This is a genomic window from Paenibacillus sp. J22P165, assembly GCF_059692015.1.
On sequence record NZ_JCAUAP010000008.1, the window covers coordinates 1 to 57671 of the forward strand.

Annotated in this window: 60 protein-coding genes (1 of these 60 running past the window's edge); 27 read left to right on the forward strand and 33 right to left on the reverse strand. The window is 40.0% G+C overall.

What is annotated here, in order from left to right; all coding sequences use genetic code 11:
* Positions 1-227: 227 nt before the first annotated feature.
* From AC58QM_RS20075 to AC58QM_RS20145, 15 genes are all read left to right on the forward strand, one after another.
* Positions 228-713, forward strand: a complete 486-nt coding sequence (locus tag AC58QM_RS20075) for a hypothetical protein (RefSeq protein WP_497286625.1) — start codon at positions 228-230, stop codon at positions 711-713.
* 260 nt (positions 714-973) lie between these two features.
* Positions 974-1477 (forward strand): EutP/PduV family microcompartment system protein, encoded by a 504-nt coding sequence (locus tag AC58QM_RS20080; protein ID WP_497286626.1) that lies wholly within the window; start codon positions 974-976, stop codon positions 1475-1477.
* 143 nt (positions 1478-1620) lie between these two features.
* Complete coding sequence (locus AC58QM_RS20085; RefSeq protein ID WP_497286627.1) at positions 1621-2163, forward strand: imm11 family protein; 543 nt, start codon at positions 1621-1623, stop codon at positions 2161-2163.
* A complete protein-coding gene (locus tag AC58QM_RS20090) occupies positions 2150-3070 on the forward strand; it encodes a hypothetical protein (RefSeq protein WP_497286628.1) in 921 nt (306 codons plus the stop codon). Before AC58QM_RS20085 ends, AC58QM_RS20090 begins: the two co-directional genes overlap by 14 nt.
* Positions 3071-3665: 595 nt before the next feature.
* Complete coding sequence (locus AC58QM_RS20095) at positions 3666-4160, forward strand: GNAT family N-acetyltransferase (RefSeq protein ID WP_497286629.1); 495 nt, start codon at positions 3666-3668, stop codon at positions 4158-4160.
* Between the two features lie 299 nt (positions 4161-4459).
* Positions 4460-5095, forward strand: a complete 636-nt coding sequence (gene lepB, locus AC58QM_RS20100) for a signal peptidase I (RefSeq protein ID WP_497286630.1) — start codon at positions 4460-4462, stop codon at positions 5093-5095.
* A gap of 1078 nt (positions 5096-6173) precedes the next feature.
* Positions 6174-6332 (forward strand): hypothetical protein, encoded by a 159-nt coding sequence (locus AC58QM_RS20105; protein ID WP_497286631.1) that lies wholly within the window; start codon positions 6174-6176, stop codon positions 6330-6332.
* 114 nt (positions 6333-6446) lie between these two features.
* Entirely contained in the window at positions 6447-6653 is a 207-nt protein-coding gene (locus tag AC58QM_RS20110; protein WP_497286632.1) for a hypothetical protein, read from the forward strand.
* 530 nt (positions 6654-7183) lie between these two features.
* The gene (locus tag AC58QM_RS20115) at positions 7184-7504 is read left to right on the forward strand and encodes a hypothetical protein (RefSeq protein ID WP_497286633.1); all 321 of its coding nucleotides are present in this window, start codon (positions 7184-7186) and stop codon (positions 7502-7504) included.
* Positions 7505-7568: 64 nt separating this feature from the next.
* Positions 7569-8135: a hypothetical protein gene (locus AC58QM_RS20120; RefSeq protein ID WP_497286634.1), complete on the forward strand. Its 567-nt coding sequence runs from the start codon at positions 7569-7571 to the stop codon at positions 8133-8135.
* 991 nt (positions 8136-9126) lie between these two features.
* Positions 9127-10122, forward strand: a complete 996-nt coding sequence (locus AC58QM_RS20125) for a serine hydrolase domain-containing protein (protein WP_497286635.1) — start codon at positions 9127-9129, stop codon at positions 10120-10122.
* 209 nt (positions 10123-10331) lie between these two features.
* Positions 10332-10745 (forward strand): hypothetical protein, encoded by a 414-nt coding sequence (locus AC58QM_RS20130; RefSeq protein ID WP_497286636.1) that lies wholly within the window; start codon positions 10332-10334, stop codon positions 10743-10745.
* A 304-nt stretch (positions 10746-11049) separates the two neighbouring features.
* Complete coding sequence (locus AC58QM_RS20135; RefSeq protein ID WP_497286637.1) at positions 11050-11580, forward strand: RsfA family transcriptional regulator; 531 nt, start codon at positions 11050-11052, stop codon at positions 11578-11580.
* 53 nt (positions 11581-11633) lie between these two features.
* Positions 11634-11849 (forward strand): alpha/beta-type small acid-soluble spore protein, encoded by a 216-nt coding sequence (locus tag AC58QM_RS20140; RefSeq protein WP_497287095.1) that lies wholly within the window; start codon positions 11634-11636, stop codon positions 11847-11849.
* Positions 11850-12158: 309 nt separating this feature from the next.
* On the forward strand, positions 12159-13001 hold the full coding sequence (locus AC58QM_RS20145) for a tyrosine-type recombinase/integrase (RefSeq protein WP_497286638.1): 843 nt from the start codon (positions 12159-12161) through the stop codon (positions 12999-13001).
* 183 nt (positions 13002-13184) lie between these two features.
* Here the strand turns inward: AC58QM_RS20145 and AC58QM_RS20150 are convergent, their stop codons facing one another.
* Together AC58QM_RS20150 and AC58QM_RS20155 are read right to left on the reverse strand one after the other, a co-directional pair.
* Positions 13185-13373, reverse strand: a complete 189-nt coding sequence (locus tag AC58QM_RS20150) for a hypothetical protein (RefSeq protein ID WP_497286639.1) — start codon at positions 13371-13373, stop codon at positions 13185-13187.
* 402 nt (positions 13374-13775) lie between these two features.
* Complete coding sequence (locus AC58QM_RS20155) at positions 13776-14120, reverse strand: helix-turn-helix domain-containing protein (protein ID WP_497286640.1); 345 nt, start codon at positions 14118-14120, stop codon at positions 13776-13778.
* A 135-nt stretch (positions 14121-14255) separates the two neighbouring features.
* On the opposite strand from AC58QM_RS20155, the gene AC58QM_RS20160 reads away from it, so the two are divergent.
* On the forward strand, positions 14256-14573 hold the full coding sequence (locus tag AC58QM_RS20160) for a hypothetical protein (RefSeq protein WP_497286641.1): 318 nt from the start codon (positions 14256-14258) through the stop codon (positions 14571-14573).
* On the opposite strand, the gene AC58QM_RS20165 is transcribed toward AC58QM_RS20160, so the two are convergent.
* Entirely contained in the window at positions 14570-14839 is a 270-nt protein-coding gene (locus tag AC58QM_RS20165) for a helix-turn-helix domain-containing protein (RefSeq protein ID WP_497286642.1), read from the reverse strand. The genes AC58QM_RS20160 and AC58QM_RS20165 overlap by 4 nt on opposite strands.
* Before the next feature lie 532 nt (positions 14840-15371).
* On the opposite strand from AC58QM_RS20165, the gene AC58QM_RS20170 reads away from it, so the two are divergent.
* From AC58QM_RS20170 to AC58QM_RS20190, 5 genes are read left to right on the forward strand one after another with little or no spacing between them, the layout of a single operon-like run.
* Positions 15372-15950: a Tn7 transposase TnsA N-terminal domain-containing protein gene (locus AC58QM_RS20170; RefSeq protein ID WP_497287096.1), complete on the forward strand. Its 579-nt coding sequence runs from the start codon at positions 15372-15374 to the stop codon at positions 15948-15950.
* Positions 15947-16153: a hypothetical protein gene (locus AC58QM_RS20175; RefSeq protein ID WP_497286643.1), complete on the forward strand. Its 207-nt coding sequence runs from the start codon at positions 15947-15949 to the stop codon at positions 16151-16153. Before AC58QM_RS20170 ends, AC58QM_RS20175 begins: the two co-directional genes overlap by 4 nt.
* Complete coding sequence (locus tag AC58QM_RS20180) at positions 16150-18138, forward strand: TnsB C-terminal domain-containing protein (protein ID WP_497286644.1); 1989 nt, start codon at positions 16150-16152, stop codon at positions 18136-18138. The genes AC58QM_RS20175 and AC58QM_RS20180 overlap by 4 nt, the downstream gene beginning before the upstream one ends.
* Before the next feature lie 17 nt (positions 18139-18155).
* A complete protein-coding gene (locus AC58QM_RS20185) occupies positions 18156-19133 on the forward strand; it encodes an AAA family ATPase (protein WP_497286645.1) in 978 nt (325 codons plus the stop codon).
* Between the two features lie 2 nt (positions 19134-19135).
* Positions 19136-20629, forward strand: a complete 1494-nt coding sequence (locus AC58QM_RS20190) for a TniQ family protein (RefSeq protein WP_497286646.1) — start codon at positions 19136-19138, stop codon at positions 20627-20629.
* 495 nt (positions 20630-21124) lie between these two features.
* On the opposite strand, the gene AC58QM_RS20195 is transcribed toward AC58QM_RS20190, so the two are convergent.
* Positions 21125-21895 carry a DODA-type extradiol aromatic ring-opening family dioxygenase gene (locus tag AC58QM_RS20195; protein WP_497286647.1) on the reverse strand — a complete coding sequence of 257 codons (771 nt, stop codon included), beginning with the start codon at positions 21893-21895 and terminating at the stop codon, positions 21125-21127.
* A 345-nt stretch (positions 21896-22240) separates the two neighbouring features.
* The gene (locus AC58QM_RS20200) at positions 22241-22594 is read right to left on the reverse strand and encodes a DoxX family protein (RefSeq protein ID WP_497286648.1); all 354 of its coding nucleotides are present in this window, start codon (positions 22592-22594) and stop codon (positions 22241-22243) included.
* 139 nt (positions 22595-22733) lie between these two features.
* Here AC58QM_RS20200 and AC58QM_RS20205 point away from each other — a divergent pair, with 139 nt between their 5' ends.
* A complete protein-coding gene (locus tag AC58QM_RS20205; protein ID WP_497286649.1) occupies positions 22734-23171 on the forward strand; it encodes a winged helix-turn-helix transcriptional regulator in 438 nt (145 codons plus the stop codon).
* An 80-nt stretch (positions 23172-23251) separates the two neighbouring features.
* Here AC58QM_RS20205 and AC58QM_RS20210 read toward each other — a convergent pair whose 3' ends face one another.
* Together AC58QM_RS20210 and AC58QM_RS20215 are read right to left on the reverse strand one after the other, a co-directional pair.
* Positions 23252-23896 carry an NADPH-dependent F420 reductase gene (locus tag AC58QM_RS20210; RefSeq protein WP_497286650.1) on the reverse strand — a complete coding sequence of 215 codons (645 nt, stop codon included), beginning with the start codon at positions 23894-23896 and terminating at the stop codon, positions 23252-23254.
* A complete protein-coding gene (locus AC58QM_RS20215; RefSeq protein ID WP_497286651.1) occupies positions 23874-24107 on the reverse strand; it encodes an NAD(P)-binding domain-containing protein in 234 nt (77 codons plus the stop codon). Before AC58QM_RS20215 ends, AC58QM_RS20210 begins: the two co-directional genes overlap by 23 nt.
* A 147-nt stretch (positions 24108-24254) precedes the next feature.
* Here AC58QM_RS20215 and AC58QM_RS20220 point away from each other — a divergent pair, with 147 nt between their 5' ends.
* The gene (locus tag AC58QM_RS20220) at positions 24255-24860 is read left to right on the forward strand and encodes a TetR/AcrR family transcriptional regulator (protein WP_497286652.1); all 606 of its coding nucleotides are present in this window, start codon (positions 24255-24257) and stop codon (positions 24858-24860) included.
* A gap of 102 nt (positions 24861-24962) precedes the next feature.
* Here the strand turns inward: AC58QM_RS20220 and AC58QM_RS20225 are convergent, their stop codons facing one another.
* The 3 genes from AC58QM_RS20225 to AC58QM_RS20235 all read right to left on the reverse strand — a co-directional run bounded on the left by AC58QM_RS20225 (position 24963) and on the right by AC58QM_RS20235 (position 28169).
* A complete protein-coding gene (locus tag AC58QM_RS20225) occupies positions 24963-25526 on the reverse strand; it encodes a GNAT family N-acetyltransferase (RefSeq protein ID WP_497286653.1) in 564 nt (187 codons plus the stop codon).
* Positions 25527-25572: 46 nt separating this feature from the next.
* Complete coding sequence (locus tag AC58QM_RS20230; protein ID WP_497286654.1) at positions 25573-26307, reverse strand: MBL fold metallo-hydrolase; 735 nt, start codon at positions 26305-26307, stop codon at positions 25573-25575.
* Positions 26308-26462: 155 nt separating this feature from the next.
* Positions 26463-28169 (reverse strand): alpha-L-rhamnosidase-related protein, encoded by a 1707-nt coding sequence (locus tag AC58QM_RS20235; protein WP_497286655.1) that lies wholly within the window; start codon positions 28167-28169, stop codon positions 26463-26465.
* A 138-nt stretch (positions 28170-28307) separates the two neighbouring features.
* Here AC58QM_RS20235 and AC58QM_RS20240 point away from each other — a divergent pair, with 138 nt between their 5' ends.
* Positions 28308-29219 carry a helix-turn-helix domain-containing protein gene (locus AC58QM_RS20240; RefSeq protein ID WP_497286656.1) on the forward strand — a complete coding sequence of 304 codons (912 nt, stop codon included), beginning with the start codon at positions 28308-28310 and terminating at the stop codon, positions 29217-29219.
* Positions 29220-29498: 279 nt separating this feature from the next.
* On the opposite strand, the gene AC58QM_RS20245 is transcribed toward AC58QM_RS20240, so the two are convergent.
* On the reverse strand, positions 29499-30425 hold the full coding sequence (locus AC58QM_RS20245) for a dihydrodipicolinate synthase family protein (protein ID WP_497286657.1): 927 nt from the start codon (positions 30423-30425) through the stop codon (positions 29499-29501).
* A 222-nt stretch (positions 30426-30647) separates the two neighbouring features.
* Between AC58QM_RS20245 and AC58QM_RS20250 the strand changes: the two genes are divergently transcribed.
* Positions 30648-31508 carry a helix-turn-helix domain-containing protein gene (locus tag AC58QM_RS20250; protein ID WP_497286658.1) on the forward strand — a complete coding sequence of 287 codons (861 nt, stop codon included), beginning with the start codon at positions 30648-30650 and terminating at the stop codon, positions 31506-31508.
* A gap of 44 nt (positions 31509-31552) precedes the next feature.
* Here AC58QM_RS20250 and AC58QM_RS20255 read toward each other — a convergent pair whose 3' ends face one another.
* The 13 genes from AC58QM_RS20255 to AC58QM_RS20315 all read right to left on the reverse strand — a co-directional run bounded on the left by AC58QM_RS20255 (position 31553) and on the right by AC58QM_RS20315 (position 47194).
* A complete protein-coding gene (locus AC58QM_RS20255; protein WP_497286659.1) occupies positions 31553-31849 on the reverse strand; it encodes a MerR family transcriptional regulator in 297 nt (98 codons plus the stop codon).
* A gap of 33 nt (positions 31850-31882) precedes the next feature.
* The gene (locus tag AC58QM_RS20260; protein ID WP_497286660.1) at positions 31883-32521 is read right to left on the reverse strand and encodes a GOLPH3/VPS74 family protein; all 639 of its coding nucleotides are present in this window, start codon (positions 32519-32521) and stop codon (positions 31883-31885) included.
* 270 nt (positions 32522-32791) lie between these two features.
* Positions 32792-33679, reverse strand: coding sequence for a carbohydrate ABC transporter permease (locus tag AC58QM_RS20265; RefSeq protein WP_497286661.1), 888 nt, complete (start codon positions 33677-33679; stop codon positions 32792-32794).
* Between the two features lie 14 nt (positions 33680-33693).
* Complete coding sequence (locus AC58QM_RS20270; RefSeq protein WP_497286662.1) at positions 33694-34584, reverse strand: ABC transporter permease; 891 nt, start codon at positions 34582-34584, stop codon at positions 33694-33696.
* An 84-nt stretch (positions 34585-34668) separates the two neighbouring features.
* Positions 34669-36417, reverse strand: coding sequence for an extracellular solute-binding protein (locus AC58QM_RS20275; protein ID WP_497286663.1), 1749 nt, complete (start codon positions 36415-36417; stop codon positions 34669-34671).
* A gap of 128 nt (positions 36418-36545) precedes the next feature.
* Positions 36546-37604: a response regulator gene (locus tag AC58QM_RS20280; RefSeq protein ID WP_497286664.1), complete on the reverse strand. Its 1059-nt coding sequence runs from the start codon at positions 37602-37604 to the stop codon at positions 36546-36548.
* Positions 37605-37618: 14 nt separating this feature from the next.
* Positions 37619-39391 carry a sensor histidine kinase gene (locus AC58QM_RS20285; RefSeq protein WP_497286665.1) on the reverse strand — a complete coding sequence of 591 codons (1773 nt, stop codon included), beginning with the start codon at positions 39389-39391 and terminating at the stop codon, positions 37619-37621.
* Positions 39392-39606: 215 nt separating this feature from the next.
* Entirely contained in the window at positions 39607-40353 is a 747-nt protein-coding gene (gene map, locus AC58QM_RS20290; RefSeq protein WP_497286666.1) for a type I methionyl aminopeptidase, read from the reverse strand.
* Between the two features lie 67 nt (positions 40354-40420).
* A complete protein-coding gene (locus AC58QM_RS20295) occupies positions 40421-42244 on the reverse strand; it encodes a sensor histidine kinase (protein WP_497286667.1) in 1824 nt (607 codons plus the stop codon).
* Positions 42241-42945 carry a response regulator transcription factor gene (locus AC58QM_RS20300; RefSeq protein WP_497286668.1) on the reverse strand — a complete coding sequence of 235 codons (705 nt, stop codon included), beginning with the start codon at positions 42943-42945 and terminating at the stop codon, positions 42241-42243. Before AC58QM_RS20300 ends, AC58QM_RS20295 begins: the two co-directional genes overlap by 4 nt.
* A gap of 131 nt (positions 42946-43076) precedes the next feature.
* The gene (locus AC58QM_RS20305; RefSeq protein WP_497286669.1) at positions 43077-43625 is read right to left on the reverse strand and encodes a hypothetical protein; all 549 of its coding nucleotides are present in this window, start codon (positions 43623-43625) and stop codon (positions 43077-43079) included.
* A 184-nt stretch (positions 43626-43809) separates the two neighbouring features.
* Complete coding sequence (locus tag AC58QM_RS20310) at positions 43810-45999, reverse strand: family 78 glycoside hydrolase catalytic domain (RefSeq protein ID WP_497286670.1); 2190 nt, start codon at positions 45997-45999, stop codon at positions 43810-43812.
* Positions 46000-46195: 196 nt separating this feature from the next.
* On the reverse strand, positions 46196-47194 hold the full coding sequence (locus tag AC58QM_RS20315; protein WP_497286671.1) for a phytanoyl-CoA dioxygenase family protein: 999 nt from the start codon (positions 47192-47194) through the stop codon (positions 46196-46198).
* On the opposite strand from AC58QM_RS20315, the gene AC58QM_RS20320 reads away from it, so the two are divergent.
* The gene (locus AC58QM_RS20320; RefSeq protein ID WP_497286672.1) at positions 47186-48109 is read left to right on the forward strand and encodes a helix-turn-helix transcriptional regulator; all 924 of its coding nucleotides are present in this window, start codon (positions 47186-47188) and stop codon (positions 48107-48109) included. The two genes, AC58QM_RS20315 and AC58QM_RS20320, sit on opposite strands and share 9 nt — an antisense overlap.
* A gap of 37 nt (positions 48110-48146) precedes the next feature.
* On the opposite strand, the gene AC58QM_RS20325 is transcribed toward AC58QM_RS20320, so the two are convergent.
* From AC58QM_RS20325 to AC58QM_RS20340, 4 genes are all read right to left on the reverse strand, one after another.
* On the reverse strand, positions 48147-49511 hold the full coding sequence (locus AC58QM_RS20325; RefSeq protein WP_497286673.1) for a TrkH family potassium uptake protein: 1365 nt from the start codon (positions 49509-49511) through the stop codon (positions 48147-48149).
* 159 nt (positions 49512-49670) lie between these two features.
* Complete coding sequence (locus AC58QM_RS20330; protein ID WP_497286674.1) at positions 49671-50249, reverse strand: LURP-one-related family protein; 579 nt, start codon at positions 50247-50249, stop codon at positions 49671-49673.
* A gap of 100 nt (positions 50250-50349) precedes the next feature.
* Positions 50350-51153 (reverse strand): LysM peptidoglycan-binding domain-containing protein, encoded by an 804-nt coding sequence (locus AC58QM_RS20335; protein WP_497286675.1) that lies wholly within the window; start codon positions 51151-51153, stop codon positions 50350-50352.
* Positions 51154-51258: 105 nt separating this feature from the next.
* Positions 51259-51840: a TetR/AcrR family transcriptional regulator gene (locus AC58QM_RS20340; protein ID WP_497286676.1), complete on the reverse strand. Its 582-nt coding sequence runs from the start codon at positions 51838-51840 to the stop codon at positions 51259-51261.
* Positions 51841-51992: 152 nt separating this feature from the next.
* On the opposite strand from AC58QM_RS20340, the gene AC58QM_RS20345 reads away from it, so the two are divergent.
* Positions 51993-52673, forward strand: coding sequence for an SDR family NAD(P)-dependent oxidoreductase (locus tag AC58QM_RS20345; RefSeq protein WP_497286677.1), 681 nt, complete (start codon positions 51993-51995; stop codon positions 52671-52673).
* 61 nt (positions 52674-52734) lie between these two features.
* Here AC58QM_RS20345 and AC58QM_RS20350 read toward each other — a convergent pair whose 3' ends face one another.
* From AC58QM_RS20350 to AC58QM_RS20370, 5 genes are all read right to left on the reverse strand, one after another.
* Complete coding sequence (locus tag AC58QM_RS20350) at positions 52735-53511, reverse strand: TerC family protein (protein ID WP_497286678.1); 777 nt, start codon at positions 53509-53511, stop codon at positions 52735-52737.
* A gap of 223 nt (positions 53512-53734) precedes the next feature.
* Positions 53735-55723, reverse strand: a complete 1989-nt coding sequence (locus AC58QM_RS20355; protein ID WP_497286679.1) for a putative phage tail protein — start codon at positions 55721-55723, stop codon at positions 53735-53737.
* 57 nt (positions 55724-55780) lie between these two features.
* Positions 55781-56611 carry a carbohydrate ABC transporter permease gene (locus tag AC58QM_RS20360; RefSeq protein WP_497286680.1) on the reverse strand — a complete coding sequence of 277 codons (831 nt, stop codon included), beginning with the start codon at positions 56609-56611 and terminating at the stop codon, positions 55781-55783.
* On the reverse strand, positions 56604-57482 hold the full coding sequence (locus AC58QM_RS20365) for a carbohydrate ABC transporter permease (protein ID WP_497286681.1): 879 nt from the start codon (positions 57480-57482) through the stop codon (positions 56604-56606). Before AC58QM_RS20365 ends, AC58QM_RS20360 begins: the two co-directional genes overlap by 8 nt.
* 29 nt (positions 57483-57511) lie before the next feature.
* Positions 57512-57671 carry the 3' portion of an ABC transporter substrate-binding protein gene (locus tag AC58QM_RS20370; RefSeq protein ID WP_497286682.1) on the reverse strand. It continues 1160 nt past the right edge of the window, so the window shows 160 of its 1320 coding nt (coding positions 1161-1320); the start codon falls outside the window, past its right edge — the gene reads right to left on this strand; its stop codon occupies positions 57512-57514.

Sequence of the window (57671 nt, forward strand, 5' to 3'; positions counted from 1 at the left end):
ATTTTATCCAAAGGACTTCGTTTTCTAAGTAGTCGTCATTTTCAAGGTAATGAAATCCTGCGAATGAGTGAGAATACGTTAGATAAACCGTTAAAACCGAGGGACGGGCAGGATAGTTTAAACACTTCTCGAATAACTTCAAGAATGGGGAATTTGCGTAAGTTCGCAGAATAGATGTTGAGCAATAGTATTGCAAAGCGAAATATCCTTTTTAAAGGAGTGTTCAGATGGAGCAATTTGAAACCATTCAAAGATTTTTAAAAGACTCGGTTTATTGTAATGGGAATTTAGAAGCATCCTTCGAGTTTACTGAGGAAATAATAAAATCTTCATTTATACTTGATTTAAGGACTGTTTACGACGAAGATGCAAATTCCTGGTACCCAACTCCTAAAAAAGTAACTTACTTTAAGCTTAAAGGAATTACTGACTGGAGAGGAGAATTGAAGTCAGAACTTAAGGAGTTTTTTTATTTAAGTGAATATAACTATCAGCCCGAGAAATATAAAGAACAGATTGAATTATTAGTACGCTCAAGAGACAAGAGAATAGAAGAATTACTAAATCTTTTAGAGGAATTATTTATTGAACAAGAATATGAAGTGTTTGAATTAGATGTCGAATTAGATGGATATTATGCTTGTTATTCAAAGGACTATATCTTTAAGACAGAGAGAAAATATTATTTATTGAGAGCTATGATACATGATTGATTGTTAATCGAAGTTGTAAATTTAATCGTAACATACCTAAAAAAAACGAACCAGTAGAATTGAGCTAACGGATAACGTTACTTAAATAGGGATCGCCAGCTGCCCCGCAGTCTGGACGGTCCCTATTTCGTTGAAGCAAAGGGCAGATTACATTAATGAATAATACCCTTATTACAAAAAAAACAGTAAAGGGATTATTCGTAGCTTTCGCGAAAATTATTATTAGTTAAACAAAGCTGATTTAAGGAGCATAAACAAGAATGAAAAAAATCCTCATTATTGGAATTGTTGCTAGTGGTAAGACCACATTGGCAAAACGCATGTCAAAAGAAATCAATGTTCCATATTATGAACTTGACTCCATTGTGCACCATAAAACACCTACGGGAAGATATAAACGAAATGCAGAAGAACAAATCGAAGTTATAAAGGAGATCGATAAAAAAGGGTCTTGGATATTTGAAGGAACAGATAGACCATCATATCAATGTTTATATCAGATGGCGGATACGATCATATTCCTAGATACTCCATTATGGAAGCGAAGGATCAGAATCCTAATACGATTTATTAAGCAAAAACTTGGATATGAAAAGTGCAACTATAAGCCAGATATCATGATGCTGAAGATGATGTACAAATGGACAAGGGAATTTGAAAAAAGTAGAAATAGTTTTGAAGTCAAGCTGAAAACACACAAAAATAAAGTGATCAGGTTAAGAAATAATAACGATCTGAATTTTACTAAAGGAATATTACGCTAACGAAAACTATAGCTCAATAACAACAGGCTGCCGGCTTATTGGCAGCCTGTTGAACTAAAGGGCAGGATAGTTCCAGTATGTGGTATTGTTTATCTAATGAATTAGATTAGAAGTTTATTGCTAAATTAGGAGCTGTGATAATTATGATAGTGTATTTGCTAAAAAGTGAGCTTAGAGGATTCGAGGATCTTATATTACTACATGATATTGATACCAGGCCCTATAAAAAGGCGCTTGGGAAACCAATTGAAGAAACGGAATGGAAACCTTTTTTTGTTCAGACAACCGAAGGAGGAGATCCATCGGATAATCCGAAATTTTTCGGAATGGGAATAACTACGGTTTGGAGTGAAAGAGCTGTAAAAAATCTATCCGATTTATTATCTGGGGCGGGGCAAGCTTTGCCAATAATTCACAACATACGTATTTACTTCTTAATTAATATTACCCAGACTTTGGATTGCTTAGATAGCGAGAAAACGAGTTTCGAATTATTTGAGGATGGTGCGATCAGAGACGTTCTTAAATATTCATTTCACAAGGATAAAATTGGATATAGTTCTCTTTTCAGACTTCCTGACATGCAGGATGTTTTTGTTACCGATGTATTCAAAAAGGAAGTTGAAAAGAACAAACTTGTAGGTTTTAAATTCGTTGAAGTGTGGGATTCAAATGAAAACGAATAGGTTAATAAACAGCCTGCTTAAACGAATATATATTGGAAAATGTGAGAATGTTGAAGATTTATTTGAATTGCTAACAGATTTAGGATATTGTCAATTCAAAAATGAAATGGCAACAAGTATGGTAGGCGAGATAAAACACTGTAAGGTCTTTTTGAATCAGAATGAAGATAGTTTGAAATCAATGTATTCCGTTGTAATCGATTTAGACAGCAGTAATACCAATGAAACTGTTGAACAGCTCTTTACAGAGTTGCCTTTAGAATTGATTTCATCATTTCGGACGGATGTTGCTTATTATGCTTCGGAAGTGGATGTTTACAAGCGGCGACTTTTAATTCATCACCCAACAAGACATGGTTCGGGCTTAATAGAAGTCAGTGAACATACTTTAGTCGGGCCATTTAATATGGATGTTTATGAAGTCAGTCTAAATGAAATGGATTGGGGTCAGAGTCATTCTAATGAAGAGCAATTAAAGCGTGATATATATTATGATAAGGACAAAGAAAATCTCCTGATTTCTAAAAGACTACTCTCTGGGTTAGATGAAGTTCTTTCTTTTCAGAAATTGCTCCTATCAGAAGTACGGGGTAGTTATTTTCATATACATTTAGAACATATTGAAAAACGTGACGCAATCTTGTTAAATCAATCGTCAGTGAAAGTTGTAACTGAAAAAGGACGTATGAAGTGGGAAATTGAAAATTATGAATTTGATCCGATAAAGCTAATAGGCGCAACAATATTTAAAGAACCAAATGTACCGAATAAGCTTTTTATTATTGATTCTCTCGTTCGGAAAATACAAGAACTTGAGTTAACTGGCTTTTCTTTAAAGCATGTATGGAAAACAAAATCATCTAATAGTATTTTGGACTATTTACGAATGAGCTATCAAAAAATATGAAAGGCTTGAGGAAAGCCATAGGTCATTCAACTAACGAGACACGTATGTTTAATTTATGGGGGGAGTAATATTCCGGAATAATTTGAAAACTAGTTTGAGGCTTAATTATTGGGAGATAATACGTAATAAGAATAAATTGAAATTGGGGACTTTCATTGAATAATGAAAATTGGACTGAACAAGATGAGCGGCAGCTCGCATTAGATATACTTGAAATATTCAGTAAACCGCCCGAGAAAATTGCTCCGTTAAGTAACTTCGAATTTTATGAACTTGTTTACAAAGAATTATACAAAGAGAAAAAATGATTTCAACTGGAGTTAGAGAGAAACTATACATAGTGGTAATATCCCCTTTAAGTAGAAACTCAAAAAATCCCCTATGGTCCATAAGGGGAAATTGGGTATAACTTGGAGGGGATTTTTCTATGACTAAAAAGGGACAAACGATTAATTAGAATAAGGCGGGATATAACTAAGTTATAATTTCTATAGTTTCGCCGGTTATAACATGTGATTCATTAAGCTATTGGGCAGTTTAATTGAATAGTTCATAATCGCTTTTTTCCGTAATATACTGAACTGGGGTGATGGAAATGGATAAAAATGGTGACATTAGAATTCTAGCTCCTATGTGCGAAAACGATTTTGAATGGCTGAAAGAACAGTGGTTACAGTGGGGCGACGAAACCATGATAACCAAAGGTAAGAAGCATCATATTCAGGACTTGGATGCATTCATCGGCTGGGTCGATGATATACGATTCGGTGAAGCTACATACCGACTAGGTATAGATCATTGCGAGTTAACCAGTATTAATGCGACTGTACAAGACATAGGTGTCGGGAGTAAATTACTTTCTACAGTGGAACAGATGGTAAAGCAATCGGGAAGAAATCGCATTTGGCTTATAACAACAAATGATAATGTGGATGCGTTAAGATTTTTTCAACGACGCGGATATCGAATAACGGCCGTATATCCCGGTTCAATTGATGAGGCTAGGAAGCTGCTGAAGCCGACAATCCCCAAAGTGGGTTATTACGATATACCGATTCATGACGAAATTGAACTCGAAAAAATACTATGAATATTAAACTAACGGGACACGATAGCACAATAAACAGGGAGCAGACTGCGGTGGCAGTTGCTCCCTGTTTTCATTCAAGTAACGGTTTAGTTACAAAAAAAGTCTGTTGAACCTGCTTACGATTGTGTTGATGGTGTCAATTTACTACCAGTTTTGATGCTATTATCACCGTCAATATTATCCTCCAAAACATATCAAATAATTACATTGATATAATGCCATAAAATATTTGGAATTATTTGGATGGGTTTATCTATTTGGTAATATAATGGTAATGAGGATGATTAGGAGGTATACGTGTGAATCGATTGATTGTGTTCATGGTTTTTATGATCTTTTTCACCGCTTGTTCTCAAGAGCCGTTACGGGATAGCCACACTACAGAAGCAGTCACCAAAGTAAATGTCGTCGAAGGCACGATTCTTTACAAGCATATGAATGATAATATGGCTCGTAGACAAAGCGAATTCTCTGGTTCTGATATTGTAATCGATCCGAGCTATTACACATCCAATGCTATTCAAAGAGGCGATATCGTTTACTACCAAAAGCCAAAGGCGGCAATCTCCAATAATGGATCGCCTGATACAGTGATCTCTAGGGTAGTAGCGCTTCCTGGAGAAAGTATTAGGATTGAAAAAGGTCAAGTCTTTATCAATGGAAGAAAACTCGATACCTTTTATGCTAGAGCACTTTGGGGTGGAATGGACGTAGAAGAATTAAAAAAAGCGCTTAAGAACGACCCTAGTTCGGAAGGTATCAAAAATGTAATTAAGATTATTCAGGAAAGCGATGAAACCAGTAAGAAAGAAATCAAAGTTCCTGACGGGCAGTATTATATTATTGGCGATGACTGGATTCGAAGTGGGGATAGTAGACATTATGGTCCGATTTCAAGAGACAGCATACTCGGAAAAGTAGTTGGCTATAAATAATAGTTGCGATTGAAAATACATTGAAAATTTTCAAAAGAGGGGAATTGCGTTGCTTATTAGTAGTTTAATCTCACGAAAGTTAATCAGTGCATCAGTCTCTTCTTGTATTTTTGTTATTATTTTCGCTTGTTTTGAGCCAAGTGTTTGGAGCGATACTCCTAACTTTGAATACAAATCATTTAAGGGTTATATAAAAGACAGTATTTCTTCTATCCCAATATACTTTACATATGCTTTTCCAGTAATATTAATCTATGGAACATTAACATCATTAATTTGTGAATTTATTGTTTATAACATTTTTGAATATACACCATTACGAAAATCTAAATTGATTAATTTTACTCTAATGGGCTTATTACATCTTGCATTTGGCATGGTTCTCCTTTATATCAGTCTTCTTGCAGCAATATTATTTTTTCTAATAGATCAATGGCTTTCTTATAGGCGACAAGTTTATAACTGGACATCTGTATTCAAAAGCTTTTTGGTCCCATTATGCTTTTTCATATTTTGGGTCTCGTTACTTTGGTTTATAGATCATAAATCCACTGTGGTACCATAATTTCTGCTCCGAGATCATACAGTTGATAGCTTCATCCCTCATCTCTCAGCGCCAATTTGCCCTCCATGTAGTTCATTACGCTAACAGATAACGTTAGTTCAGCAAAATACAAAGTGAGGCTGCCGCGAAATTGTCGAGCAGCCTCATTAAGGTTATTTTCAACATCTTGTGGTAATATATGGAATGAAAAACGTGATTTCAATTTAAGAATTTTTTAAAAGGACTAATTTTATGAATAACTCAAGATTCACAGATACGGGCGAAAGAATTTACGATTTTTTATTCAAACATAACATTCTCATTGAGTGCCCCCACTGTATGAAATGTGCTAAAGGGATAAGAAAAGAAGATGGCAAATTCGGATATATTCTGCAATGCAAACGTTGTGGCATTTTAACTGATCCAATAGTTGGTTCTTGGGGAAACGGAACTTTTATGGGACTGCATCTTTGATTAAGGACAAATTGTTGTGGAAAATTACTGTGGGCTTATAACAAGGAGCACTTAGATTTTATGGATGGTTACATCACTTCTTCTTTACGCGAAAGAATCCCCAATAAAAATCAAAGTTTAGCAAGCAGGCTTCCAGATTGGATTAAGAGCGGAAAGAATCGCGAAGAGCTTTCTAAAGGAATGATAAAATTGCGACATAGGCTTGAATCGAGTGATTAAAAGCTCAGTTCATTAACCTAACGAAGAACTATAGTTGAGGGGCTTGTTTCGGCAGCTCTTTTTTCTTATATAATTCGTATATTTTTATAGAAGTCATGAAAGGACAACATATTAATGCAAACACCTTATAAAATTGGTTATTTACTAACGATTGCGTGGCTAATTTGGATTTTTTATGGTTTTATTAACTATGATGCTTTTACAGATGAGAAGAAACTAACTCTAACGGTATTTTTTACATTTGTTGGGTTGATCGCCTTCCCATTATATTTTATCTTCGTCTATTTGTATTATGTCACCCGAAAGCCAAAGAAGCAGTAATAACACCTTTTGCAAGACGAAATTGGCTCTGAACGACCATTAGTAACTTATTGGGCACAAATTTCTGTTGTTTCTGGGGCGATAGCATTATTTTCGTCCTTACTTTCCCAACAGAAGAAGTTGCGAAATTTGTATAAACATTTTTCAATTGTAATTTCAGGCGTAGTTGCCATATTACAAGTTATACCGCTTATTGCATGGATATTTATTCTTATCCTTGGAAAAGAAGAATTTCTTCTGGTTATAATACATTTCTGTCTATTAATACTTTCTCTAAGAACAATAAAGCAATTTTTTATTATCAGTAAGGACTGCCCCACCACGTTCCGCTAACGGGTAACGATAGCTAAATGAATGACAGAGAGAGGCTGCCGGTGGATATCGGTGGCCTTTTCTAACCTAATGGGCAGATTAATCAATCAACACTCATATAAATTTAAGAAAAAATCCCAAAAAAGTAAAATAATATAATGTGATTCATTATTGTTGTATAATCAAATTTAGAACATCGAAGAGGAGAGTGATAAGATATGATTGCTTGGCTAAATCTTGGTAGCCTCGTGCTTGGAGCAATTGCGTGGATTCTTCCGGCTATTAATATATCTAAACATAATAAGTATTATAGGAATTGGTTTACTCTTTCTATTTTGAGCATTTGTGCTTGTTCTATTTCGTTATTTTTTCAGATTTGCAGTTTCTATGAACGTGTAAAGGCTGAGGATTGGTATGCTCTTATGGATACAGTAAGTGTCATCGCATCTGTTCCAGCAATTCTTCTTATTGGTACAATTATATTAAATGCAATTACATTCTATATTTATCGTGATATGGCAGACTCGGTTAGTCGTTGAGCTAACGAGACACGATAGCGTAATTCTGGTCAAAATGAGTTTCCAAAGAAAGGTGGGAATCTAATTGAAATTGACCTATGAACTTTGGAGCATAGGATGGGCTAAAGTCATGTTAAAAATAGATAATAACAATGAACATTATATTACACCAAGTTATTTAACGGATTCCCTTGGCGATTTTGTAGATGCAATCATTCGTTTAAAACCTGAGTTTGTCGATGCTGATGAGGTGAAGGAGTATAGCTGTTTTGAATGGGATTGTGAACCTGCAGTATATAAGTGGTATTTATATAATGAACCTGATAATAAAGTAAGAATTAAAATACTGGTATATGCTGATGATTCGCAGGCATCAGCAAAAGAAACGATTGATGGAATATGTGATTTTGATGATCTTGTTTCCGAGATCGTTGACGCTCTTGAGGCAATATTGAGAAAACATGGAATTGTTGGTTTTAGGAAACAATGGCATGATCACGATTTCCCAATCAGTGGTTACATTCAATTAAAAGAGTACATAACGAAGAGAAGGAATATTGAAGTAAAGGTATTGAATCAAGATGAATGGAATGAGTATTACCATTCGAGCTTTGATGAAGAATTAAATTTGCTTAAAAAGGCGCTAAAGTAACGGAGAACGATAGCACAATAAACAGGGAGCAGACTGCTGTGGCAGCTGCTCCCTGTTTTCATTCAAGAAACGGGCAGTTTAACGCAACTTCCAAGTAATGGAATCGTATAAAGTAAGACGATTGAGGAGGGAAATTCGTGAAATTAAAAACAAAACTAATAATTTCACATCAATTCTCATACCTTTCCCATATGAAAAGGTTGATCGAGTGAACCAATTGGGAGTTGAACCAAGTATAAGAGTAGCAATTACGAAATAAATCAATTGAGGAGAGTGAATTAAAAATGGTTTTTCAACAGTTACTTATCCTAAAATTATTATTCATGATTAGTCTAAGTTTCTCAATTTTATTAATTATCATTTATCCACTAATACTAAAATATAGTAAGACATTTGCCTTAATTGCGATCATCTTCGGTGGAATATTTTTTCTCTTTAATTTATACTATGGTCTTGTTAACTCAGTTTCACGTCATTGGATATTCGGGTTTTGATAAAGAACGACACAGTTCGTGTACCTTTAGTGCCCCAATTAGCTGGATTTGATCGTATTTTTTTACTTTCCTTTTCCATTGCAACGTGAGAACAGAAGACTACACTTGGGTGAAAAAGAAGTGAACCGACTTTATTAACCTAACGAAAGAACGAGAGTTTAATCACGACAGGACGGCAGCCACACATGATCGGCTGCCTTTGTCTGTTGAAGTAACGGGCAGATTAGTTGAATTGTATAAAAAGGATAATAAGCTTGAAGTTATCGAATAATTCGCATTATAAAACTATAAGTTATGACTCCGTTTTTCCAGTTTAGTAATTCGAAAAGGTATACATCGATATTCCGATATTTTATTATGTTATTGTACTCTGGACTTATATGACTTCTTTTGGGAAGCACACTTAAGATGGTCCCAAAATACTGAGTAAAAAAGGAATTAAAAAGTTAGAAAAGATTTATAGAATTTTATACTAATAGATAAATGGAGGTATTTGTATGGTTAATGTTTGGGATGGAATAAACAAGATAGTTGAAAATTATAAAATAGATAACCATTTGAGTGGCACTTTGCTAGTGTCACAAGATGGTAAAGTATTATTTGAGAAAGCATATGGTAAGGCTGATATGCAGTTCGGTGTTGAAAACACTCTGGAGACGAAGTTTTTTATTGCATCAGTAACAAAAATGTTCATAGCTGCCGCTACTATTAAACTTCATGAAGAGGCTGTAATTAATCTACATGCACATCCAGGAATTTATATTGATGCGCTCAAACATGTGCATCATAAAATCACATTACACCATCTAATATCTCACACTTCTGGATTATTTGATATTTATGAGATACCGAACATTCGATATGAAATGAGCAAGTTGAACAACGAAAAAGGTGATTTTCTTAATTATTTGAGTAATCAGGAACAACTGTTTGTTCCAGGTGTAGGATGGAAATATAACAGTACAGGTTTTATTATGATGGGGTATATACTTGAGGCAGTTACAGGAAAAACATTTGAAACTTTACTAAATGAAATATTTTTTAATCCACTAAATATGAAAAGTACCGGACTTCATAATCCCCGACAAATTGTTGTTAATCGCGCGTATGGATACACGATTGAAAACGAAGAATTTAGGAACGCAGATTACGATAAATTAGTTGAAATCGAAGCACCAGGAGAATTATACTCGACTGTTAGGGATCTCAATATATGGTGTGAAGCTATTTTAAACGAAAAAATTCTATCTGGATCTTCTAGAGATATTATGTTTACACCATATGCATCTGTAGATTTTGATCCTTATTTTAAGTATGGTTATGGTTGGTTTTTGGGTAATAGTTTCAGGTGGATTCCTGGAGGATCTCCGGGATATAAAGCAGACATTTGGCAATTTCATGAGAAAAAAGTGAATATAATCATGTTGTGGAATTACGAGAAGGTAAATTCATATAAGTTGTTTGAGAGAATAAGAGATCTGTTGAATTTATAATAAATGTGATGCAACTCGTCGTTAATGAAAACTCTTGCCTTTACGGGGAAGCAGCCCTAAGCTAACCGGGAACGATAGTTGAGGGGCTTGCTTCGCGGCAGCTCCTCTTTTGTTTGTTAATGTAACGGCAGTAATCTATACCCTTAAATTACCAATCATACTCGAATTACTTTGTATTGTGGAAGTTATTCTATTGGAGGTTGAGTATAGTGAATATGCCTATTCAGTTTAATTACAATTTAGATTATGAGAATAGAGACAAGCTTTTGAAACTAGATGTAAATTGGGAAGATAAGATGAACAGGGTGGTTAAGTTTGAACCTTTTCGCATTGATATACTCGAAAGCTTAATTAACCAAAACTTCATTAACCCTGAAGAAATTCAGAATGAATCTCCAACCGTTAATGAAATGCTTGATTTTATGAGAAAATATCCTGTTGTGTTTGTTTATGGGTATGCAGTAACACCAAAACGTAGGGATTACAGAGTTTCTTTAGAAGGTATGGCTGTTAATCAAGAAGATGTATCTGACGAACTAAAGGAAGCTTTTTTAGAATTTTGCAAAACTGCAACAGAGATACATACTGAAGGTGTCAATGGATTGTTGAGTTGGTGGGATTAACATCAAGCACGAATCGTTACGCTAACGGAGAACGTTAGTTTAATAAAACAGCACCAGTCTAGGACTATTCTATCATCCTTAGCCACCGTCGTTTCTATTTGTGAGTTTAGTATAAAAATAATTTTACAAAGGCTGCCGATTTAGCAATTCTAAAACCATGGTGGATCTAATTTCCATATATAACTGATTATAAAAAGACCTACATATACTATATGTGGGTCTTTTATGCATTAACTTTGAATAAATTTTATATTACAGGTAAGAATTCTAATAATAAATACTTATAGAAAGAGGTGACTATAGTTTGGGTGAGAAAAAGCGTGAGGACTCATGGAATGACGAACATGATCTTTTATTAGTCGAGGTAGTATTATCTCATATTAGGTCAGGCAGCACACAATTGTTAGCTTTTGAGGAAGCCGCCTCTAAAATTAATCGTACGGCAGCTGCGTGCGGATTCAGGTGGAATAAGGACATTAGGAAAAAGTTTGAAAATGAAATACAATTAGCAAAACAAAATCGATTGTCGTCTAAGCAGAAGCCAGCACAAAAAGAAATAAAGCAAGTAGTTACTATATCTAGAGTTAGTTTATCCGCGGATACTCCAGTTGAACAGCCTATTTCTTATAATGAAGCTTTGCAAAAGATCATTAAAATAGCCAATGACCAAATGCAAAAGTATGATGAGTTGCTTCAAGAAAACATTAGGCTTAGGGAAGAAAATAATGAATTGATATCACAAAAACAACAAGCGTCCCCTGAAGTTTTGGCCCAAGAGGATCTTGATGCATTCCTTCAAATAATGAAAAGGGCAAAAAGTTTAACGCATGTATAATATTCCTTAAACTCCACAATAATATTAACACATCAAGAAAAGGAGTGAACTACATCATCGCTAACAACACATTAGCAGTTCCACAAGCGAAAGCAGCAATGGATCAACTAAAGTATGAGGTCGCTCAAGAGTTAGGGATTCAGCTTCAAGCATACAATGGAAACCTCACTACACGCGATGCTGGCTCCATTGGTGGCAACATTACTAAGCGATTAGTACAAATCGCAGAACAACAACTTTCAGGTTCTACAGGAAACTTTAGATATTAATTAGATGAAATTTACAGGCAACCAAAAAGACTACAAGCACCTATTCCTCCTTAGGTGAATGCAGTCTTTTTATTTTGTCTTAATTTTTATAGAGTTTCGTCAGTAAATCTTGAATTTACGTTTCAATATTTAGAAAACATGAGGATCATGTTTTTTTTGCGAAAGTCGTAAATTCTTAAGTTACAATATTAAGAGCCCCCGGTTCCTGTGCAGTCAGTCACTAATTGAGTGCTTAATATTGGAATATAAGATTAAACTCTCCTATTTCTAGCAAAACTAGAGGTAACAAAACTTGGGAGGGTTTTTATTATGAAATTAAAGGATCTGTGGATGCTGTATGAAGCTGATAAACGTATTTTAGGATTTAGTTCACACACAATGAAAGCATACTCTCTACAATTAAAGATGTTAGTTCTTGAACTTGGTGATCTTGAATTAGAGGAAATATCTCTAACCTTACTTAAAGACTATTTGGCTGGGGTATCAGAGAAATTAAAACCTAGTAGTTTAGGCCACCGCATTCGCTTTGTACGTTCCCTTTTTCGTTTTGCATTTGAAGAAGGACATCTCACTCGGAATCCTTCTATTAAGTTGAGAGAACCAAAGATGGACAAACGAATTCCAAAATTTCTAATTGAGGAGGACGTAATTCATCTTAAGATTTCCTGTCACTCTCATCGAGAGCATGCTTTATTAGAATTTCTATATTGCACAGGATGCCGTGTAGGAGAAGTACAGAAAATAAACCTTGAAGACATCAACTGGGAAAACTGTTCTGCTATTGTGAATGGTAAAGGATCAAAACAAAGAGAGGTTTATTTTACTACGGAGTGTAAGGTTTGGCTTAAGAGGTACCTGGAGAACAGGAATGATACTTGTAAAGCATTGTTTGTCACCGAAACAAATCCTATTCGTCGATTGACGATTCCTACAATACGTTGGTCTTTGAAAAAGTTAGCTAAACGATGTGATATTACTGCGAATGTATATCCACACCGCTTCCGTCATACTTATGCCTGTCAATTGTTAGATAACGGTGCACCGTTAGAATTTATTCAGGGGATGCTTGGACATGAGAAAGCATCTACAACTCAGATTTACGCCCAACTACGCGGTGAGCGTAGGAGAGAATTATATCGTCGTTATTTTTAAATCTTATCAATGTATTGACTTTAATCAAGAGATGGGAGGGACTATTAGCTCATTGATACTACACTTAAGTTGGATGGATTGTAACTGGAAGTAATTGATTTTTCGGGAAAATATTTTAGATATTTTCATTATAAAAGCCTAGCTTAGCACAATTCATGTAATAGACTTGGCTAGTTTTATATGTTATTTGAATATTACATTGAATTGATAGATATTTCGAGCGAACCATGAGTCTCCAATTCTCACGAAATCCTTGCAATATTCACGAATAATTCCAGCATTGTCGAGCATTTCATCTTTGCTTACGACAACATATACTTGTGATAGTGCTGCGGCGAAAAGTTCTATATCGTTTGACAACATTTTATTCATTACTAAAGAACCTCCAGAATCATCTATAAAGAGTGCTTCTTAATAATATATAAAGATTAGAACATATTTAGTAAAAAATGTAAATTTTAAATAAATTAATGATTAATTGCGTCGAAATATCTATTTGTTTTTGTTTTTTGGAAGCATAAGTTTGCCTTGGTAAATTGGAAGCATAAGCGTTCCCAAACGGCAAACTTATGGGTTAAGTTACAATTGTTTCAAATGTTTTCTACCTGAGTCTGCACGTCTTATCTGAAAAGTGATGTTTACTTGAAATATGATATGACTTGGAGGAGTATGGAGACGAGTCCAACGGGAGCGGGTGTAAGGAGCTAGGGTGACAAAGAATTAAACTAGTGAAACAAATGAGAAACACCATCATCCAAAATAGGAGATGGTGTTTCATTGTTCTTGAAACCAGCTATGGATTAAGATATCTAGCTTTCGCAAATCCTTAACTTTCATAATTGTAAGACTTTGGAATAATTGATTCAGGATTTTATCCTTCTCTGTTTGATCTGGTTTTATAAACTTTCCAAATAGTAATAAATCAAAAAAAGTAACCCCAAGTGCTCCTGCTATTTTTTCAAGATTTACGATTGTAACATTCTTTTCGGCTCGTTCAATTTTACCTATGTAAGAAAAGTGTACGCCTGCCAATTCACCAAGTTGCTCCTGCGATAAACCACGTTGTTTCCGAAGGTCCCTAATCCTCTGACCGATAATTCCAAGCACATTATTATCCATTCATTACACCTCAAATATAGAGTACTTAAAGGTTTAATGCGATAACATACTCAATTAGGTCTTATTAATATTTATTGAGACCTGTGAGTATTATTTTAATATTAATTGAACAAAATGAATGATGAGGTGATAAAAATGGATAATGAAATAAATTTCGAATTGGGGTTGGCAACTGTGTCAAATAGAGGGGTTCTTTTTAATGACCTGGTGTACACGTGCGCAAACATAATCAAACTGAAGTGGTTCGAACATGCTTTGGTGAATGGTGAGTGGAAGGTCATCATTTTATATGACCCGAAGAATCTTACTGACATCTTAATGTTTGATATTCAATCAATAGAGGTTGCAACATCTGTTCAAACTCCAATAGAAGATGACCAAACTCTTCTATATCAAAGTGCAATCAGAACCTTAAAAGAGCAGCTCCGACAACAAAAGGGGATGAACACTTAAGAGTCTTTCATATTGTTGGGTAGGATATTATAAATGGAAACATCAAGTACAAAACAAATCTCGTAAATAGCATGCAATGTAATATTTTGCTGACCATTTTCGAGATAGGAAATGGAAGGTCTAGAGAGCTTTACACGCTCACTAAGTTCTCCCTGTGTAAAACCCTTTTTTCTCCTTGCATCTCTAATACGCTTGCCAATTTCAATATATAACCGACTTTCATTTCTCCAATCAACATGGTCAAAAATTACGTTTTTTTTATTCATCTCAGTTTGCTCCTCTACTAATCTATTTCTATCTATAGTATTCCCAAAGATAATGGAAACTAGAACTCTACTACTTGACTAAGAGAAAGACAGCGGAAAGAGAATTTAATATTCTAATGAACGTTTCAACTAATTCTAAATTATAAATATATATATATTAGTAAATATATATATTAGTAATTTAATTAATATACCAATAAGTATGAAAGAATCAGAATCACAATCATGTGGCCCTTTTCTGGATTGAAAAAGCACCTAAGATGGTGCATTTTCAATTTAATAGGAATAATTCAGTGTTACAATTATTGGGCTATGTGAGTATGTAATGTAACTTTGGCCCACAATATAAATCCCAATAAAACAGTAAATTTTAATTTTATGTATATTTCAGCCACATTTTGGTGAAACAAAATATGGAATATGCAAGTGCCATTAAAATAAGAGGTGATTGTAATTGGACAAGCCAATAGTGATGCCACGCAGTTCTCGATATGGTAATAATTACTGGAATTCCAAAGGCCCTAAAGTCGGCATGAGGGAGGTAATTTTATACAGTGACTTAGAATTCGACCATTGGTTAACTGTGGAGGTCAATCCTGACGTTGAAACTTACTGTGAACAACAGAAAGAGATTAGTTACGTCTTTAATGGGAAAATGCACACTTCAATTCTAGACATGTACGTTAGACATTCCGATGGAACCGTTCTATATGTTGAAGTGAAGTACGAGTGCGAATTGCAGCAATTCCACAAGAACTATGAGCGAACCAAAAGACAGATCGAGGCACAGAGGCATTGGTGCGTACAGGAAGGGTTTCAATACGAAGTACGCACTGAAAAAACTATTCGCATCAGCAGATTCTACACTGAAAATTTAACCAAAATTGTTACATCAGTGGCTAATTTACCAAAGCCCACATCTTCGTCACTAATTCTTGATTACATATCTACATCCAAGCAGACACTTTGGGAGATATGGACAGAATTAATGTATACAGTGAATGCTTATGAACTGCAGACAGCATGTCACTGGTTGTTTTACGAGGGTAGAATCGGCGCAGACATCTCCACAAAAATATGGGGAAATGAAATGGAAGTGTGGAAATTATGATTGACCAGCGTAGAGTAGAACGAGTAACGATTGATTCTTTTCCAGTAGATTGTATTGTTACTTCTAATCGGAATAGCGATCAAGTACCGCCAGATTATTATCGGCTTTTGATGACAACTATTGCTGACGAATATTCAGGTCAAATAAAAATAATTTCTTCTGTATTTAAAATTCGCACCGTAGGAGGTAAGGAGAAAAATTGACAAGACTACGGATTACAGAACAAGAAGGGTTACTTCCAGAGCAAGTTAACCCTGAGTTGTGGCCATCTGTTGATGAAGAAAATTTGAATGAAAAGGATAAGGAAATCTTCAAACGTCGCAAAGAAGCCATTTTAATGCTCTACCAGAAGCAAATGTCTTTCAAGGAAATTAAAGATGCAACTGGTGTCAGTGAACAAAATATGCGGCGCTTAGTGAAGCGGTGCATGAGTCCTGATGAGAGCGGAGTCGTTTGGGGATTTCGAGCTTTAATCCCAAATAAACATGTCCAAGTTTATCGACTAAATCCAATTCATGAGGAACGGAATGAATCCCGTAAAACTGGTGAGTTCATACAGCTTTTGGATAAACACCCTGATATTAAAGAAATGATCGATGATCTCTATCTTGGCCGAAACCGCAGAACTCTCGAGCCGATTATGAAGCCCAAAAATATACATAAGAGATTTATCGATGAGTGCAGAAAGAAGGAATTCTCCTTATCGGAATATCCCTTCAACACAAAACACATGGGTCGCAAGGCGCTTCAGCGATATCTGAACCGTTTAGGCTATGAACACTTTGTAAGTAGTTCATCTCGTCACGGACATGATGCGGTACAACGTGCAAAACATACAGGTGTGGGAGAACAAAATCACCCATCAACATTAACTCCATACCAAAGGGTACAGTTCGATGCACATCGTATCGACGGAATGTTTGCTATTAAGTTAACTACACCAGATGGAGACGAAATCACACGAATTCTTGATCGTTTCTGGATACTTTGTTTAATTGACGTCGCTACGCGTACTGTTCTTGGTTATTCGATAAGTCTGATGAAAGAATATAACGCGAGTGATGTCATGCAATGTATTCGCAACGCCGTATTGCCGCGCCAAAAAAAGGCACTAACAATTAATGGATTGTCCTATGATTCTGTGGGTGGCTTTCCCTCAGAGGTATTTCCTGATACTGAATGGGCAATTTGGGATCTGATTTGTTTTGATAATGCAAAAGCACATCTCGCAAATTTAGTACATAATCGCCTACACAGCTTGGTTGGCTGCTCAATCAATATGGGGCCTGTTGACCTGCCTATGCGCAGGGGGATAATCGAACGTTTCTTCAAAACACTCGAAGAAGCTGGTTTTCACAGACTGCCTAACACAACCGGCAGCTCTCCAGACGATCCTCGTCGCACTAACCCTCAGGAGAACGCAGTGAAGTGGGAGATCATGTACGACCATTTAAAGGAGCTTATTGATGTAATGATTTCAAATTACAACGGTACACCTCATGGCGGCATTTATCATCAAACTCCACTTGAGTTACTGGGTAAACGAATGGCTAACGGCTTATTGCCTCGACTTCTAAGTGAAGACAAACGGTCGGAGGTGCTCTTTCTGCAAACAACTATAACTAGAATCGTTCGTGGCTCAATGAAATCTGGAAAGCGCCCTTATGTGCAGTATGAAGGTGTTGAGTATAGGAGCGACAAGCTCTCTAACTCAAGCCATTTGATCAATGCTGAATTGACATTGCACGTAAATGTTGATGATCTGCGAACAATAAAAGCATTTCTCCCTGATGGTAGTGAGTTTGGATATATAACAGCCGTGGGAAAGTGGGCTCTATCTCCTCATACACTTCAAATGAGGAAAGCCATCAACCAACTAGTTTTAAGAAAATTGATTCATTACACAACCTGGGATGACCCGGTTTTTGTCTATACGAATTATTTGATAACAAAAGCTGCTGAGAAAAAACGTGGTGCAGCGAATAAAATTACGCATGTAAGTGAGGTAGTAAACGACAAGCGTAAAAGAGTTAACGAACCACAAGAACAAATAGAGGCTTTGGAGGCCGCCGAGAAAAGAAATGAGGCATTAGAAAAAGCTCGAGAGCTATCCAACCAAGAACAAGCAGAGTTGGAGATGGCAAGGTACGAAAACATGCTTGGAAAGTTTAAAACTAAATCAATTTAATGGAGGCTGCGACTTAGATGGTAAAAGCAATGGTGCAGATCGGTACTCACCCTATAGAACAAGGCCACTATTTGATCCCTACTAAGGAGGTACTCCGGCTTATGGAAGCAATGAGCCGGATCGTAAGCAATCGCTTACCAGGGATGATCATATATGGCAGACCGCGTTTGGGGAAGACATCAGCAGTTAAATTCGCTATAGAAAATTTGCCAACCCAAATTGGATCTCCACTACCCATATTGGTGGCAAATTGCAATGCCTACCGTGTACCTAGCGAAGAAAAGTTCTTCCTAGATATGCTAAATGACTTTAAGTTTCCTTTTCCAGCGAAGCGTAAACCTGCAGAAATGCGCCGGCAAATCGTGAACCTAATGTTAGAAAAGGCAGAAAAGTCTAAGCAACGAAGAATAATCTTAGTGATGGAAGAAGCTCATCGATTGACTGAGTTCCATTATAACTGGCTAATGGACATATACAACGAGCTAGATAGAGAAAAGGTCAGCATGTCCGTAATATCAGTCGGCCAGGAAGAGCTTTTGGCAAGAAGGACCTTCTTCTTAGAGAATAAAAAATCGCAAATAATTGGGAGATTTATGACTCATGAGCATCGGTTTTATGGAATCCGATCTATGGATGATCTTAAGCTAGCTCTTACGTGCTATGATTCTCCGGAAATTTCAGTATATCCTGAAAATAGTGGATGTAGCTATACCGACTACTTCTTTCCTGATGCTTTCCACCGAGGGGAACGGCTTGCGAAGGAAGCAAAGAATCTGTATCAGATTTTCACAGATGTTAGAAAGGAGTATGGATTATCAACAGATTTCGAAATTCCAATGGAGTATTTTGCCTTTACGGTCGAAAATGCGCTGAAGAAAAATGGAGTAAATGGTGACCAAAGCGATTGGATAAACAAAAACCAATGGCGAGAAGCAATTCGTTCCTCTGGGTATGTGGAATCTGAAATATACATGGCAGTGTTACAAGGAGGCTGAGTATGAACTTTGTGTGGAGGAAGGAATGGATTAAGGCGTATGAAACGCCTTGGTCCATTTTTGAAAAGTTGGCTTTTGCTAACCGCCTTGATAGAAATGACATATTACGCTTTTTTGGAAATGATGACGTTAAAAGAATTAAAAATCCCAATATCGGAGATAACAGGAGGGAGTTGATACAGTTAAGCGGATTCAATGGGGCCTTGCTAAATAAGGTGTTTGAATTCGATTTAGTAGGGGATTGCAAACGATCAGTTGGTATCCTAATTGAGCCGCTGAATTATTTTCAAGAACGATTGAATAAATGGTTCCCGGAGCATCTACATTGGTGTCACGAATGTTTATCTCATGGCTACCACAGTTGGTTTCATCAATTTTTATTGATTAAAAGATGCCCCGTTCACGAAACTGCACTTCTGGATCGTTGTCCGAAATGCGAGGGAAGCATTCCTTTTCTCATTAGCGATAAGGGACTTAGTAATCCATTCACTTGCATTTGCGGATATCGATTAACAAGCTGTATCGTTTTGGAATGGAAGAATATTTGGAGTGAACCGATTGATGGTATTCAGGATTCGACGGTAAGGGCGTGGCTATCACACTCCAAGAAGTCAAAAACGCAGTCACAATGGCTCTTCTTGCCTCAGCACACGTCAATTAGTCTCTTGACAGATGATGGTCAACCAACAGTATTTTCCCACAAGGGGAGAAAAACGACTAAACCAAATGAAGAGTGCGTTGATCCAATACAAATACAGAAAGAACTGAATCAGCGAAACAAAGCAATTTTTAAAGCCGTTGAACGTCATATAAGAAAGAAGTTGCTAAAAAAGCATCGCTGTTGTATCAGTGCTGTACAGGGGTTGTTGAAAGCTGAGGGAGAAGAATTTCAACCAATTTGCCCTTACGCATATGCATATGTATTTTGGAGAACAACTGTTTTAAAATCAACGAGATTCTATTCTCTACCTAGGGGTGATGACATCGAAGTTGAAGGTGGGGTTGCTGCTCAGATAATAAGTGAAGCAATATCTTATCTTAAAAGCAGGTTCTTGCACCATTCTAAAATAGATTCCAGAACACCAAATCGAATAAACCAGCTATTCTGGATAATTGACCATTTAACAGTAAATTTCTGCTTCAACTTTTTCAGACAATGGCTACAGCAAGCGGGAAGTGGTGCGGCTAGTGAAGGCAGAGTACCTAACTGGCAGCAAATAAATCATATGGCTGAATGCAGTTTCCCGCAAATGGCATTTAAGTATGGTGATGATGATACCCTAATTGAAGTTATAACTGAAACTAAAAGTACTACCACCATAGATCCGCTTAATTACGAGTGTCCGTTTATAACAAGGGCAGCAAAACAAGCACTTGGTAAAATGAAATCTTATACTCCACAAGCAGTGGCTATGATCGTGTATAATAACCCCACTGAGCAAAATAAAGAACTGCAGCGATATGTCGATAAGTATGTCAGAAAATTAATGACGTAAAAGCAGCTGCCGGCATATCGCCAGCAGCTGCTTATTTTATTTAGTTGAAAAGAAAGAGGGAGAAAACCGCACAACTTCTTGTCTTTTATCGTTAGTTATTCTTGTCCTCCGACACTGAGCATGCCAAATAACCCTCCATTTATTACACAACTAGTATATATACATATGTATAAAATACGGATTTTGTGAAGAAGTAGTTTATTTAATTTGTGGTGGCAATAAATCATCGCATCTATTTGGGTTGGGTTTGTTGACTAAAAAAACTATCTCGATTATTGAAAACCAAAATTACTCAAATTGTATTGTTAAATAATTAATGTCCTTTCCTATGTTTTCTTTCCACTTATTTCCATAAATTGCGCGTACAACTTTTCCGACCCGTTACTACTACTTTAAAACAAAAACAGGTAGCAACTGCCGCCGCGTCAATCTGCTCCCTGTTTTTTGTGCCGTTCGCCTTTAGGCAGGCTTTACACCCTTCTACGTTCTACTCGCTTAAAATTGAAAGCTTAGATTGCTCATTGAGCCGTGTTTGATTTCTCCATCATGTAAAACTTGAGGATCATGACCTGCGGTACTGCTTCCTAATGCTATAAGCAACGGAACGAAGTGTTCTGCGCGAGGTACTGCTTTCTTCGCATATGGGGCTAACGTCTCGTAATTAATTAATGATTCGACATCTCTTGCAAGTACCTTCTCACGAATCCAATCTGTAAATTCAACAGCCCATGCACGAGGCGCTGATTCTGGATCTCTGTCAATTTCATTAAAGTTATGCGTTAGAAAACCGCTGCCGATCACTAAAATGCCTTCATGCTCTAGACCCTGCAGCGCTTCACCGATCGCGAACTGCTGTCTAGCTGGCAAATAAGCGTTAACAGAAATGGGTACGATAGGTATGTCAGCTGCCGGGTATGCATGTCTCATTATAGGAAAAACACCATGATCTAAACCTCGATATTTTCGTTCAACTGGAATATTGTGCTTTCTCAAGCGTTCCTCAACAACGGAAGCTACGATGTTCGATCCCCTCGCCGGGTATTGTACTTGATAAAATTCTGGCGGAAATCCGTAATAATCATACTCCATTTCATGAACTTCGTCTGTGGCCGCGATCGTAGTGATCTGGCTCTCAAAATGCGCGGAGAAGATAACGATGGCTTTAGGTCGTTTCTCCTGTCCGAAGCGATTTAGAAATTTTGTGAAATCGGAGTTCTCAAAAATTGTAAAGGGAGATCCGTGAGCCAAAAATACAGGAGACAGCATGAGTACCACCTTGCCTTTCGCGTTCGTATCTCATTGATATTGAACTTTGATTTTTTTTGAAGCGACCAACAATGTAACGACTGCTGCAACAACATGCATAAGTTCTAATTAAACGATGAATTTTGTCGTAGCTTCTTTAACGGAAAATGGCGTAAAGATCAACAGAATGAACCCGATAATAGCAATAATCCGGAAAGCTTTAATATCCCCTACCGCCGCGAAAATGATAATTCCAATCCCACTGTGCCCAGAAGGACATCATGATTACATTAGATGTCTGCAAAGAGTTGTCAGCCATTACTTTTAACTGTATTTCTCCTTCATTTTCGGAGTATTTAACAACGATTAAAAGCGTCCAATAGCTACGAATACTGTTAAAGCTAATAAAATGATATTCATAACGATAGCTTGATTTTCTTTCCGCTTGGCGTGAAATACAGCGGCAAAAAACATGATTAAACCTAATCCACAAGCTGTAATCGGTGTTAAAATAGGTGCGACACCTGTCGCTTCAGGCAAAATCAATCCAAGACCTCCAAGGAGTTCAGCAAGCCCAATAAAAGTAACTAAATCTTTCCTGAAATCTTTAACCCAAGGTATTCCTGCTTTTGCTTTCTCATACGCGAAAGCTTTCATCATACCTGCCATCAAAAATGTAATCCCCAATATGCCCTGGATTATCCATAAAGCAATGTTCATAATTACTACTCCTCCTGTATTGAAATTAGTGTTTGATTGGGATTAGAATAATACATATCTAAGAAAATTTAAACTAGGCACTTTTTTTAGTCATAGACTAAAAAAGTAGACCAATTGATTTTAGTGGGGGCAAAGCTAAATGTCAGATGAAGGATATATAGACTTTAATAAGTCTGAAGGATGTAACTTCACTACTTCCCTTGATATTCTGGTAGGAAAGTGGAAATTCATAATTATTGGTCAGCTTATGATAAACGGGCCAATGAGGTACAACGAACTCCAAAGATCGATTCCCGGTATAAACAAAAGAATGCTCACTATGCAATTAAAAGAAATGGAGTATCATAAAATTATACACCGCAAGGTATTTAACCAAATCCCGCCAAAAGTAGAGTATTCTTTCACAGAGCATGGAAAAAGCTTGTTACCCGTTATTCAAGTAATGAGTGATTGGGGTCAAGCACATGCTGAGTACCTAATGAAAGAATATGGCGAAGAGAAAATTGATAAAGTACTCATAAATAGACTTAAAAATACACCTAATGCTGAAGTAATTAGTCTAATAACTTCTACTTGAGCGATAAGTAATTGATGATTCCAAAAATGCCCCCTCAATGAGGGGGCATTTCGAATGTTAAACTATCATTACCACCTTACTTAATTCAATCGTTTATGCTCGAAGACGTATGCCAGAATTTCTCCCGGATTTTTGCCCGACATAAATTGATCAACTATCCCCTTCGTTGCAACCGCTTCTGTCAAATCGTTCGATTCTACCAGAACTTGAATGGCTTTGTTAAAGGTCTGGAAAAACGAGACCTGCATCTCCTGTGCCACTTTTAGTTCTTCTTCGCTATCACGAATTCCTGATGCATCTTGTTTCCTGACGTTAGTTGCTTGGGAAAGAGCTTTACGCATTTCTTCTACGTTAAGATCTGTGCAATAGGCAGGAGACCCAGGCTGAAAACGCCAGGATTCATCAAGCCCACCAGCATCTACAGGATCAAAACCTGCCTCGGCTACCAACTTGGATACGATCGCCTTAGCTGCAGCATCATCGCCGGACACTGGCAAAGCAAGACGGTTAGGAAGTCCCGACTGAATTTCTTCCGTCAAGTTATACCAATTGGTGGCACTGAACGTTTTGATAACCGGATGATTGATTTGTTGCTCTACCCAACGACTCTCAGGCAAACCTTTTTCAATGGATTCGATCGCGCCGTCACGGTGTAAAGGATAATAATTACTGGTATCAATCACAATCGCTCCAGGAGCGATTTTATTGAGGAATTCTTTTGGCAACAATTCTCTTTGTAGGAATGGAAAGGATAATAATATCGGCTCCTTGAGCGACGTCCTGAACAGTTGCTGGAGTTGCTCCCGTCTCCTTAGCTAATTCTTGCAGAGCTGGAGAGTTACTCGAATTAGCGATAGATACAGTATGCCCTTTTCGAGTGAAAATTCGGGCAAGGCTCCCTCCAACATTCCCCGTTCCGATAATAGCAATATTCATATTAAAAACCTTCTTTCTTGAGATTTTTATTTTTTAGTCAAAAGTGACCGTAGTCATGTGACTGCAGTCATTATACTCCGGTCATATTTAATTTGTCAATTACGACAATATGCATTATAGTTTAAGTATCAGGGGGTATCGGCGAAAATGAAAAAAGAAACGCTAAGGCAACTAAAAGGAAAAACCACAAAGAAAAAAATTTTTACTGTATCGAAAGAACTCATCGTTTCCAAGGGATATAACAACGTTACGGTCGATGAAATTTGTGAGAAATGCGAAATTTCTAAAGGGACATTTTATATATACTATAAATCCAAAGAGGATATCGTCAGAAAGTTGTACCGAGACGACATGTCCGAGTATATGGAAGAGAATTTCGGGAAATATATTCAAGAGAATAAAGATGCATCTCCTGCAGATAAACTTAAAACTTTTATCATGGTAGCGCTCGGATTCCCTATAACTGTTGGTGAAGAACTTACTAGACTTACTTTCGTTGTCTACCTCTCCTTAAATTCACCAGAAACATCTTTTTTTTCCGACTGCATAAGACAAGAGTTGTTGTTTGAAGCTATTGACGAAGGAAGATCGCAATCTATATTTAGAAAAGATTTTTCCACGGAAGAAATCATTAACTATGTTTACTCTTTTTTGACAGGAGCATGCATTACTTGGTGTCTATCTGAAGCTAACTATGACATTGGCAAAGAGAACGAAAAATACGTGGATGCACTCATAAAAGGTCTCCAATGATTCCCTAATAATTTTCTTTGATTGCTATAATGCCCATTACAGAAGCAAAAGGCTGCCAGATGGCAGCCTTTTTGCTGTGAATTGATAATAGTTTAAAACATATCATCGTTGTATCTTTGCAAAAATGTATGTGTCCCTCAATTCGCTTCCATCAACTGATAAATCTTCGTTCTTGCTAGTACCCTCAAGTTCAAAGTGTAATCGTTCAGGTATTAACTTACTTCTAGTATTTTTAGTATCGCAACGTATTTCCAATCTTCGGGCATTCAACTGACTGAAAGCAAAATGACAAATACCTTCAACTGCTTCAGTCATATACCCACTGCAACTATAAAGTGTATGAATCCAATACCCAATTTCAAATTTCCGTACTTCCCAATCTATGTTATGTAAGCTTGATGTAGCAACGAATTGCCCCGTTTCTTTCATAAAGACAAGGAATCTTAGACTCTCACGACTTAAAAATCTTACATGTGCCTCTCTAACTGCAAGTTCAATATCATATTCGGTTTGTTCATTTTGAACAAACTTTAACCAAGGTTTCAATTCATCTATCGAAGCATTAACGGCTTCAAAAACAACCTTGCCATCCCCTGGTTTTGGCATTCTGATTACTAATCGTTCAGTATGAAACTCATCTGGAAAATCAAGCATAATCGGTTTCATAACATTCTCCTTTGGTTTATTTCATTCGTATTTAAAAAGAGTTCTGTTATATTTCCACTTGCAAACCAAACTCAGCTAAGCGTATTTCACCAGTAAACATAGCCGCAGCTTCTTCCTTCATTATCTGAGGATCCCCAAAATGAGGCAAATGTGATAATAGCAACTTCTTTACACTTGCCTTTGAAGCTAATCTTCCAGCTTCATAGGAATTCATGTGGCCATACTGAGCTGCATCGAAGTTTGCATAAAAAGAAGATTCAGTAATAAGCAGATCAGCCTCTTTAAGATAAGGTAAAAGCGATTCATCATATCGAGTGTCAGCTGTATATACCAATATTTTTCCTTCAAATTCAATCCTTGCGCCTAGACAAAATCCATCATGATTCGTTCGGAAGAAAGTTAACTTTAGTCCATCCTCAAATGTGATAGTCGTACTTTCGTTAACTCCTTTTTGATGAGTGCCTTTCATAACAGGAATTGACCATTCTCCTTCAAATTCTTCCGAAATTAGGAGTCTCAGCGGCGAAGTACGACGTTGTAAATCCATATCAATTAAACATGCATATTGAAGGCAACCTAGATCTGCCGTATGATCATAATGTTGGTGAGATAGAAAAACAGATGTTAAATCTCTTAATTCAATATATTTCTGCAAAGCTGACAATACACCGCTTCCACAATCGAGTAAAATTTTATGATGTCCTACTTCTAATAAATAGCCTGACGTCGCCTCACCAACGCTTGGGTATGCGCCCCATCTGCCAATGACTGTTAATCTCATATGGATACTCCTCTCACCTATCTATGTGATATTGTTACTTTACCATATTATAGATCATAAGGATGATTTTTGGAGTAAACGATTCACTTTTTGTGAAAGAAAGGAAAATGTCAGTTAGAGAAAAAAATCTCCAGTTATACGCTTTTTTATAAAAATCACACTATTTTTACGTGGCTAACCTGCACCTCACGAGGTGCCTCCACTTGTGTTTCGATGTGTCCATTCTCCTGCCTCACATGTCGAACGAACACATCGCCATAAGGCGTCGGATACGTGCCCTCTACCCATGTCAAATCGCCAAGTTGCGGCTCAATAGAGATGGTTCTGCAACCCGCTTCCAAGATCTTGATACCAAGCACATAGCGTGATAGCCATGCTGTTGGCCCTGATGCCCAGCCATGGCAGAAGCTATGGCGGTATCCTTTGTAGCAGTAATCGCCGTACGCTCCATGCACATCGACCTTCCCGTCAGGGGTCAGTTCATCGATCCTAGCCGCATTCTCCAGCCAGTTCAGGTCAAAATCCTCCCAGAATGTCGTAGCTCCAAGCTCTAGCATACCGCCCCAGAAAGCACGAATGTTATCAAGTGCTCCCTGTACATCGCCGCCTTCGGCTTGGGCTTGCAGCACATAATAACCTAAGAACGTAGATAGTCCCTTTGCTCCCCCTGGAGCCAACAGCTGCTCTGCCGTCTCTTTTGGGTCCAATAATCCTGCCAGTGCCAGCATGGATGCCGCTGACTTGCTGCCAGATGGATTAACAGTGAATGAGCGCAGTCTTGCTTCCGCATGCGCACACCTTTTAGCTGCTTCTGTTTCACCAAGAAGTTCGCAAAGCGCTGCTCCCCTCATCATGCCAAGTGTCATCAGTCCTTGTACACCAGCATATACGCCATCCGTATTCGGTGAAGTTGGCCAGTCTAAGAACGGTTTCGGCAGCGTATTGCGACCGTTCTCATCTATATGATCTATCAACATCGTAAGCAGCTCCAGCAAATATGCCTTCTGCTCACAGAGATAGGCATAATCACCATTTTGTTGATACCAATCATGCTGAATCAGGAGCCACCAGATGGAGTAACTCGCCATGTTATTCATCCAACCGGGTAGCGGCGTCTGATCACGAATAAAATCTAAGCTCTGCGTGACAATTTCGTTATCACCGAATACGGCCTGAATCGTGGAGGTCTGTGGATGCATATCCCCGATCCAGACGAGTCGATCACGCTTAATGCCATCCCAAAGGTAATCCTGCATATTAAGATGAACCGTATAAGCACCCGTCTCCCAAATCTGGTTCAACAGTGGATCGCTGCTATTGAAACTGCCTCGATAAGGAATGTCGCGATACAAATGGACGGCACGCACACTCTTCAAACCGACGCTGCAATGTTCGTCCAGTAGGTCGATCCGCACGAACCGGAAACCAGTACTGCCAATTTCTGTCGACCCAAGAAAGCTGCTAATCTGTACGACCGAGTCTCGTATAGCATGATCGTTCGTTGCTCCACCCGCACCACCCAAATCGCTCATGGCTTCCATGGCGGATTCTCCGAACCGAACCCGAACAGATACAGTCCTACGGCCATCTTCCACGCCGCATACCGTCAGCTGGATTCCGCCGTGAAGCTCCCTTCCGAAATCCAAAAGTAGGCCTGCTGGCTTGCTTACACTATGCAACGTACAGGTTGGCGCTTCGCCAAGTGCGGCCTGACCGCCACGAGGTACTAGCAGCTTTTCTGGATGATCGCATGATGCTTCCCCCACTTCTGCCGTATGCCAGATAACCCGCTCCGCCATCACATATTCACGTGTTCGGGGATCGACATTTTTTTTCTTGTCCAAACGATGGTTTATTGGCATAATTATCTCCTAACCTCATCTTGTAAGTGAATGATATACTACTATTTTATGAGTCGAAGACTACTCACGATAGAGCAGATCATACTGGTTAAGTGTTGTGATCGTATGCTAATTTCTCAGAAGAATTGGGGTGATGACATGAACGCAAACGTCGTCTTGAAGCCTGAGCACTACTTTACCAACGATGCACCAATCTGTATTACCAAATATGCTTATGACAAGCCGGAGGAGTTACACCTCCATACCCATGATTTCGTTGAAATTGTCTACGTCTGTCGGGGTAAGGGCCTCCATACCGTTAATGGCAGTACGTTTCCCGTATCGAAAGGCGATCTGTTCATAATTAACTATGATACGCCACATAGCTTCTACCCAAATGACGCCAATAATTCAGACCATTTGGAAGTGTACAACTGTATGTTTGCTCCGCCATTTATCACACAAATGGGTATCGAAATGCCCATCCTGAACGCTATCGCTGGCATCTTTCTGTTCAATGGCTTATACCCTGATGAACGGAAATATTCGCCGGATTTGAAGCTTACGGACTCTGTGCTAATCGATTTTCATTCTCATTTTGAGCGGATGCATCAAGAGTTTACCAATCAACAGGCAGGTTATATCGATATGCTGAAAATGTTGCTCTGCGAGCTGTTAATTAAGATCTATCGCTGCTTTAAAGATATCGACAGCCTGAGACCTGAGAGCTACAAACGGCAACTTATCCAGAAATCTATCCAGTTTCTCAAAGATAACTACGCCGAACCTTTACAATTAAAGACGGTGTCAGATCATGCGTTTCTGAGTCGAAGTTATTTTGCCAGCCTATTTAAGAAAACGACTGGCATGAGCGTGTTCGATTACCTGCAGAAGGTCCGCATTGAGGAAGCTTGTCGCCTGTTGGAGAGTAGTCCTGACGCTACTGTAACTGAAATCGCTGAGAAGGTAGGCTATAAGGACTACCGATTCTTTAACAAGGTATTCCGTAAAATTACGGGGACCACTGCTCAGGCTTATCGCAAAAACAGTTTGCCTACTCACAACGGTTAGACTCAATCCTAGGTTGTTGCTTCACATACAAAAAGACCAGCATTGTGTTCCATAACGGAACCACAGCGCTGGTCTTACGTTTATCATGAAATCTGTAAAAATTACGGGTATTCGTACCATCTAGAATGATCGATCTCTCCATAAGTTCATAGCTCCAATTCCAACTTTATAGGGAAAGAATGAGTGTTATCGGGATGAGACCTTTTGTGTGCCTGCCATTAGAGCTAAGTTCTAGAACAACCCCTTCAATTAACACGTCGTAGTTGGAAAAATGGAACACTAGAACATCTCCGGCATGAGCTCTTGCGCAATAGGTCGCAGCCGATCCGCTTCAGATGCTGGTATCCATCGATATGGCCAGCGCAGACGCGTGCCTACGCTCGACCATCCGCCAATAGCTGCCAGCAGCTTATCACACGCTGCATTACAATAGCCTTGCTCCGTGATATAGGGAGCAATATGCTGCGTCATAAATTGTACTATACGTTGCTCTTGTTCAAGTGCTCCTGGCAGATCCGTTGTCATCCGCTCGTACCAGCGTTGAGCGCCAATCGGGTTTAAGCAGGCTACATTGGAATAAGCACCATGCGCCCCACGTGCATATCCGGATGCTAGGAAATGCCCTGGTACGAAGATTGAAATTCCTTTTGCATGCGTATTCATCGCTTTATACCACCCATCATCGCCACCGGCGACCTTGATACCGACGATTTCGGGGATTTCTGTATGAATGCGTGCATACAGCTCCGCTGGAATGATTCGCTTCGCATGTGGAGGGTTATAGAGTACAATTCCAATTGGACTCGCCGCCTCAGCGAATCGTTTTAGACACGCTATAATCTCATCGTCCTTAAGCGGGAACCAATCAGACAGAATGATCTGGATAGCACTTGGCTGCCATTCCACCGCACGTTTGATTCTTGCTAGTGACAACTGAGGGCTCATTTGGCTCGCACCAACTTGAAAAGGCATCTCAGCCTTTTGGCAAACCTCAGCCAGCATCTCGTTCACACGAACAAACTCCTCTTCGGACTGTGTATGAAACTCTCCCGCAGTCCCGTTGGAATAAATACCGCTGACGCCTGTGGCGATTAAGTAATCAATTTCTTCCTGTAGCCGCTCATAATCAATAGAATCGTCCTCATTAATTGGCAACAGTAGTGTTGCGTAATTGCCAAAAATCTCGTCTGCGTTCATTGGTTTCATTCGTCTATTCCCCTTGCAAGTACGGTCATTTCGTTCCCTCTTCTCGTTAAAATTTACAACTATAACCCGATCATAAACGAAACTTCGAACAGAACGATGCCAATATTCAAGGGAAAACTCTCAATTTTTAAGTATCAGCCAAATTAGGGCTTCACAGCTCTATTGTTGATGTTTTCTATCACGTATAATGGTACATATAGATAATGAAAGGGAGAGTGCTTCATGCTGCCGCAATACTTATTTGAATTTCCAAATATGCATAGCGATTTTCCTTTTTATATAAAAGAGAAACAACACACAGATGTCCCTATGCATAGGCACGATTTCATTGAGTTGCTGTTCGTTCTAGAAGGCGAAGGTACGGAGTGGATCAACGGTCATGCGCATACGATGAAGTCGGGTACTGTCGTATTACTTCTGCCCTATCAGTTCCATAGTATCCAGGCGGATCCTAAACATCCTTTAAAAATGATTATTTGTAACTTCGACATGAGATTAATTTTTACTGGTCGGGAGGCGGAACTCGGCTTATCCACGCTTGTTTTTAACGACGAAGATCTATCGCCTTACGTTCAAACCGAAGGGGCAGATCTTGAACTTATAAAGACTTCATTTCAGAATATGTTAACTGAGTATAACGACAATAAAATATGGAAGCAGCTTCGTATTCAGGCCAATATTTTGGAAGCGCTAACGCGGTTCGACCGATTGCGCCGACAATCCACCCATTTTGATAAACCGGTTTCAAAAATAAAGAAAACAGACCGTTGGGAAATTATTCGATATGTGTATGATCATTATTTGCAGCCCCTTTCCCTTGTCTCGCTTGGGCACGAGTTCAAGCTGAATCCTGTGCAAGTTAGTGAGATGATTAAAGAACGACTCGGCATCGGATTCGCCCAATTCATTCAAGAACTGCGTGTGCGACATGCCTGCTCCCTGCTGAAAACCACGGACTTGCCCGTATTTGATGTCGCTATCGAATCAGGTTTCGGTTCATTCCAAACCTTTTTTCGAATATTCAAAAAGTTGAAAGGCACCACACCTGGCAGTTATCGAAGCCTTCACGAAAGTAGGAATTAGTTTTGGATGCTTCAGAGTTTCTATAAAAAAAGCCTTCATAACCCTTATTGGGCCGAAGGCTTTTCACGAGTTATACGACCATCATGAAATAATTTTTCTTTAATTTGTTTAATCGTCAATCCTTCTACTTCTTTCATTACACGAATTTCCTCAAGTCGTTGTAGTGCTAATACACGTGGGTATCTTCTTGTCAGTCTGATATCCTCTTGCTGAAATGAGATCATATCCTCTTCAGTGTAATATTTAATGGTACTGTATCGAACGCTAGAAAGTTCAACCAGTTCACTAATACTCACATACTCTGATGATAATATTGTTTCTAAACTTCGTTTTCTCCCCATATTTTCACCCCTACGTTGCTGCAATGCTTGAATCTACATGCCAGATTCAAGATTTTGGATAGCTATATCAACCGTTCTAATTTTTTTAAATAAGTCCCCTTTTCGCAATATCGCTAGTCTTTGTTTTAACGTTTTTTGTTCGTAATCTGAAAAATAATCGGTAAGCATACTTTTACTGTATAAAAAAGACACTAAGGCTACGGTATGTTCTTCGACATTGCCTTCTTCTAATAACTCAGCTCGAATTTTCTCGACAATGTGGTTCCGGGAATGTGCGACATCCGAATATTTTTTTACAGGAACAATAAACAAAACCTCCGTATTTTCAATCTTCATAACTCCTTTATCTACAAGGCTTTCTATAACCATTTTATAAATGTCTCTTTGATTATAGTAAAAATAAGATACCCACTTCTTTAGTTTCTTTGGTTTCTCAGTCGCAATTATTTCGAGTAATTTATCAAGATACTTCTCACCTGTTGATGCTGAGTTTGATATTTTGACTATATCATTATCTTCAAAAATAACGTTGCCATTTAAAGAAAGTTCCACTATACAAGCCATTACCGTATACAAGGCAATATTCATTCGAAAAATGGACTTTATTTTATTCGTCTCACGATCTAATGCAAGTAAGGCAAACTCTTGGGGAACTGATAAATTGTGTAACATGATAGTATCAACCATCCTTTCAATGATTTTGACTTTTTTACTTACTACTTACTACTTACTACTTACTACTTACTACTTACTACTTACTACTTACTACTTACTACTTACTACTTACTACTTACTACTTACTACTTACTTTAATGTCCCAAATACATAATGTCAAAGGGTTTATTCATCAATTTTGAATTTGACATAGTTAAACAGGCTACCGTTTAATACGGTAACCTGTCTGCATAGAAAGTTCTTGTTATTAGTAACGTTTCATTCCCGTTATTCCTTCACTGCACCGAGCATGATGCCGGATACGAAATATTTTTGAAGGAATGGATACACGATAAGCATAGGCACCATGGCAATAAAGACCTTGGCAGCATTGAGCGTTCTGTTGGATAACTCAGAGAGCTTTTTATATTGTTCTGGCGTCAAGTTAGTTCCAACTGGGATGTTAACAACCAACTGCTGAATATAGGTTTGCAGCGGATATTTATCCGATGTATTCATGAGCACCAGACCGTTAAAGAACTCATTCCAGTGATACACACTGATAAACAGCGCTACTGCTGCTAAGACAGGAATGGAACAAGGGATATAGATCCGAAACAAAGTCGCCCAAGGCCCTGCACCGTCTACAATTGCCGCTTCACTAAGTTCCTTAGGGAGATTTCGAAAAAAATTCATGATCAAAATAACATTAAAGATCGGTACACCACCGCCAAGCACCAGTGCCCAGATGGAGTTGATTAAGCCATAATTCTGGATCGTAAGATACCATGGAATCAGACCACCATTGAAGACCATACAAAAAACAAGAATCCACATAAACGTATTGCGCGCTTTAAATTCTCTCTTAGACCTGGCCAGAGGATAGGCCATAAGAATGCTAATGAACAAGGAGAATACCGTACCTAAGACGGTTCGTTGGATTGAAATCCAGAAGGAATTCAAGAAAAGACCATCGTTTATGATCTCTTTGTAGGAGGCTAATGAAAAACCAATCGGGTAGAGAGTAACCAAGCCTGCGTTTGCAGCTGATTTATCCGAGATAGAGACACAAAAGGTATACCATAACGGGTATACGCAGCTAATTAGCAACAAACCAAGGAGCATAACATTGACAATCTCGAAAGTACGCGAACCTAACGTAATATTTCTTACCATTGCAATGCCTCCTTTTAAAATACGGTATAATCCGCATATCTGTACGCTAACCGATATGATATAACGATGAGCAAGAAGCTGATGACCGATTTGAACAAACCTGCTGTTGTCGCCAGTGAGAATTGCAGATTCTGCAAGCCAAGCCGATAAACCCATGTATCTAGAATATCACCTGTAGAGTATACGAGCGGATTATAGAGATTGTATACCTGATCGAAACCTGCATTTAGCACGTTGCCTAGGCTTAGAACGCCCAGCAGCACGACCGTTGTCGTAAGCGCTGGAAGTGTTATATTCCTTATCATCTGCCAACGATTGGCTCCATCGATCGCAGCCGCTTCATATAAGTTCATGTTGACGCCTGTCAGTGCTGCTAGATAAATAATGGCATTGTATCCGAACTCTTTCCACACATCGGTTCCGATAACCAACTGACGAAATATACTTGCATCTGCCATAAAAAGCTTGGGGTCTCCCCCGAACATTTGAATGACGGTGTTGACAACACCGTAATAACCGAAAATGCCAATTACAATTGTCGCCATAATAACCCATGATAGAAAGTGAGGTAAATAAACGATTGTCTGAACAAACTTTTTATAACGCATGTTGGTAAGTTCATTTAGTAAAATTGCAAATATCAACGGGATTACTAAATTGAATACAATTTTGCCCACGGCGATAATAAGCGTGTTCGTAATGACCGATTTACTGTCATTCAGTTGAAACATATATCTGAAATTTTCCAACCCAACCCACTCAGAACCGAAAATTCCCATTCCGGGATTATAATTTTGAAATGCCATCACGATGCCGAACATCGGCACAATACTGAACATAATAAGCCAAATCATGCCTGGAAGCAGCATGAAATAATAATGCTTTTGGAAACCCATTTTCCTCATAACGGTTGTCCCCCATCTCAACAGCCATATTGAAATTTGCAAAAGGCGTTGAGTCCACCAACGCCTTTTGCAAGTCTATCCAAGTTATTTTTTAAGGAGATCCGCAACTTCCGCTGTGATCTGATCCCCACCTTGTGCCTTCCAATCTTTAACAAACTTATCAAAAGAATCGATTGGCGTTTGGCCAAGGATGATTTTTAGTACAGTCTCATCCTCCATCTTTTTCAAGTTAGCCCATTTGGTCTCCATCGTCGGTGTTTGGTTATAGGTTACACTGAACACTTTTTTATTGATCGGGATCGTTGAGAATGAACGGTCACCAATCATGAGCGAATATAGACGCTGGAAGTCACCGAAGTTTGTTTTGTCGAAGTTGCTGACATTTAAGTTATCGTATGGTGGTTTAATGACGCTTTGTACTTTCTTCGCATCCGCATACATGAGCTTATACAAACTATTAGGCACATTGTAATCTTCTGGTTTCTTCTGCCCGTTCAGTACTTTGAGGAGCTCGGTATACTCATACTCAGTTTCATTAGCCGCCGCCATAACGTTACGAAGCGGATACCAGGCCACATTGACAGATAGATTGAACGTAGCTTCATCACGAACAAGTGCGTTATTCATAATGAGTATAGCTTTGACAACATCTGGCTTCGTGTTCTTACTGATGAGTGTATACGTACTGCCTGTCGTTTTCATGTGGGTGTTCCATTTCCCGTCATCCGTATAAACAGGATAAGCTTGCCAGTTGGCATTCGGATCGTTTTTGAAGGAATCCCCGTTTCCATATCCGCCATTCCACCACGGACCAAAGAAGATTCCTGCCTTGTTGGCGTTGATGGGATCCCCTACGTTGTCACGTGTACCAACCTCTGGGTCAATGAGTCCCTTTTTGTACCAATCAGCCAGTAAAGCCAGTGTTTTCTTTGTATTATCTGTCGTTGTTCCATAAGTGACCGATCCGTTGCCATTATCTAGCCAGTAACCTGGATAGGCATCTAAAGCGCCGAATAGCGGATCAAATCCACCCATGTTGTTGGAAGAAACGAGGAAGGTTGCGTATGGGAATGTATTCTTTGAAGGACCTGCAATGCCGATTGTTTTGTCCCCGCCTAACTTGTTATCAATGAACGCTTTAGCTGTTTTTTCAACGTCTCCCGCTGTTTTGGGCACGGGCATATTCAGTTTATCGAGCCAGTCTTTGCGAATCCACATGATGTGAACCCCATCTGTATCCACGGTGATATTGGGCAGTGAACTCATTTTGCCTTTGTAACTTGCATTTTCCAACGCACGTCCTTGTGTACTTGCCATAATTTCCTTGACTTGCGAAGAGGCATACTGGTTAAACGAATCAGTAATATCGTAGAGTAATCCTGAACTGGCGGCTTTCGTCATAAAGGACCGGTCGTCTACAACCATGCCGTCTGGCAGTTTGCCTGATGCAATAGAGAGACTCACTTTTTGCTTATAATCATTACCAGTTGCTGCCGTCCAATCAACGATAATATTAATGTTGTACTTTTCTTTCAGATAGCGGGTATATTGGTTGTTCCCTACACTGTCACCTTGCGGCAACGTTTTGTCTGTCGGATCCACAACCATGCCGATATGAACATCGACTGGAGATGGAAATTTGGAAAATGCTACATCATCACTAGTTTGTGTGGCAGTTGTGCTTGAAGGCGCTTTCACATCAGGTGATGCAGAAGCTTTCACATCTGAGGTTGATGGCGTCTTCGTTTCTTTTGTTTCATTTGGAGACGTACAAGCTGCCATGCTTGAAACGAGAAATGTCGTTAGGAGTACGCTTACAAGTTTTGTTTTCAACTTAATCCCTCCCTTATATCTTTTCATCCCTATTATACATAGAAGGTTTAGATAAAAAGTCCGAAGGATGTATCGCGTTTAAAGTGAACGCATGCACGCAGGGGGGGTATTTGTTAGATGTTCATTGATCAAATCTCTCTATGGCGTTGTGCCCGAAATTCGGTTGGAAGCAGCCGCGTCTGCTCGTAAAATATTTGTGAGAAGTATTTGGCGTCACCATACCCGACAGCATGGGCTATCCATGTCACTGGCCGATCCGTTTCACATAAGAGCCGTTCTGCAGCACGGATCCGCTCTTGCCGGAGATAATCGTTGAAAGTCGATCCAGTTAACCTTTTAAAACATTGGCAAAAATAACTCCTGCTCATATTCACATGTTCAGCCACATCCTCTGCATGTAACGTATCAGCGGTATGTTCGCGAATAAACAACACGGCCTTGAGCATGCAAACCATCGTTTTCGATAAATCTGTTGACTTTGTTACCTGCGTGTATACTAGCATCCGATAGCGACGAATCCATTCCACGGCTGACCGGATGTCATCGATTTCAGACCAGAACCCCGTGTCGAGCTTAGCGGCGATCTCAACTTGCGAGATTACACGCATAAATAGCGCTTCGAGTCGACGAACTGAACGATTCATTGCGATCGTTTGCGTGCATAAATGCTGGAATATGGCTTCATTATACAGCCAGTAAAGCGAGTGCCAATCTTGCTCGAGCTTGCGCCACTGCTCATCCTCTACACCATCATGTTGAATTGGTTCTGTATTTGTTGCTCCAGTAACCGATACATGCTGAGGAAATTCGTCTGCTAATTTTAGTCGGATCCGTTTGAGAATTTGTTGGTCATCTTCTAACTCTAGACGTACTTTGGAAATATAATCGAGAACCCCCAATCGATAAGCGGTTTGCACATTTTCAAAATCTTCATGAAACGTTAGCATCACGGAACGCAAGGTCGGATGCTTGATGCGTGCCGCCTGTATCAGTTCTATCCCTGACATCACGGGCATGGAAATGTCGACAAACATGAGATCCACAGTATGCTGTTCTAGAAATTCCAATGCTTTCGCGCCATTTGCAGCTTCTCCAGCTACCTTCATGCCATGCTCAGACCATGGCATGATAGAAATAAGTCCTTTTCGCGCGAGTTTATCGTCATCAACAATTAAAACACTAATCATATCTGTTTCTCCTTTCAATAGGGGAGATACATGATAACCGTTGTACCTTGGTTCGGAGTGCTGTCAATCTGCAGACGGGCTCTATCTCCGTAAAACGATTCCAACATGGATCGTACATATCGCAGTCCTATCCCCCGTCCTCCCTGCTGTTGATCAGGCGATTCACGTTGCAATAGTGCAAGCGTCTCCTCGCTGAGTCCTTTGCCATCATCGCGAATAATGATTTTGATAATACCAGCTATTTCGTATGGAGAAATTCGCACTTCCAGCTTGCCTTGATCATCAAGGCCATGACAAACGGCGTTCTCTACTAGAGGTTGAAGGATAAAACGAGCGACAGGACTATCGAGGTAATCACCCTCAGGTATATCCAAACTCACTTGAAAATCGTATCGCTTTTGCTGAAGATCAAGATAAGCGCGCATCACTTTTGTTTCGGTTCGGAGTGTTGCCGTTTCCTGGGTTTTCCCTAAATTATAGCTAAGCAAAAAAATCAATGTAGATACGAACTTGTCGATTTCAGGTTGTCGATGCATGACGGCCAGCCAGCGTACCGAATTCAGCGTATTCATTAAAAAATGAGGATTTATTTGATAAGCTAGTTTCTCTATTTCCAACTGATGACGCCGTTTCTCCTTATGTTCAACATCAATAATCAATTGCTGAATTTGTTGCTTCATTTTATTAAATTGATCAAAGAGCTTGTCAAATTCAGAAATGCCTGTACGATATTGCATCGCACCCATGTGCCCTCTGCCGAGTGCCACCATTTCCGATTCGAACACGCGGAGCGGTCTGTTGATCAGTCGCAGCAGCAGCAACGCGATGGACAAAAGTATGATAAGAGCGATACCCAATATTAACAACATATGATTTTTCCAAGTGTAAAATTCGTGGTTATAACTCTCTACAGGCAGCATAAGTGCGATATGATAACCGTAATCACTCACTAACTGATCCCATATGTAACCCTCAGTTATGCCCGAATTCCCGCCAAGAGCCAAGTTTTGACCGATTGTAAAAACACTTGGATTGCTGCTGTATTTAATCTGCTTCTCTTGATCACTCAAGACCAGTACATACGGTAGATTTAGACTGGATGAAAGTTTACTAATGTCTGTCGCGAGGTCGGACTTGGCCTCGACATAAATCACTTGCTTCGTTCCGTCGGAGAAAGTGATTTCGCGTGTCACCGAAACGACCTGATCATCGCTGAATCTGCATAAGGACAAATGTGGCGATTGGTAGTGGATGCTCTCGTTGCCAGCTACATTAGGCAAGGATTCCAATGTAAAATCTTCACGTAACGGTAAATTTGAATAAAGCGGGTGCTTCTCCTGGGGATTATAGTACATCACCAGCTCCATAGCAGGGTTTGAAAAGGAGATCAGTCCGATATTGTTTGATACACTTAGTGAAAGCTGAAGTCGTTTGTAGAGATCGTCAGTGGAGAAATACGTATCCATGAGGTTGCCGACATTACCTTGAGGTGTCATTTGTTGAGTGACTTGTAGCAGATTATAGTAAACCTGCGTGAGCTTCATAGATTGCTGGTATAAATCGAAGGCCATATTCGTTTTAATCTTGTTTTGCTGCATCGTGTTAATCGCATTGTACGAGACAGACGCCATTAAAATGGAACATCCTAGAAAACTCGAAATGAGCGTAACGACTATTCGTTTCCTGAGCGAAGAAGTACCGAAAGGGTTACGCAATAATCTAGCTACACCTGTCTTCGTACGTACAACTATAACGCTCAATGGATTGATCAATCTAGTACTGCGCACATTCACCACCCCATAGTTGAAATACCTTTAGTAAACTAATTCTCCAAATACTTCCTTAAAAGATTTACGTTATGAGTATTCGATGCGGATTGCATATCTCCTTCTGAGCCATTGTGAAACATGTGCACAATCGAATAAGAGCTGCCTCTTCGGCAGCCCTTAACTTGTCTTGCTATCTTTTGAGGGCGTGTACTCCCCTACTTGGTTGATAGATCTTAAGCTACCGTCACGATGATAGGTTGCTTCTTTGTAATAATTATGGTGTGCTCATGTTGCGCTGCAAAGCCGCCGTACGGTAGACATAAAGTCCACCCATCTGACTGCTCAACAACGTAATCCGCACCGGTTGATAAGAAAGGTTCAATCGTAATGACTAACCCCTCCTTCAATACGCGCTTATCGTGCTTGTTATAAAAAGGAAGAATATCAGTTGGCGCCTCATGCAAGGATTTCCCAACACCATGGCTGCACAAATTCTTTATAACCGCGTAACCTCCCTTTTCAGCTTCGGTTTGAATAATTCTGCCGATTTCATTCAGTTTTACACCATGTGTGAGTGAAGAAATAACCTTCATCATCGTATGTTGAGTATAGTTGCAAAGGCGTGTTAAAGGCGTATTGTACGGAGGCATTTGAAAAGATTGTCCCGCATCTGCAAAATAGCCCCCACATTCAGCTGAAACATCAATATTAATAAGATCACCTGGCTGAATTTTTCGATTTCCTGGTATGCCATGCGCCACTTCTCGGTTGATGCTGATGCATGTGTTGCCCGGAAAGTTTTTGGTTGTTTTTGGAGCAGACACTGCTCCATGGCTATTTAAAAATCTTTCTCCGATATCATCCAATTCCTTCGTCGTCATTCCGACACGTGCTTGACGTTTCATTTCAGCTATTGTCAACGCAACGATTTTACCGATTACCGTAAGTCCATCGATATCTTTCTGAGAGCCGATTGTCATAGAAAGACCTCCTTTTTTATTCACTTCCTATTTTACATTCGTGAAAAGTCTAAATCAATGTAAGGTGTTAACCTTGTTTATTTAAACAGAAGAAAAACAAAACTCCATCTGCTGTGTTCGCCGCGCCGTAGGGCACCCCGTGTAACTCCAAAATATTCTTCGAAATTGCGAGACCTAATCCAGTTCCGCCTTGTGCACGGTGGCGTGCCGCATCGCCTCGATAAAAGCGTTCCCATATTTTATCTAGCTGGTCTGCAGGAATGTGAGCCCCTTTGTTTTCAATACTCACCTTAACCTGATCTGGTTCTTCTAGTATGGAAATGACTATATGCCCTTGTTCTGGCGTATAGCGAATCGCATTGGTTAAAAAATTCGTAATCACTTGCTCGATCCGATGTTGATTGGCCAAGACGGAAACAGTTGCAAGCTCGGTACGCACATGAAGTTGTTTACTACTGAAAGCCACGGCTAGCTTTTCACACATGTCCTCGATAAGCTTATCGATGCCGAACGTTTCCATCTTCATGGTATAGGTGCCGGATTCAAACTTAGCTAACTCCAGCATATCCTCAATCAACATATTCATCGTATCTACTTCTTTATCCATGGCATCGAAATAATAATCTTTTTTATGCGTAGCAACGCCATCTTTCAGAATCGAAATACAGCTTTTCACAATACTTAGCGGCGTTTTCAGTTCGTGAGATACCCCCGAAATGAATTCTCTTCGTGTATTTTCCAATTGCTTTTCTTTCTCAATGTCACTATGCAGCTGTACGATATAGGAGTTCAAGGATTGGGAAAGGGAATTAATACTTTGAGATAAATCGCCGATTTCATCATTGGAACGAATAGTAATCTTTTCCGTAAAATCTAAACTTGCCATCCGCTTAGTCGTCCTATTGATTTGCAGCAAGGGGTTCGCGATCTTTCTCGAATAATACCAAGCAGCAAGAACAATAAGAAGCATGACAAGCCCAATCAAATAGACATAATAATCTTGGAGCATCTGCACCGCTTCATCAACGGGTTGTAGGGAGGCCATGGCGAAAATATAGCGTGTAGTCCCATCTTGATCCTTAATCGGGTCAATGAATAGTTTGTATTTCACGTCATTTTGTGTAAAATCAAGAATTTGCAAGGATGAATTGCTGATTTTCGCACCATCGAATAGTAAATTTGTTTGAAAATCCTTCAATCTATCCATAAACAAACTATTGGTATACATAAAACTTGAAGATTCATTGCCAGTTGGGAATTGAACTTTGGTAATCGTACCGCTCAGTACAGTGTCCGGGGGTAAGGTTTTCTCTGATTTATTATATTTGATATCGATTTGAAGATCGTAAATCCTCTTGGAAATCAACTCATTTTCCCACAGGATATTCCCTTTTTCCACTAGCTGTACTCGATATGGAATTAACGCAAGTTCCTTCTTATACGCTGAGATAGCAACACGTGTTTTCGGGACCAGTAGCGATTTTGCTTGACTTGGTGTGCTCGCCAAAATCTCATCGATGCTGATCATATGATAAAGCGGAATTTTCACCGTTTTACCTGCGAATTCCGACTTCAGTTTCGTTTCATCCACCTTGACTTCCACATAGAAATCGTTCTCATTTTTCAGGTTACCAAAGTTATCTAGCGTCGTAATCCAAGCATTATTTTCCCTATAAAAATCCTGCTCCAACTTCTGAATGGTGAGTACATCCCCACTACTGTTCAAATCATTTTCTTTATAGCTTTGGATGTTTATTTGGATGTCGTTCACTTTGCGGCTTGCATAGTATTGCTTGAAAAATATCGTTTGCCCCAAATAAATCGTAGTTAAGATGAATAGGCAAAGCAGGGTTGTTAGCGTAAAAAGTTTAACGACTATGCTCGCTCTCATGCGTTAACCTCGAACTTATAGCCTGTTCTCACAATCGTCGTAATCAGCTTCGCTTTATCTCTCAGCTTACTTCTGAGGTTACGGATATGCGTGTTCACCGTACGATCATCTCCCTCATATTCATAGCCCCATATTTTTGAGATGAGTTGATCTCTCGAGATGACAATACCTTTATTTTGCATGAGATAGGCTAGAATTTGGAACTCTGTATAGGTGAGGTGGACTTGTTCTCCGTCAATAATCAAAGATCTAGAAGAAAGATTTATCTGGATCCCATTTATAGATAAAGTATCGCTACTAGCTTGAGACATGGGGGCGTCCGATTGTCGTTCTTCCCTATTTCTGCTATCGATCAGTCGTTTAGCTCTGGCTAATAAAACAGCCGGACTGTATGGCTTTGTGACATAATCATCTGCACCAAGCTCAAATCCTAATAATGTGTCATCTTCATCCACTCTTGCGGTCAACATAATGATTGGGACATTCGAAGATTTCCTTATTCGTCTGCATACAGACCAACCATCAAGCTCTGGCAACATAATATCCAGCATAATTAATTGAACATCATGGGCTTGAAATAATAGTAAGGCCTCTTTCCCGTCAGCCGCTTCTAATACGTGATAGCCTTCATTCATGAGATAATCTTTAATAATCTCACGCAGAATAGCTTCATCTTCTACAATTAAAATCGTTTTTTGCATCTGATTGCTCCTACTAGGCTTATGAATACTATTCTTACCTACTTATTTGTAACATAGCCAGATGAAGATGATGTAAAGAAAAAAGAACAGCTGCCTTCGTCGGCAGAACTGTTCCTTCTTTGTTGATCGTTTTATTTACTCCATGGGGTTTCTGTTTTATGTTCGATGACTTGTTCTACTTTTCTTGCAACTTCGTGTTTCATGGAACTGCCACTTTTCGGAACTTGCCCCTTAGTTTCAGCTTGAATTTGTGCGTCAACCTGTGTTTTTCCGATTACATCTAGCAGTTGCTGCTTAGAAACATTTCTGGACGCTGCAATCTCAACGACAGATTTTCCAATAGCTAATTCTTGTTTTAATTCTTGCGTGCTCATTTTTAAAAGGGAGATTAATTTTTCATCGTTTAGGAAAAAATCTGCCGTATGATCAGCTTTGCCATCTGTTGAAAATAAACCTTCCACTTTAACCGTATCAGGCGTTGGTTCACCTTTCAATACAGCTTCAATTTCTTGAGGTGTTGGTGTATTTGCAGGCGCTTGTGTCTGTACGACTTCAATTACAGGTTTTGGGGTTGCAGTTGATGAATTCGATGCACTCGCTGCATAAGCACTAGCAGCTCCTACGACTAAAATGGCTGAAATACCAAGTGTCGTGAATAGTTTTGTTTTGTTGTTAACCATGTTAATAACCTCTTTTCATTGTTTTGTTTGCTGTTACAGGTATAAATATAAGGCTTGTATATCAAGATGAAGTGAAGTTCATATCAAGTTGAAATGGAGATTTGATTAGTTTGAGTAGCAAAAAGCCAGCAAACTCAGAGTTTGCTGGCATCTCATATAAAATCAATTTATTATTCCGCTGTATTTAGGCTCGAACAACAGTAATCCCAGGTGGGAAGCTTTCGTTCCACTCCCCGTTCTCATAACGGAGTCGAATCGTGCCCATTGGCACATTCAGCTGCAGTGAAAACGATGTCCAAGTCGCTGGAAGCTGTGGACGAAAAGCAATTTCTTTCCACCCCGGCTTCGCAGGTTTTAGGCCGATGATGTCTTCGATCAGCACAGGAACCGGCGCGCTGGCCCATGGATGGCACAAGCTAGTGTTCCATTTCTGATCTTTACCCCATGCTTCGAAGCAAGTGGTCGCACCTTCTTTAAGCATATTCCCCCAAGAATGCTCATCGTCTCCCGAGAGCAAGTCATAGATCAACTCATACTCTGCGACCTCCGCTAGTGCTTTCATGACAAAGTAGGAGAAATAAACCCCGCATGCAAAACGTTTGGTCCGGATCATGTCAACAATCGTACTGACAGCTTCCGCTGGAGCTATATGGTACAGCAGCGGAAGTACATTGGCATGCAAGGCATGATGCGTACTTTGCTCTGAATCCGTAAACAATCTTTTTTCCTTATCATAGAATGCCTCAATAAAGCTCTTCTTCAATTGCGGCAGTCGATTCTCATAAGCAACATCAATCAAATCCCTTATCTCGTTAACGGTACTTACGCAGCCGATATAGAGTGCATTAACGACGTTATGACAGCCAGAAGCGACTGGCCTGCTAAGATCAAAATCATAGTTGTCACGTAAGTTTTGTGGCCAATCGACCAGATTCCATTTGTCCGTGACGTCCTCTAGTAATCCATCTTCGCGCTCAAATTTCTTAAAATGTTGCAGCAAACCTTCCGCATAAGGGTACATCTCCTGAAGAAATGCCGTATCCCCACTGTAGCGGTAATATGTCATGAGTTGCATCGGCCATTGCAGAGAGAAATCAGCGATTTCCTGCATATAATGTCCAGGTACAACAGCCATGATCCCTTCACACACGAACGAGCTGCGAGCGAATTGCGCAATAGCCTTACGGAATAGCCGTAAATCACCACTGAGCAGCATATGCGAGTGACCAATAATCGTATTGTCCCCCAAATATTGACCTTTTTCTCGACTAGGACAATCTACATAATTCTCCTGCGATCCATAACGGACTCCGTTTTTACAAATGTCAAAAATTTGATTCATCCGCTCATCCGAACTATGAAGCAGACAGCTTTGTTCATCCATCGGATAATGTCTGACTACAGCGTGGAATGATTCTGGTATCAATGCTTCCTCGGGTCCCTGCACTTCCACATAACGAAATGCTTTGTAGTCATATGTTTCAAAGTAATCTTTGTCGCCAGATAAAGTCCACTGATCATGATAAAGGCAATTGCAACGCATTTCGTAGCGAACTGCTTGATCCCCGGTCATCAGTTCTTCCCCTGAGAAAATATGTACGAGATCTCCCCCATTTCCATGGGCATTCATGGCGAATTGGCCTGTCAGCTCACTCCCGAAATCGATCAAATAATGACCGTCTCCAAGCCGTTTGACATGTGCAGGCTGCTTTTTATAGACGGCAAGCAGTGGAGTTGGCTGCTGTACAAACGTATAATCAGTACGCTCCGCAGCTTCAGCATATTCCCATTCTGAATCGTCGTAACTGACTTCAGTCCAGCCCCGCTCAGTAAACCTTGCCTCTAGATACTCTGTGAATTGTGTATCATAGCCGAACTTTACACCTGGTTGATTATCTTGAGCACGTTTCACTTTCCAGGTACCATCAGTCTTCATTAGAAGTTTCTCGCCTGCCCACAGTTCAGCTATCAAACCTTGCCGATAGTCGGCGCTGTTGTACGCACGATTTAACAACCCTTGATAATAGACATGAACGGCAATTGCATTTTTGCCTAATTTTAAATAGGAACGTACATCTATTTTATTGAAATAGTAATGATTCGCATCATTCTGTGCTGGCCCTTGAGCAACGAACTCACCATTGATGTACAGCTTATAATAATCGTCTGCCGTCAGGTTAAGCCAAATTTCTTCCTCATTCATCGCCTGATCATCAAGTGAAATTTCTGTTCTAACATACCAATGGTGATGCTGCAAATCAGGATCATGTGGTTCGACTTCAACCACTTCAAGTTCTTTATGAAAGAGATAGGATTTCTTCAAATTAGCAAAAGAACGATCTGTCAACCAACTTGCCTGCCACTCCTGTGTCAACCAAACCAACTCCACTTCACTCAAATGATATACAACTATGGAGCCATCATAACGTGTGATTCCAAGTGAATCAATATACACTTTTTCGCTTAGATCACATTTCTTATCATCATGAAGTAGTGGTGCAACAAAAAAGTGATTATCAGGGCTTACAGCCCTCACAATCACTTTGCAAGTGACTAACCGTATTTACGAGTTATTTCGTATACACAACGGGAAAATCAGCTCCGGTCAAAAGTTCACCTGGTTGTACATGGATATGTTTACTCATGGGGTGATTGCCGACGGGCTCATAACGAATGTTCCCCGGCATATAATGTACCGCAATCGCACGCCGCTTCATCTGCGAGTGATTAGGCAGCGAGCCGTGCCAGGTCATACAGTGATGGTAGCCGACCTGACCTTTCTTGATCTCAAACGGTACTGGTTTTATTTCCACACCTGGGGGCAACAATTCAGGCCGCTTATGCTGCGGCATATGGTCTGCGCCGTGAAGCAAATGTCTTTGATGATCTCCCCAAGTATGACTACCGGGTACCATCCACATGCAACCGTTCTCAATGACGGCATCGTCCAACGCCACCCAAGCGCTAATTAACTCGGAAGGTTTAATGATCGGCCATAGGGGATGATCCTGATGCCATTTCGTTGGCCCACCTGTGAGTGGTGGCTTGTATTGAATTTGATCATGCCAAATTCGTAATGTGTCAGTACCCGCAAGTTGTGCAACATCTTCGCATAAAGTCCGATTAGCGGCATGCTGTAAATAAATATCACTGGCCATCCAAATGTTAACGACCTGAACAATGGTTTCATTTGCTTCCATGCTCATGCCATATTCACTTTTGTCTGCTAAATTACGATTTAAAACTGGTTTCTTCACCGTTTTGCCTTCCAATACGAGATCTAGCTCACGACGCAGAAGCTCAACCTCCTCATCGTTTAGCACAACCTCCCCTTTTACAAAACCATCACGCTCAAAAGCCCTCACTTGTTCTACTGTCAGCATGTCGAATCCCCCATCTACGATTTGTTGATAACTGTTGTTGCTTACAAGATCAAGTGTAACAGTCAATCTGACACAAGTCGTTGCAGGAATGATTAGAATTAGTTGCACTTTCCAAAGGTTTTCAATCACAATCAGCGAATTAGATGAGAACAATAGATTGATATGGGAGACAAACAAATGGAACATTCTCGTTCACTTGGACCGTTGAGTTTATTGCTTCCTGCTGTGAACTATGCCAATATACAGAACGCTACGGCCGGTGCAGCTTACGGTCCTCGAACCATTCCTGATTATCAGATCGTTTATGTGATTTCTGGGCGCCTTGATTTGTTTATTGGCTCCGATGAATATGCTATTCTTCCAGGCGAATGCGCTTTTTGGGGATCAGATACGCTGCATAAGCTCACCGTTCATCCAGATAAGCCCGCTACGTTCATCAGTCTCCATTTTGATTGGACGCGTATGACTCCAGAACCTATTCATCCAGGTCCAAAGCTGAAAAACTTTAATGAAAGCCCGCCATATGAGCCAGCGCTGCGATACACAGTTGAAGTTGAGGGTTACGGCAGCGTGATGTTCCCTGTTCATTTCAGATTCAGTGAAAGTGAACGAATTTTTCATCAAATTGTTCAAGAATACAAAGAAGAAGAGCATGGCTACTCCTTCGTATTAAGAGGACTTCTGATGCAAGTCTTATCTCAAATCATACGTCGTGAGTTAGATGTTGCTTCCACACATAGTTCTAAACGAAACATGATTAACAATGCCTTGCAGATGATTAAGGAACATCCCGAGCATGCATGGAGTATAACAGAACTAGCCAAGAGCTGCGGTTATCATCATATTTATTTTTCCCAGTTATTTAAAGAAGTCATGGGTGTTTCACCGAAGCGTTATATGATTCATAAACGAATACAATTAGCTAAAAAGCTGCTTTTAAAAGAAGAAAAAGTTGAAGTTGTTGCTAGTAAGCTTGGCTATACTTCTATCCATTACTTCAGTCGGCATTTTAAATCCATATGCGGAATGTCACCATCTACGTTTAGATTATATGGTGAGGAAGATAATCACATTGCAGATAATCATAAAACAACAAAATAAAAAAGCCGCAACTACGCGGCTTTTAAGCTAGTATTCGTCAACCAGTCATAACTCTCTCTATAGGATAGTGGATCTTTGCATCCTTCAAGCCGCCACCAATGAAATACAAGCAGGTCGTTAATCCGATTCTTCCGAAAAACATCAGAAACATGAGTATACATTGGGCAAATATGCTAAGTTCCGGCGTTATCCCTGTAGACAAGCCCACCGTCCCGAAGGCGGAGCAAACTTCTAATACAATGGCTATCAGCGAATGTTGTTTGTCGGTAACGCAAATCGCAATGATTGATAGACTGCATAGCACAATCGCGAGTAACGTAATAGCTAATGATTTCAAAATATCATCCGGATGGAGCTCCCGATTAAATACTTTGATCGAGCGGTTTCCTCTCGCAAAGTGATAAATAAACAGTACATTTAAAGCGAAAGTGGTCGTTCGTATTCCTCCGCCTACCGAATTTGGGGATCCACCGATAAACATATAGAAACTCATAAGCAGGAGTGTCGGCATTGTAAAATCGTTAATATTCATTGTAGTTAACCCGGCGCTTCTTGTCGTTGTCGATTGAAACAATGCATAGAAAAAACTCTCATGCCACGATAAACTCTTAAAATAATTTTCATTTTCAAACAATAAGATAAGGATTGTACCTATCACAAGTAGGATACCATATGTTAGCGTAGTTAATTTAGTAAATAAAGAAAAGCGAAAAAGGTTATCTGAACTCCTTCTACGATATGATAAATAGGCCTTCACCTCAATTAACACGGGGAACCCAATCGCCCCAAAAATAATGAGAGCCATCGTAACCAGCTGAACAAAATAATCATGTGCATAAGGTATTAGGGATTGGCCAGTAATGTCCATGCCAGCGTTCGTCGTAGCACTGACTGCAGCAAATAAACCATGAATAAACGCCTCTTGCCAGCTATCATAATAGGCCAAAAAACGAACACCGAAGATCAGTGCTCCCACTAGTTCCGTCAGGAGAGTGAATCTCAAAATTTCTTTTACCAATTGGACGAGACCTGATAACGCGAACTGATTATTATCCACCATAATCATGCGACGCTCGCGCAATCCGATTTTTCTACCTACCAGAAGCCAAAAAAAAGTGCTCATCGCCATGATGCCAATTCCTCCGAATTGCAAGACGAGGATAATAACCAAATAGCCGAAAATACTGTAGGATTCAGCAACATTAAATACACCAAGGCCCGTGTCGCTTACAATGCTGACCGCTGTGAAGACAGTATCAAAAAAAGAAATGGTAACTCCGGGTTTATGCACCGCTGGTATACTGAACAGTATGATTGATAAAAGAACTGCTAATACATAATAGCCGGTAATCACTTGGGCAGGTGATCGCTTCTCTATCCAATTCCGCGTTTTATTCCACATGGGTAACCTTTTCCTTTCATATGCTTCATTCCCATACATCTTGAATTTCCAATATTTTGGTTTGCCCAGCATGCGGAATTAATATACCCAGAAAAAAAGCCGTCCTCAAGTAGAAGAATCTACTTATAGGACAGCCTCAATAAAGCTAGTATTCAACTTCTACCCCTGATTGCCTTCGACGGCGATTAAAAGTATTGCTGCGGCTAAACCTAAGCGGCGATCCAGCTTGTCGTTAGTGTCAGCGGAAAAATCAAGGTTTAGCTTTTGAACGAACGGATTGAAGTTTTGTTTGAACTCTGCGACCTTTGTCCCGTTTATCTCTACATTGTAATGCTGAGGAATCAAATTTGTCAGGAACCTCCGCAATAGAGCAAACAGCGCGTTATCTTCCTTAATCAATCCAATCTCCGAATCATTGGGACTCAATATGGCCCACTCATCCTTGAAGATCGACTTTAAGCCTTTTCTTTGCAGAGATCCTACCTTTTGCCCGGATTCTACATCTACTACGTCAAAGATTGACGAGAAATCAATAACACTTCGCGCTTGAATGCTGATCAACTCTTGTTGCATGGATTCATCCCCGTATATTCGGATGTCTTCCTTCAACTTGAAGGCTTTCATCTTGGAGAACAGAATAGCCCTTTCGTCCATGTCGAAAATATCGATTTTAGCGCCAAGTAGAGAAAGGATTTGTTTTCTAACTGCGAATTTTTGTTGTTTGAATTTCGGATTCAAGTCTTCACCCCCTACTATATGACATAGTAGTTCAACATTTTACTTCATAATCCTGCATCTCTGTCGAATAATGTCAGTGCCCTCGTATTTTTATCTTATTTTAAAAAGTAACAGGAACTTCTACTAAATCTTGAATGCTGCCGTCGCGGGCACTGCGTGTGTACACCATCAATGAACCGTTTGGTGTAGTAGGTGATCGATCAAATTTGAGTTGAACGTCGAATACTCCGAAGGCAGGAGCACCCTGTGTAGCTGTTGCAGCCTTTTCTTCCGTTATGGAACGCCCCATTGCGTCGCGAATTTGGTAATTTATCGTCGCTTCGAAAGCACGAGCGCTACCCATTAATTGTTGTCCGGAGGCAATCTTCGTTCCAGGTAACGGCTCATATACGACGATATTCGTCGAGGACGGAAGTGGAATGACCAAACGGAAACCAGGATAAATGACATCAGGTGATAAACCCTGACGATTACGGTTAGCTCGTATCAATTCGCTCATCGGTGTTCCGAAACGGCGTGAGATATTGAATAGAGTGTCCCCCTGCTCTACTTCATAAGCAAATGAAGCAACAAACAGCAACTGAGCGACTCTGATAATGTCCGGTTGCTGAATTTGGTTAAGTCCCGCCAACATATCAACACTTACAGAGAAACGCTCTGCGATCCTAAATAATGAATCTCCCTGCTGAACTTGATATAAAACAGAGCTTTGTTCCGCCATACCTGGCAATCTCGCTAAAAGTACTTGACCGGGAAAGATTCGGTTAGGGTCTGAAACAGATGGATATAAAGCATTAATCTGAACTAGTGACGGTACGTTGGTACCCAGTTGTTCAGCAATCGAATACAAGGTGTCCCCCGGGTGAACGGTATACAGCAAGTGGGTCCCTGATGAAATCGGCATGGAAACGCAACTCCTTCTTCAAAATAGGTATACACCCATCATATGCTGTATTTGTCTGTTAACGTGAATAGCGTTAAACATGAAATGTTTAATGATATAAGCATTTTAAATGAGATCTTTTGTTACAGATGACTGATATCCTCCAATAACCAGGAATGAGATCTTCTTCGCTATATCCTCTTTAGTCATTTTTACATACCCAGTAGCCCATTGAAATGCACCTTCATGAATGATATTTGCAAAAATAGGCACATAGATATTCATTTCGACATCTGAATGATTATTTTCTAGACTTTTCATCAAGTATATCTTCAACTCATTAACTATTTTCTCTTTCAGTTGTGGTACGACTAAACCTACATAGCTGTTGCGACATTGTATATTCGGTTGTTGATAAAAATCACATACCGCTAATACGAGCTGTATGATACTTTCTTGATCGAATTTGACTATACCTAAAGTATGTTTTTCAATAGCTGCTGATGCAGAATCCCCCATAATAAAGTCCAATAATTCATATTTATCATGAAAATGCGCATAGAAAGTAGCTCGATTAACATGAGCTTTGTTTGTAATATCTGCTATTGTTATTTTTTCAAAATCCTTCTCAGATACTAATCGAAAAAAGGCGTTTATTAAAGACTGTTTTGTTTGTGTCATTCTCAGATTCATTACTTTTGTCGCCATCTTTTTCTCCTTACTCAACAATTTAGCAATTTTGTTGCTATAGCAACATTCGCATATTGGTTGTTGGTTGTTCCATGAATCTATTGGCGGTATATTACCTATTAAAGCAACAGCTGTTACTTTAATATAACATGATAAGGAGTTTTGGAAAAATGAAAACGATTGTCATCATAGGTGCAGGGCCCGGATTAGGCTTCTCTCTGGCGAAAAAATTTGGTGAAAAAGGATTTAGAATTGCTGTCATATCACGTAACGTAGAGAAATTATCAATGATCGTAAGTGATCTCAAAAAACGAAATATAGATGCGAAGTCTTATCTAGCGGATGTCACGGATTTGGTTGCGCTCAAACAAACCATTCAAGCTGTTAAGAAAGATTTTGGTTCTATTGCTGTGTTAGAATTTAGTCCTTATGCAGGTTGGCATACATTTACAAATGTGTTGGAAACAACGCATGAATGTGTCGTTGAGCAAGTAAACAGTTACTTGCTGCCTGCAGTCCTTTCCGTCAATGAAGTATTGCCAGATATGATAAATAACGGCTCTGGGGCAATTCTGTTCACAACGGGAATTTCGGCTATGTATCCCTTACCTTTTGTCGGGAATGGCGGAATCGTTATGTCGGGTATTCGTAATTATGCAACAAATCTGCACAATGCTCTGAAAGAAAAGGGCATATACGTTGGGCATCTTTCAATCGGAACTCTTATACAAGCAGGGACAGAAGGAGATCCAGATGTCATTGCGGATATTTGGTATAACTTATATGAGAACAAGAACCATTTTGAAGAAATATTCCCACCAGGGTTCGATCCAGACAAGATGTCCAAATAAAATAAAGCAACAAGATAACCCAGCATGTCTGGTTGTCTTGTTGCTCTATCAGGTTTTTCTTCTATACTTGATTCGCTTGTGTATGTTTTTTACTCGCTGGTGCAAACCAACCGAAAAGAGCTATCGCAATCAAAACACCATAGAAAATAAGTGTCCAAACTGTGCCATGCGGGAAGTCATGATTGATCACACCAATATCTTCATGGGCCAGGGTTATGATAGCAAGCTTCACACCGACCCATGCGACGATCGCATAAGCCGTGGTCTCGAGTGCTGGCCGCTCAGCAAGCAGCTTCACAAACCATGTGGCCGCGAATTTGATCAGGACAAGCCCCGCGATTCCGCCAAGTAAGACAACTAGGAATTTCCCTCCATCCATACCACCGAAATCACCAAGCGGTGAATCCGGAAGACCAAGTGCCAGAGCTACCGCGGCAAGAATGGAATCGATCGCAAATGCCAGATCCGCAATAGCAATTTTTCCGACGGTTGGCCAAAATCTTCTTCCTGCGGCATCTTTCTTAATGTCCTCCTGATTGTTCTCATTTTCCTTGAAGAAACGCGCTTGGATAATGTGCTTTAACCCGAGATATAACAGATAAGCTGCACCAATCGCTTGTATTTGCCAAACGTTCGCTATAAATGATATTGCAAACAAAGCCGCGAAGCGGAAAACAAAGGCCATAATGATCCCATAGTTGATCGCTTTCTTCTTCTCATTCTCCGGTAAATGCTTCGCAATTACTGCCAAAACTAGGGCATTATCCGCGGATAACAATCCTTCCAAACCGATAAGTATCAGTAAAGCCCATGCATACTCTAACCAAAGTGAATCCAACTGTCCATCTCCTTTCAAAGTCAAACGGCACTTATTAGCTTGTCCGAATATAATATATCACTTTGCTGCTGTCAAATAGTTTTAGGAATAAACAGGGAAAATGTCATCTGTTATTCGTTAATGGTCTCCCTTATATTACCACAACTTCATTAAAAACATCCCGTACCCAATGCTTCACGCACGAAAAAAAGCCTGATTCCTCAGGCTTTTACTTATATCCAAACTATACCAACCATTCCCCTACTATGCCTGCAATCTCCCACTGACCGTCTGACCGTCCCAACAGTGTGATGGAATTGCCCTGCACTGCTGTACCAATAAGGGATTTCCCTCCATTTGGTGTCAGAATGCTTTTACCAGGCTGTGTTACGAGATTAAGTCGATTCGAAGCTTCTACAAAAAAAGTATAAGAAACAGATGCTTTTGCTGTGGGTAGTGTCAGACTAACTTCCCCGGATGCGCCGGCATTGGTGATTTTGAATCCTATGTAGTCGAGGGTGATGGCACCGGAGGACGTGTAAGCTTGAATGAGCAGCGGATGTTTTTCTGCATAAATGTCCTCTGATGTGGGATCTATCGAATAAATGCTTTGACCTCCACCTTTGATGGAGCAGTTGAGATAGGCCACGTTCCGTATGATTTCTGTCTTGTTTTTCTTTAACGAAAATCCCCGTTTAATCAGGGGGACTTGTCGTGAATCAATGGATTCACAATCGACATAGACCGCATTTCCGATAACGCTTCGTACCTGTGCGGGCACCGTTGTAAGAATGAACGAGGAACCATATCCGTAAGGGTCATCTGGCTGATTAACCGTATTGCAGTTGATCGCTTTGCAGCGAATATAGGAACGCTTCGCGCTGTCCGCGGAGAAAGATAAGTCAGAGAATCCGCCGTATTGCTCACTATCGGCGATACAATCGATTAATTTAATTTCACCTTGGACGGCTTTAACCCCATCTCCTCCATAATTCATGGAGTAACCAAATGAATTGCCTTTTGTGATGCAGCGATCAAAAACAATATCAATGGGCGCACTAGCCGCAGTTGGCTTCAACAAAGTAACTAGGAAACCGCGACCTGTATTCCCTTCCGCCACACATTGAATGAAGCGAATATTTTTCAGCAGATCCAGTTGGCCGTTCGGCTCAATATCGACACCACTCTGCGGAGCTGTCCCTTTCGTGTTGGTGAAGCGGCAATTTTCCACAGTAAGGCCATCTACAGAAATAACAGATAAACCTTGTCTGCGGTTATTGTCCGCTCGGCAATTTCGGAGTACAACATTCCGGCAAAAAGCAACTGTCGATTCAAAATATCCGATATAAAACCCATCTCCGCCACTGTCATTGGCATTGATATTTTCAATAAGGACGTTCTCTGAGCCGCTAATATCGAAAATGTGGGCTTGTTCACCGGACGTATATACTGCTTTATTCATACGTAATGTGGAGCCATTACCGTTGATATACACGTCCTTGACGGTTTTGATCCGAATTAACCGTTCATAAACGGGACTCACTCGACTCAGTGTGTCAATCGCTTGAATAACCGTCCCCGGTTCTAGCTCAATTGCGATTTGGCTTGGAATGAACAGCTGCCCTGTTAAGTAAAAGCCGCCCCGCTGCTTAGGAATGAATAACTTGTGTCCAGTAGAAGCATTCAATGCCGCTTGTAAAGCTAATGTATCGTTCGTTACGCCATCACCCTTGGCACCGAACCACGTTGCGATAATCGTATCCTCATACATGCGTTTGAATCGCTTTCCATTCGTAGATACAAGTACGGTCCCCGTGTTATCAGCGGTAGTCGTGTCATTCGGGTCATAGCGGAAGAAACCTTCTTGCATCTCATTCGTTACGTAGTAAGCTAAACTCGGATTAGGATCAAGTTCACTCCTCAGATCCTCCAGCTTGACTGCGATGCACAATTGCATGTCCAGCAATTCAAGTAATTCTTTTTTACGATTTTTATTCGCGATACCATATACGGAACCGGTTACCGTCTGATCTTTGGCGAAGACAGTTGACCTTCCTGCACCCTCCCACAGTCCTGTAGAGATTGCAGCAATCCCCCCCAGACCTAACGTGGCTAGGAGCTTCCTGCGGCTAATTAATGGTTTACTCTTTTCTTCCCGCTCTGTTGTTCCCTCAACGTCCACTTTTTGTGCAGCTTCTTCTACATGATTTGATTGATTAGATGGTTTAGACATAGCTATCTTTACTCTCCTTTTCCCGACATGCGGGTAATAAGTAGGGTTTCAGTAATGTCAGCCTTTCAATCCCGTTGAAGCGATTCCTTGAACAAAGTATTTTTGAGCAAATAGAAAAACGAAAAGCACAGGCACAATTGTAATAACGGCGCCAGCCATGACGAGCGTCATCCGGTTTTGAACTTCGTTTTTCAGAAACAGCAGTCCGAGAGGAAGTGTAAACATATGTTTATCCTGCAAGTAAATAAGAGGCTCTAGTGTGTTATTCCATGCGCTCATGAAGGTGAAAACAGCTAGTGCCGATAAGGCAGGTTTCGCTAGAGGAAGATAGATCTTATAAAAAATTTTCCATGGATTTGCCCCATCTACCCAAGCTGCATCATACAGTTCTCTCGGTAGAGTCTTATAAAACTGGTGCAGCAAGAAGATGCCAAATGCCCCGCCAAGAAAACTCCTCACAATAAGCGGATAATACGTATCAAGTGCACCGACAGATTTCCAGATAAAATAAGTGGGGATCATCGTAATTTGGGATGGCAGCATCATCGTACCTAACATCGATAAGAAAATAAGATTCCTACTGCGAAATTGGAAGAAAGCTAAACCGTAGGCTACGATCGCACAGGAAGCTACGGTTCCAATCAAATCCATCATCGTGACAAAGATGCTGTTCACGGTGTATTGCAGAAAGTTAACCTCAATCCACACCTGCTTGTAGTTATGCCATACGAACGGTTCCGGTATTAGTTTGGGTGGTAAGGTTAGTTCCGAGCCCGATGCTGTCAAAGAAGTTGAAAGCATATATAGGAAAGGAACAAGCATGATAAAGGATCCAATGCCTAATATCACGTAAGCGGCAGTTCTTAAACCAGGGTTTGTTTTATTCATAATGCACCCACCTCTTTTCCGTGACCTTCTGTACAATGGTGATGAGCAGAATGATCAGGAACAGTCCCCATGCCATGGCGGATGCGCTGCCCATTTTAAAGTTTAGGAAAGAATCGCGGTAAATCAGGATGTTCGGCACCATATTCCGATCTGCAACAGAAATAACGTCACCTAGCATAACAAGAAACACGTCAAATGCATGAAAAGCAGAAATCGTTGAGAGGATCATCACCATATACAACATAGGGGACACAATTGGCATAATGATTTTGGTGAATAAAGTCCAACCTGTCGCACCATCCATCCGTGCAGCTTCCAACATTTCTTCCGAAATATTTTGCATGCCAGCTAAAATGATAACCATGGAATAGCCGGCCCCTTTCCAGACGTTAATGAGGGCGATAGACCCAATGACTAACCACCATTTCCCACTCCGTATCCAATCGACCGGCCCAATCCCCATCGTATGTAAAATCCAGTTTAACAAGCCAAATTCATTGTTGAAAATCCATAGCCAGATCATCCCCCCTGCCACCCAAGGTGTGATCACAGGGAGAAAGAAGATCACCCGGAACAAGGATTTACCCCGAATCTGCTGATTGAGCAAATAGGCCAGAATAAGGGCGACGAATGTCTGAAGCGGCACGAATAGGATGGCAAAATAGCCGACATTACGCATGGAAAGCCAGAACACTTTTTGATGTAGGAACTGGCTCCAATTGCGCAAACCGATCCATTGCGGCGGGTTGAATAAATCCCACTTCGTAAACGTGATATAAAGTGAAAATACGAAGGGAAACAAGAAGAAGATGAGCAGCTGCAGGACAAAAGGTAAAGTGAAGGCGAAGCCCCACCAGCCTTGTTTGCGCATTGGAACACCCCTTTCTAAGTCCAAGCCGGTTATTTGTTATCGTCGAGCACTTGTTGGACTTTTTGTTGAATTTCTTTGGCTCCGTCTTCTGGTGCACGCTTACCGTCCATAATATCGTTCAAGATCGGGCCGGCGGCCGCTCTCCATTCGTTCCAGGATGCGTTCTCATCCAGTGTACCACCCGCCTCT

Excerpts from the sequence above, each read along its gene's own strand:
- AC58QM_RS20075 (WP_497286625.1), top strand. The coding sequence starts at position 228 with ATGGAGCAATTTGAAACCATTCAAAGATTTTTAAAAGACTCGGTTTAT.
- AC58QM_RS20080 (WP_497286626.1), top strand. The coding sequence starts at position 974 with ATGAAAAAAATCCTCATTATTGGAATTGTTGCTAGTGGTAAGACCACA.
- AC58QM_RS20085 (WP_497286627.1), top strand. The coding sequence starts at position 1,621 with ATGATAGTGTATTTGCTAAAAAGTGAGCTTAGAGGATTCGAGGATCTT.
- AC58QM_RS20090 (WP_497286628.1), top strand. The coding sequence starts at position 2,150 with ATGAAAACGAATAGGTTAATAAACAGCCTGCTTAAACGAATATATATT.
- AC58QM_RS20095 (WP_497286629.1), top strand. The coding sequence starts at position 3,666 with ATGGATAAAAATGGTGACATTAGAATTCTAGCTCCTATGTGCGAAAAC.
- AC58QM_RS20105 (WP_497286631.1), top strand. The coding sequence starts at position 6,174 with ATGGATGGTTACATCACTTCTTCTTTACGCGAAAGAATCCCCAATAAA.
- AC58QM_RS20110 (WP_497286632.1), top strand. The coding sequence starts at position 6,447 with ATGCAAACACCTTATAAAATTGGTTATTTACTAACGATTGCGTGGCTA.
- AC58QM_RS20115 (WP_497286633.1), top strand. The coding sequence starts at position 7,184 with ATGATTGCTTGGCTAAATCTTGGTAGCCTCGTGCTTGGAGCAATTGCG.
- AC58QM_RS20125 (WP_497286635.1), top strand. The coding sequence starts at position 9,127 with ATGGTTAATGTTTGGGATGGAATAAACAAGATAGTTGAAAATTATAAA.
- AC58QM_RS20145 (WP_497286638.1), top strand. The coding sequence starts at position 12,159 with ATGAAATTAAAGGATCTGTGGATGCTGTATGAAGCTGATAAACGTATT.
- AC58QM_RS20150 (WP_497286639.1), bottom strand. The coding sequence starts at position 13,373 with ATGAATAAAATGTTGTCAAACGATATAGAACTTTTCGCCGCAGCACTA.
- AC58QM_RS20155 (WP_497286640.1), bottom strand. The coding sequence starts at position 14,120 with ATGGATAATAATGTGCTTGGAATTATCGGTCAGAGGATTAGGGACCTT.
- AC58QM_RS20160 (WP_497286641.1), top strand. The coding sequence starts at position 14,256 with ATGGATAATGAAATAAATTTCGAATTGGGGTTGGCAACTGTGTCAAAT.
- AC58QM_RS20165 (WP_497286642.1), bottom strand. The coding sequence starts at position 14,839 with ATGAATAAAAAAAACGTAATTTTTGACCATGTTGATTGGAGAAATGAA.
- AC58QM_RS20170 (WP_497287096.1), top strand. The coding sequence starts at position 15,372 with ATGAGGGAGGTAATTTTATACAGTGACTTAGAATTCGACCATTGGTTA.
- AC58QM_RS20175 (WP_497286643.1), top strand. The coding sequence starts at position 15,947 with ATGATTGACCAGCGTAGAGTAGAACGAGTAACGATTGATTCTTTTCCA.
- AC58QM_RS20185 (WP_497286645.1), top strand. The coding sequence starts at position 18,156 with ATGGTAAAAGCAATGGTGCAGATCGGTACTCACCCTATAGAACAAGGC.
- AC58QM_RS20190 (WP_497286646.1), top strand. The coding sequence starts at position 19,136 with ATGAACTTTGTGTGGAGGAAGGAATGGATTAAGGCGTATGAAACGCCT.
- AC58QM_RS20195 (WP_497286647.1), bottom strand. The coding sequence starts at position 21,895 with ATGCTGTCTCCTGTATTTTTGGCTCACGGATCTCCCTTTACAATTTTT.
- AC58QM_RS20200 (WP_497286648.1), bottom strand. The coding sequence starts at position 22,594 with ATGAACATTGCTTTATGGATAATCCAGGGCATATTGGGGATTACATTT.
- AC58QM_RS20205 (WP_497286649.1), top strand. The coding sequence starts at position 22,734 with ATGTCAGATGAAGGATATATAGACTTTAATAAGTCTGAAGGATGTAAC.
- AC58QM_RS20215 (WP_497286651.1), bottom strand. The coding sequence starts at position 24,107 with ATGAATATTGCTATTATCGGAACGGGGAATGTTGGAGGGAGCCTTGCC.
- AC58QM_RS20220 (WP_497286652.1), top strand. The coding sequence starts at position 24,255 with ATGAAAAAAGAAACGCTAAGGCAACTAAAAGGAAAAACCACAAAGAAA.
- AC58QM_RS20225 (WP_497286653.1), bottom strand. The coding sequence starts at position 25,526 with ATGAAACCGATTATGCTTGATTTTCCAGATGAGTTTCATACTGAACGA.
- AC58QM_RS20230 (WP_497286654.1), bottom strand. The coding sequence starts at position 26,307 with ATGAGATTAACAGTCATTGGCAGATGGGGCGCATACCCAAGCGTTGGT.
- AC58QM_RS20235 (WP_497286655.1), bottom strand. The coding sequence starts at position 28,169 with ATGCCAATAAACCATCGTTTGGACAAGAAAAAAAATGTCGATCCCCGA.
- AC58QM_RS20240 (WP_497286656.1), top strand. The coding sequence starts at position 28,308 with ATGAACGCAAACGTCGTCTTGAAGCCTGAGCACTACTTTACCAACGAT.
- AC58QM_RS20245 (WP_497286657.1), bottom strand. The coding sequence starts at position 30,425 with ATGAAACCAATGAACGCAGACGAGATTTTTGGCAATTACGCAACACTA.
- AC58QM_RS20250 (WP_497286658.1), top strand. The coding sequence starts at position 30,648 with ATGCTGCCGCAATACTTATTTGAATTTCCAAATATGCATAGCGATTTT.
- AC58QM_RS20255 (WP_497286659.1), bottom strand. The coding sequence starts at position 31,849 with ATGGGGAGAAAACGAAGTTTAGAAACAATATTATCATCAGAGTATGTG.
- AC58QM_RS20260 (WP_497286660.1), bottom strand. The coding sequence starts at position 32,521 with ATGTTACACAATTTATCAGTTCCCCAAGAGTTTGCCTTACTTGCATTA.
- AC58QM_RS20265 (WP_497286661.1), bottom strand. The coding sequence starts at position 33,679 with ATGGTAAGAAATATTACGTTAGGTTCGCGTACTTTCGAGATTGTCAAT.
- AC58QM_RS20270 (WP_497286662.1), bottom strand. The coding sequence starts at position 34,584 with ATGAGGAAAATGGGTTTCCAAAAGCATTATTATTTCATGCTGCTTCCA.
- AC58QM_RS20280 (WP_497286664.1), bottom strand. The coding sequence starts at position 37,604 with ATGATTAGTGTTTTAATTGTTGATGACGATAAACTCGCGCGAAAAGGA.
- map (WP_497286666.1), bottom strand. The coding sequence starts at position 40,353 with ATGACAATCGGCTCTCAGAAAGATATCGATGGACTTACGGTAATCGGT.
- AC58QM_RS20295 (WP_497286667.1), bottom strand. The coding sequence starts at position 42,244 with ATGAGAGCGAGCATAGTCGTTAAACTTTTTACGCTAACAACCCTGCTT.
- AC58QM_RS20300 (WP_497286668.1), bottom strand. The coding sequence starts at position 42,945 with ATGCAAAAAACGATTTTAATTGTAGAAGATGAAGCTATTCTGCGTGAG.
- AC58QM_RS20305 (WP_497286669.1), bottom strand. The coding sequence starts at position 43,625 with ATGGTTAACAACAAAACAAAACTATTCACGACACTTGGTATTTCAGCC.
- AC58QM_RS20320 (WP_497286672.1), top strand. The coding sequence starts at position 47,186 with ATGGAACATTCTCGTTCACTTGGACCGTTGAGTTTATTGCTTCCTGCT.
- AC58QM_RS20315 (WP_497286671.1), bottom strand. The coding sequence starts at position 47,194 with ATGTTCCATTTGTTTGTCTCCCATATCAATCTATTGTTCTCATCTAAT.
- AC58QM_RS20325 (WP_497286673.1), bottom strand. The coding sequence starts at position 49,511 with ATGTGGAATAAAACGCGGAATTGGATAGAGAAGCGATCACCTGCCCAA.
- AC58QM_RS20335 (WP_497286675.1), bottom strand. The coding sequence starts at position 51,153 with ATGCCGATTTCATCAGGGACCCACTTGCTGTATACCGTTCACCCGGGG.
- AC58QM_RS20340 (WP_497286676.1), bottom strand. The coding sequence starts at position 51,840 with ATGGCGACAAAAGTAATGAATCTGAGAATGACACAAACAAAACAGTCT.
- AC58QM_RS20345 (WP_497286677.1), top strand. The coding sequence starts at position 51,993 with ATGAAAACGATTGTCATCATAGGTGCAGGGCCCGGATTAGGCTTCTCT.
- AC58QM_RS20355 (WP_497286679.1), bottom strand. The coding sequence starts at position 55,723 with ATGTCTAAACCATCTAATCAATCAAATCATGTAGAAGAAGCTGCACAA.
- AC58QM_RS20360 (WP_497286680.1), bottom strand. The coding sequence starts at position 56,611 with ATGAATAAAACAAACCCTGGTTTAAGAACTGCCGCTTACGTGATATTA.
- AC58QM_RS20365 (WP_497286681.1), bottom strand. The coding sequence starts at position 57,482 with ATGCGCAAACAAGGCTGGTGGGGCTTCGCCTTCACTTTACCTTTTGTC.